Source organism: Undibacterium sp. CY21W (assembly GCF_014284265.1).
Classification (GTDB): domain Bacteria; phylum Pseudomonadota; class Gammaproteobacteria; order Burkholderiales; family Burkholderiaceae_D; genus Undibacterium; species Undibacterium aquatile.
The window spans coordinates 230,686-288,356 of the sequence record NZ_JACOGE010000001.1 but is presented as its reverse complement, the minus strand read 5'-3'; the positions used below and the strand labels follow the sequence as shown (position 1 = coordinate 288,356).

51 protein-coding genes (2 of these 51 only partly in view) are annotated in these 57,671 nt (G+C 50.4%); 28 read left to right on the top strand and 23 right to left on the bottom strand.

Annotated features, from left to right (window positions below; translation table 11 throughout):
- The 4 genes from H8K29_RS01225 to H8K29_RS01210 form a co-directional block, all read right to left on the bottom strand.
- On the bottom strand, positions 1–355 hold the beginning of the coding sequence (locus tag H8K29_RS01225; protein ID WP_186883979.1) for a hypothetical protein. 836 nt of this gene lie to the left of the window's left edge; only the first 355 of its 1,191 coding nucleotides appear in the window; the start codon lies at positions 353–355; its stop codon lies beyond the left edge, outside the window.
- 309 nt (positions 356–664) lie between these two features.
- Complete coding sequence (locus tag H8K29_RS01220; RefSeq protein WP_186896081.1) at positions 665–2,845, bottom strand: TonB-dependent receptor; 2,181 nt, start codon at positions 2,843–2,845, stop codon at positions 665–667.
- 258 nt (positions 2,846–3,103) lie between these two features.
- A complete protein-coding gene (locus H8K29_RS01215) occupies positions 3,104–4,537 on the bottom strand; it encodes a metallophosphoesterase (RefSeq protein WP_186896080.1) in 1,434 nt (477 codons plus the stop codon).
- Positions 4,538–4,625: 88 nt separating this feature from the next.
- Complete coding sequence (locus tag H8K29_RS01210; RefSeq protein ID WP_222611385.1) at positions 4,626–5,804, bottom strand: serine hydrolase; 1,179 nt, start codon at positions 5,802–5,804, stop codon at positions 4,626–4,628.
- Between the two features lie 106 nt (positions 5,805–5,910).
- On the opposite strand from H8K29_RS01210, the gene H8K29_RS01205 reads away from it, so the two are divergent.
- From H8K29_RS01205 to H8K29_RS01185, 5 genes are all read left to right on the top strand, one after another.
- Positions 5,911–7,179 (top strand): glycerate kinase, encoded by a 1,269-nt coding sequence (locus H8K29_RS01205; RefSeq protein WP_186896079.1) that lies wholly within the window; start codon positions 5,911–5,913, stop codon positions 7,177–7,179.
- 343 nt (positions 7,180–7,522) lie between these two features.
- On the top strand, positions 7,523–9,070 hold the full coding sequence (locus H8K29_RS01200) for an ABC transporter ATP-binding protein (RefSeq protein WP_370527132.1): 1,548 nt from the start codon (positions 7,523–7,525) through the stop codon (positions 9,068–9,070).
- Complete coding sequence (locus H8K29_RS01195) at positions 9,063–10,139, top strand: ABC transporter permease (protein ID WP_186896078.1); 1,077 nt, start codon at positions 9,063–9,065, stop codon at positions 10,137–10,139. The genes H8K29_RS01200 and H8K29_RS01195 overlap by 8 nt, the downstream gene beginning before the upstream one ends.
- Positions 10,140–10,141: 2 nt before the next feature.
- Positions 10,142–11,053, top strand: a complete 912-nt coding sequence (locus tag H8K29_RS01190) for an ABC transporter permease (RefSeq protein ID WP_186896077.1) — start codon at positions 10,142–10,144, stop codon at positions 11,051–11,053.
- Between the two features lie 70 nt (positions 11,054–11,123).
- Positions 11,124–12,263 (top strand): BMP family ABC transporter substrate-binding protein, encoded by a 1,140-nt coding sequence (locus tag H8K29_RS01185; protein ID WP_186896076.1) that lies wholly within the window; start codon positions 11,124–11,126, stop codon positions 12,261–12,263.
- 77 nt (positions 12,264–12,340) lie between these two features.
- Here H8K29_RS01185 and H8K29_RS01180 read toward each other — a convergent pair whose 3' ends face one another.
- The 3 genes from H8K29_RS01180 to H8K29_RS01170 form a co-directional block, all read right to left on the bottom strand.
- Positions 12,341–13,267 carry a LysR family transcriptional regulator gene (locus H8K29_RS01180; protein WP_186896075.1) on the bottom strand — a complete coding sequence of 309 codons (927 nt, stop codon included), beginning with the start codon at positions 13,265–13,267 and terminating at the stop codon, positions 12,341–12,343.
- Positions 13,264–14,043 (bottom strand): class II glutamine amidotransferase, encoded by a 780-nt coding sequence (locus H8K29_RS01175; RefSeq protein ID WP_186896074.1) that lies wholly within the window; start codon positions 14,041–14,043, stop codon positions 13,264–13,266. The genes H8K29_RS01180 and H8K29_RS01175 overlap by 4 nt, the downstream gene beginning before the upstream one ends.
- Positions 14,044–14,148: 105 nt before the next feature.
- The gene (locus H8K29_RS01170) at positions 14,149–15,039 is read right to left on the bottom strand and encodes a LysR family transcriptional regulator (RefSeq protein ID WP_186896073.1); all 891 of its coding nucleotides are present in this window, start codon (positions 15,037–15,039) and stop codon (positions 14,149–14,151) included.
- A 121-nt stretch (positions 15,040–15,160) separates the two neighbouring features.
- Between H8K29_RS01170 and H8K29_RS01165 the strand changes: the two genes are divergently transcribed.
- Together H8K29_RS01165 and H8K29_RS01160 are read left to right on the top strand one after the other, a co-directional pair.
- On the top strand, positions 15,161–16,027 hold the full coding sequence (locus H8K29_RS01165) for an MBL fold metallo-hydrolase (protein WP_186896072.1): 867 nt from the start codon (positions 15,161–15,163) through the stop codon (positions 16,025–16,027).
- Positions 16,028–16,039: 12 nt separating this feature from the next.
- On the top strand, positions 16,040–16,678 hold the full coding sequence (locus H8K29_RS01160) for a DsbA family protein (RefSeq protein WP_186896071.1): 639 nt from the start codon (positions 16,040–16,042) through the stop codon (positions 16,676–16,678).
- 125 nt (positions 16,679–16,803) lie between these two features.
- Here the strand turns inward: H8K29_RS01160 and mnmE are convergent, their stop codons facing one another.
- The 5 genes from mnmE to rpmH form a co-directional block, all read right to left on the bottom strand.
- Complete coding sequence (mnmE, locus tag H8K29_RS01155; RefSeq protein WP_186896070.1) at positions 16,804–18,210, bottom strand: tRNA uridine-5-carboxymethylaminomethyl(34) synthesis GTPase MnmE; 1,407 nt, start codon at positions 18,208–18,210, stop codon at positions 16,804–16,806.
- A 154-nt stretch (positions 18,211–18,364) separates the two neighbouring features.
- Positions 18,365–20,110 (bottom strand): membrane protein insertase YidC, encoded by a 1,746-nt coding sequence (yidC, locus tag H8K29_RS01150; protein WP_186896069.1) that lies wholly within the window; start codon positions 20,108–20,110, stop codon positions 18,365–18,367.
- 9 nt (positions 20,111–20,119) lie between these two features.
- Entirely contained in the window at positions 20,120–20,419 is a 300-nt protein-coding gene (gene yidD / locus H8K29_RS01145; protein ID WP_186896068.1) for a membrane protein insertion efficiency factor YidD, read from the bottom strand.
- A gap of 1 nt (position 20,420) precedes the next feature.
- The gene (rnpA, locus tag H8K29_RS01140; protein ID WP_186883995.1) at positions 20,421–20,828 is read right to left on the bottom strand and encodes a ribonuclease P protein component; all 408 of its coding nucleotides are present in this window, start codon (positions 20,826–20,828) and stop codon (positions 20,421–20,423) included.
- A 40-nt stretch (positions 20,829–20,868) separates the two neighbouring features.
- Complete coding sequence (gene rpmH, locus H8K29_RS01135) at positions 20,869–21,003, bottom strand: 50S ribosomal protein L34 (RefSeq protein ID WP_061535510.1); 135 nt, start codon at positions 21,001–21,003, stop codon at positions 20,869–20,871.
- Between the two features lie 520 nt (positions 21,004–21,523).
- On the opposite strand from rpmH, the gene dnaA reads away from it, so the two are divergent.
- The 5 genes from dnaA to H8K29_RS01110 all read left to right on the top strand — a co-directional run bounded on the left by dnaA (position 21,524) and on the right by H8K29_RS01110 (position 30,242).
- Positions 21,524–22,906, top strand: coding sequence for a chromosomal replication initiator protein DnaA (gene dnaA, locus H8K29_RS01130; protein WP_186896067.1), 1,383 nt, complete (start codon positions 21,524–21,526; stop codon positions 22,904–22,906).
- 291 nt (positions 22,907–23,197) lie between these two features.
- Positions 23,198–24,304: a DNA polymerase III subunit beta gene (dnaN, locus tag H8K29_RS01125; RefSeq protein WP_186883997.1), complete on the top strand. Its 1,107-nt coding sequence runs from the start codon at positions 23,198–23,200 to the stop codon at positions 24,302–24,304.
- 181 nt (positions 24,305–24,485) lie between these two features.
- Positions 24,486–26,990: a DNA topoisomerase (ATP-hydrolyzing) subunit B gene (gene gyrB / locus H8K29_RS01120; protein ID WP_186896066.1), complete on the top strand. Its 2,505-nt coding sequence runs from the start codon at positions 24,486–24,488 to the stop codon at positions 26,988–26,990.
- 172 nt (positions 26,991–27,162) lie between these two features.
- The gene (locus tag H8K29_RS01115; RefSeq protein ID WP_222611384.1) at positions 27,163–28,908 is read left to right on the top strand and encodes an AIPR family protein; all 1,746 of its coding nucleotides are present in this window, start codon (positions 27,163–27,165) and stop codon (positions 28,906–28,908) included.
- Between the two features lie 713 nt (positions 28,909–29,621).
- Positions 29,622–30,242 (top strand): glutathione S-transferase, encoded by a 621-nt coding sequence (locus H8K29_RS01110; protein ID WP_186896065.1) that lies wholly within the window; start codon positions 29,622–29,624, stop codon positions 30,240–30,242.
- Positions 30,243–30,464: 222 nt separating this feature from the next.
- Here H8K29_RS01110 and H8K29_RS01105 read toward each other — a convergent pair whose 3' ends face one another.
- Positions 30,465–30,662, bottom strand: a complete 198-nt coding sequence (locus H8K29_RS01105) for a hypothetical protein (RefSeq protein ID WP_186896064.1) — start codon at positions 30,660–30,662, stop codon at positions 30,465–30,467.
- Positions 30,663–31,192: 530 nt separating this feature from the next.
- On the opposite strand from H8K29_RS01105, the gene H8K29_RS01100 reads away from it, so the two are divergent.
- The 5 genes from H8K29_RS01100 to H8K29_RS01080 all read left to right on the top strand — a co-directional run bounded on the left by H8K29_RS01100 (position 31,193) and on the right by H8K29_RS01080 (position 34,339).
- The gene (locus H8K29_RS01100; RefSeq protein WP_186896063.1) at positions 31,193–31,408 is read left to right on the top strand and encodes a hypothetical protein; all 216 of its coding nucleotides are present in this window, start codon (positions 31,193–31,195) and stop codon (positions 31,406–31,408) included.
- A 35-nt stretch (positions 31,409–31,443) separates the two neighbouring features.
- Positions 31,444–32,139 (top strand): DUF3334 family protein, encoded by a 696-nt coding sequence (locus tag H8K29_RS01095; protein WP_186896062.1) that lies wholly within the window; start codon positions 31,444–31,446, stop codon positions 32,137–32,139.
- Positions 32,140–32,467: 328 nt separating this feature from the next.
- Positions 32,468–33,262 (top strand): tRNA-uridine aminocarboxypropyltransferase, encoded by a 795-nt coding sequence (locus H8K29_RS01090; protein ID WP_186896061.1) that lies wholly within the window; start codon positions 32,468–32,470, stop codon positions 33,260–33,262.
- Positions 33,263–33,355: 93 nt separating this feature from the next.
- Positions 33,356–33,604: a DUF3297 family protein gene (locus tag H8K29_RS01085; RefSeq protein ID WP_186884008.1), complete on the top strand. Its 249-nt coding sequence runs from the start codon at positions 33,356–33,358 to the stop codon at positions 33,602–33,604.
- Positions 33,605–33,721: 117 nt separating this feature from the next.
- On the top strand, positions 33,722–34,339 hold the full coding sequence (locus H8K29_RS01080; protein WP_186896060.1) for a hypothetical protein: 618 nt from the start codon (positions 33,722–33,724) through the stop codon (positions 34,337–34,339).
- 46 nt (positions 34,340–34,385) lie between these two features.
- On the opposite strand, the gene H8K29_RS01075 is transcribed toward H8K29_RS01080, so the two are convergent.
- Complete coding sequence (locus H8K29_RS01075) at positions 34,386–35,138, bottom strand: ABC transporter substrate-binding protein (RefSeq protein WP_186896059.1); 753 nt, start codon at positions 35,136–35,138, stop codon at positions 34,386–34,388.
- A 356-nt stretch (positions 35,139–35,494) separates the two neighbouring features.
- On the opposite strand from H8K29_RS01075, the gene H8K29_RS01070 reads away from it, so the two are divergent.
- Positions 35,495–36,376 carry a hypothetical protein gene (locus tag H8K29_RS01070; protein WP_186896058.1) on the top strand — a complete coding sequence of 294 codons (882 nt, stop codon included), beginning with the start codon at positions 35,495–35,497 and terminating at the stop codon, positions 36,374–36,376.
- Between the two features lie 166 nt (positions 36,377–36,542).
- Here H8K29_RS01070 and H8K29_RS01065 read toward each other — a convergent pair whose 3' ends face one another.
- Positions 36,543–36,863 (bottom strand): hypothetical protein, encoded by a 321-nt coding sequence (locus H8K29_RS01065; protein WP_222611383.1) that lies wholly within the window; start codon positions 36,861–36,863, stop codon positions 36,543–36,545.
- Between the two features lie 256 nt (positions 36,864–37,119).
- Positions 37,120–37,458: a hypothetical protein gene (locus H8K29_RS01060; RefSeq protein ID WP_186896057.1), complete on the bottom strand. Its 339-nt coding sequence runs from the start codon at positions 37,456–37,458 to the stop codon at positions 37,120–37,122.
- 273 nt (positions 37,459–37,731) lie between these two features.
- Between H8K29_RS01060 and H8K29_RS01055 the strand changes: the two genes are divergently transcribed.
- The 5 genes from H8K29_RS01055 (at position 37,732) to H8K29_RS01035 (ending at position 43,865) form a co-directional block, all read left to right on the top strand.
- Positions 37,732–38,124 (top strand): MAPEG family protein, encoded by a 393-nt coding sequence (locus H8K29_RS01055; protein ID WP_186896056.1) that lies wholly within the window; start codon positions 37,732–37,734, stop codon positions 38,122–38,124.
- A 27-nt stretch (positions 38,125–38,151) separates the two neighbouring features.
- Entirely contained in the window at positions 38,152–38,403 is a 252-nt protein-coding gene (locus tag H8K29_RS01050) for a hypothetical protein (RefSeq protein ID WP_186896055.1), read from the top strand.
- A 242-nt stretch (positions 38,404–38,645) separates the two neighbouring features.
- Positions 38,646–39,125, top strand: a complete 480-nt coding sequence (locus tag H8K29_RS01045) for a low molecular weight protein-tyrosine-phosphatase (protein ID WP_186884014.1) — start codon at positions 38,646–38,648, stop codon at positions 39,123–39,125.
- 286 nt (positions 39,126–39,411) lie between these two features.
- Complete coding sequence (locus tag H8K29_RS01040; RefSeq protein ID WP_186896054.1) at positions 39,412–40,614, top strand: efflux RND transporter periplasmic adaptor subunit; 1,203 nt, start codon at positions 39,412–39,414, stop codon at positions 40,612–40,614.
- Positions 40,615–40,616: 2 nt separating this feature from the next.
- Positions 40,617–43,865, top strand: coding sequence for an efflux RND transporter permease subunit (locus H8K29_RS01035; protein ID WP_186896053.1), 3,249 nt, complete (start codon positions 40,617–40,619; stop codon positions 43,863–43,865).
- 97 nt (positions 43,866–43,962) lie between these two features.
- Here H8K29_RS01035 and H8K29_RS01030 read toward each other — a convergent pair whose 3' ends face one another.
- Positions 43,963–44,952, bottom strand: coding sequence for an LLM class flavin-dependent oxidoreductase (locus H8K29_RS01030; protein WP_186896052.1), 990 nt, complete (start codon positions 44,950–44,952; stop codon positions 43,963–43,965).
- A gap of 303 nt (positions 44,953–45,255) precedes the next feature.
- Between H8K29_RS01030 and H8K29_RS01025 the strand changes: the two genes are divergently transcribed.
- Both H8K29_RS01025 and H8K29_RS01020 read left to right on the top strand, forming a co-directional pair.
- The gene (locus H8K29_RS01025; RefSeq protein WP_186896051.1) at positions 45,256–45,741 is read left to right on the top strand and encodes an arsinothricin resistance N-acetyltransferase ArsN1 family B; all 486 of its coding nucleotides are present in this window, start codon (positions 45,256–45,258) and stop codon (positions 45,739–45,741) included.
- Positions 45,742–45,857: 116 nt separating this feature from the next.
- Positions 45,858–46,763, top strand: coding sequence for a DNA ligase (locus H8K29_RS01020; protein ID WP_186896050.1), 906 nt, complete (start codon positions 45,858–45,860; stop codon positions 46,761–46,763).
- A gap of 131 nt (positions 46,764–46,894) precedes the next feature.
- Here H8K29_RS01020 and H8K29_RS01015 read toward each other — a convergent pair whose 3' ends face one another.
- Positions 46,895–47,410 (bottom strand): hypothetical protein, encoded by a 516-nt coding sequence (locus H8K29_RS01015; protein ID WP_186896049.1) that lies wholly within the window; start codon positions 47,408–47,410, stop codon positions 46,895–46,897.
- A 598-nt stretch (positions 47,411–48,008) separates the two neighbouring features.
- Between H8K29_RS01015 and H8K29_RS01010 the strand changes: the two genes are divergently transcribed.
- Positions 48,009–48,950, top strand: a complete 942-nt coding sequence (locus H8K29_RS01010; protein WP_186896048.1) for a peptidylprolyl isomerase — start codon at positions 48,009–48,011, stop codon at positions 48,948–48,950.
- A gap of 79 nt (positions 48,951–49,029) precedes the next feature.
- Here H8K29_RS01010 and H8K29_RS01005 read toward each other — a convergent pair whose 3' ends face one another.
- The 3 genes from H8K29_RS01005 to H8K29_RS00995 all read right to left on the bottom strand — a co-directional run bounded on the left by H8K29_RS01005 (position 49,030) and on the right by H8K29_RS00995 (position 53,273).
- Positions 49,030–51,366: a DEAD/DEAH box helicase gene (locus tag H8K29_RS01005; protein ID WP_186896047.1), complete on the bottom strand. Its 2,337-nt coding sequence runs from the start codon at positions 51,364–51,366 to the stop codon at positions 49,030–49,032.
- A 233-nt stretch (positions 51,367–51,599) separates the two neighbouring features.
- Positions 51,600–52,343 carry an ABC transporter substrate-binding protein gene (locus H8K29_RS01000; RefSeq protein ID WP_186896046.1) on the bottom strand — a complete coding sequence of 248 codons (744 nt, stop codon included), beginning with the start codon at positions 52,341–52,343 and terminating at the stop codon, positions 51,600–51,602.
- A 93-nt stretch (positions 52,344–52,436) separates the two neighbouring features.
- The gene (locus H8K29_RS00995) at positions 52,437–53,273 is read right to left on the bottom strand and encodes a 1-aminocyclopropane-1-carboxylate deaminase/D-cysteine desulfhydrase (RefSeq protein WP_186896045.1); all 837 of its coding nucleotides are present in this window, start codon (positions 53,271–53,273) and stop codon (positions 52,437–52,439) included.
- Between the two features lie 112 nt (positions 53,274–53,385).
- Here H8K29_RS00995 and H8K29_RS00990 point away from each other — a divergent pair, with 112 nt between their 5' ends.
- Positions 53,386–54,207 (top strand): GGDEF domain-containing protein, encoded by an 822-nt coding sequence (locus tag H8K29_RS00990; RefSeq protein ID WP_186896044.1) that lies wholly within the window; start codon positions 53,386–53,388, stop codon positions 54,205–54,207.
- A gap of 158 nt (positions 54,208–54,365) precedes the next feature.
- Here H8K29_RS00990 and H8K29_RS00985 read toward each other — a convergent pair whose 3' ends face one another.
- Positions 54,366–55,040, bottom strand: a complete 675-nt coding sequence (locus tag H8K29_RS00985) for a hypothetical protein (RefSeq protein WP_186896043.1) — start codon at positions 55,038–55,040, stop codon at positions 54,366–54,368.
- Between the two features lie 396 nt (positions 55,041–55,436).
- On the opposite strand from H8K29_RS00985, the gene H8K29_RS00980 reads away from it, so the two are divergent.
- Entirely contained in the window at positions 55,437–57,365 is a 1,929-nt protein-coding gene (locus H8K29_RS00980; protein WP_186896042.1) for a CocE/NonD family hydrolase, read from the top strand.
- Positions 57,366–57,554: 189 nt separating this feature from the next.
- Here H8K29_RS00980 and H8K29_RS00975 read toward each other — a convergent pair whose 3' ends face one another.
- On the bottom strand, positions 57,555–57,671 hold the 3' end of the coding sequence (locus H8K29_RS00975) for a DMT family transporter (RefSeq protein ID WP_186896041.1). 750 nt of this gene lie beyond the right edge of the window; the window shows 117 of its 867 coding nt (coding positions 751–867); its start codon lies off the right edge, out of view; its stop codon occupies positions 57,555–57,557.

The window sequence follows — 57,671 nt, the reverse complement described above, 5'->3', positions numbered from 1 at the left end:
GACCAACGCGCACGCTCAACTGATCATTCACTTTGGCTTTGGCAAATGCCCATGCCAGCTCTGCGCCAAAATTATCGGTGACGTTTTTACGTACCAGTCCCTGGCCAGTAAAAGACAACCAGTCAGTTGCTTTTGCAGTCACCTGAATCCCGAAATTGGAATCCACGCCTGTTTTTGCGCCTGTTGTCACACCGGCTAATTGATTCGGGCGCGCAAATTCTGCATCCGATGTATTAGTGCGTGTCAGAGCCGCAGTACCAAAGCCGCTGATCGTTACATTAGAACTGTCGTCAGCCCATGCAGCGGATGCTGCGACTGACATTGCCACTAAGGCAGTTAAAGTTTTTAATTTCATGTTTCCTCCTCGTAATGAAATAATTCTAGCCTTCAGAATTATTTCCACAAAGAAGCAAAAATGATATAAATTAGCTAATAATCGCACCAATTTAGCGCCACGATTTATCACAAACATCGAAAATATAGATTTTTTCCCTATGGTGAAGAACGGTTCAGATGGCTTGAACAGGGATGCTGGAAAATCAAAAAAGCCGATTAGAGCGATATTTCCATTTCACGATTTCTTACAAATCCGTTGCTTAATCTCTACACAGAAAACGAGAAATAAGCCACGGATTTGAAAGTAAAAACGCTGCGCGAATGTTGGTCAGAAATCAGCGCTGACAGACAAGCTCCAGCTGCGTGCAGGCTGGAAAGTATATTGATCGAAAGCGACGCCTTTGCTATTGGCTGAGACAGCAGTCACATCCTGTTGATCAAACAGATTATTGATTCCTAACTGCGCCTTGACGTTTTTGACCAATGAACTAACGGCTTTCCAGCGATAACCTATCGTCAGATCTGTCGTCAGATAAGACGGTATTTTGTAAGCAGCTGGCTCGCCGTCTTTTGCATATTGCGTGCCGACATTTTTTGCGATCAGCGAACCATACAAACCGTTCGCTTTGTACAAAAGACCAAACGCACTGGTGCTCTCTGGCGCTTTCGCTACTTGCAGACCCGTGTCTTTGGCTTTTGCACTGTTGAGAGAGGCATTGGCATGCACCGAGAAGCCACTACCGATGTAATACGTGGCAGCCGCCTCAATACCTTTATAGACAACACCACCCTGGTTGTAATACACCAGATCATTACCACTGCCGGTGGACGCGATCTTATTATCAAAGTCGATGTAATAAATGTCGGCATCCAGCGTCAGGTTACGCGACTGATGCACAGTACCCAACTGATAATTCGTTGATGTCTGCGCTTTCGGCGTGCTCAGATTCGGGTTGTTCACATAAAACATGGACAGATCAGGCACCAGAAAACCTTTGGCAATCTGCGCATACGCAGACCATTCTTTATTCACACTGTAATTCGCGGTCAGGAATGGCAACGTCGACGTGTAGGTCTGTTCAGCATTCGTCGCGATACGCGTGCCCTGATTCACCGAGGCATCAATTTCGCGTTTGAAATGCATGTATTTCACACCCGGTGTGATCGTTAAATCTGGTGCGGCATTCCATTCAAATTCAACAAAGGGCTGATACTGCTTCCACGAAGAACGCTGTTCGTAAGACACGCTTTTCGGTGCGCTTGATTCTTTAGGATTCGGCAAGCCCAGAGTCCAGTCCAGATCATAGGTATGACGGTTGGTATTTGAACTTTCCAGCCAAACACCGGCGCGCAATAAACCGGCATCAAATTGATTGGTGGCTTTGAAAATATCGCCGTTCACACGATACGCATTGAGCTTGTTGTAACCCGGAACATTCTTATTTCCGGCAGCACCGGCTTTGGTGCCATTCGCGGTTGCACCACTGGCATCCTGACCGGAATAAGTATCGTTATTGTACGAATAGGTATAGAGCGTATTGTCGATATTCCAGCCAGCAAACTTCGATTGCAGACGGATATAGTCAAAATCCGTCGTTTTGTAGTTGAAGTTATAGCCGTAATAATTCTGGCTCGTCGGATCGTTGTTCAGGGCGTAGTTTTTACCGAACTGTGCCACCTGATTCAAAGTCACACCGCCTTTATCCGGAACATAGCTGTTGATCTTGTTATAGGTGGAAAAAACTGTCAGCACGGTATCCTGAGCAAGATTGCGCTGGAATTTGAACTGGTAATTGTCTTCGGTGACGCTGCTGTAAGTCAGGTAACCGTCGGATGTCAGACGTGAAGCATTAAACATCATCTGCGCATTGCCAAAACCCGACAACATACCGCTATCGACCTGCGCACCATACATGCGGGTATTCCAAGAGCCAAATGTCGAATACGGTGTGAAATTAAAATCCGCCGACAATTCTTTAGAGAACAAATTAATAGAACCGCCGAAAGTGGCTTGCCCCAGATTGCTGGCATTGCCCGGGCCGCGCTCGATCACCATGCCGCCGATGATGCGTGCCGGGAAATAAGACGTGGAATGATGCGTAGGATTATTCGTATCACCAAAAGGGATACCGTCATACGTCATGTTGTATTCACCATCCTGAAAACCACGTAACGTGACTTTGGATTCGGCAAGACCAGGGCCATTGGCAGACACGCCGGAACCCACACTCGGCGCAATCCGCGCAACGGCATTGAAATCAGCCAGATCAGTCACAGACTGTTCAATAAACGTCGCAGTGATAATTGATTGTGGCTGCGTCGCTTTCAGTGAGCTTTGTACCGGTGCACGATTGCCGACACTCGAACCACTGATCACAACCCTTGATTTGATCGCTTCCGCGTCCAGCGCTGAATCAGATTCAACAGTACTTTCAGCCTTAACCACTGACTGCGCCTGAGCGTGGTGCACAACCATCAGCGTGATGGCGAACACAACTTGGGCTGACATTCGTTTGCGTGTCAATTGTGGTCGCGATTGCTGCTGGGATTGCTGCTTAATTTGTTGCGATTTCCGGGACATCATCTTGCCTTCCATTGAACTTGGTGGGTAGAAAACTCACAAGTCTAGGCAGGCGGTATGACGTCAGGATGAATTTAGCTGACAGTCAGATGACATGACAACAGAATGACGGTATCCGGCTTTATATTCCGTTTTATATCCCGTTTTTATTGATACCGTCTTTTCCCGATGCGCTGAAAGGTGGTGTTATTGGAAAGATTGGCACTGGGTTTTCTTGCCCTGAGTACGGCATTCGGTCATCAGCTTACCGTTCTTATTCCATGCCTGCATTTTCCAGGATTGCGGTTCACGTTCCATCACCATGAAACCAACGTCATTGGAATTACTGAAATGCGCTATTTCAGCTGCGGCATAAGGTGTGGTTCCCGCTGGTAAAACAGCTGGCAGCGGCGAATCAAGCGAGGAACCGCCATTGCCTGAAACAAACTGCACCGGATGATCAGTGTTAAATGTCAGTGCCTCGAACAAATGAACATGCCCAGCCAGAGTTGCCTGTACTTTGGAAGGAAACAGACGCGTCGAATTAACCTCATGCATCACTCCCTGCAAGGCGGCGTTGCCGGGCCAGATCGTTAATCCACCCTCTTTATTCCTTCCCGCACCCAGACCAAGAATCGGATGGTGATTGATGAAAATATTGAAGTCGGCTGCGTCAGACAACTGATTCACCGTCTTGAATTGCTCCATGTAAACCTGATACGGCACGTCATTTTTGCCTAGCGCTTTGTTCGGTACTTTAGACGAATCAAACACAATCAGTTGCGCAGCCTCTTGCCCGACGCGCCCTAACGGTACCGCGTAAGGCGGACTGTAATCACCACTGGCATCATCGCGTTCAGCATTACAATCACGTCCGCTTTGCAAAGGACGGGGGTCGAGGAAGCGCCACCAGCCTTGCCCGGCGCGGGTGCAGGTTTCATGGTTGCCACGCACCATCACCCACGGTGCGGCTTTCAATAATGCCTGCGCCGGGTCGAAAAAATCCGCTTTCCAGGTATCCCAGCCATAACCCCAAGGGCTGCCAGCGCAGTCTTTATTCCCTTCCGGGCAGGCATTCTCGCGGTAATGATAATCACCGACATGAATCACCAGATCCGGCTTTGTTTTGGCGGCGGCCTCGACCATCGATCTGAATGCCCATTTCTCGCTGTCGCTACATGACTGAAAATAGTTATCCGCCAGTTTCAGACGGCAACCGGTATCGCCAATCACGACAATTTTTTTTGCGACAGGCTGCGGCAATGGCAACGCTCGCCCACCAATGCTGGCGGAGCTGGTCGTCGGCGACAATGTCGCCTCGCAAGTCAGCACTGGAAATGCGGACGGTTTAGAATCGTTCGCACTACTTGCGGTCTTGCGTTGCGGGATAGTCGCGGCGTCGGCACGCGCGGTCATCATTTGCGCTTTACCATCTTGCGTCAACACCGGACAAACAGTATCCGTGGTCACCACACGTGCCACTGCTTGCCCCTGTTCACCAAGCACAGTCCATGCTTGTTGCAGGCCATCTTGTTGCGCAAACAGTTGGGGTGACGTACTACAAGCGGATAAAGTCAGAGCAGTTGCGGCTGGCAATAGCAACACAGACGACAATACAGAACGAATAGAACAGGTAGTCATTTTTCCTCACACTATTTTTAATCTGGGGCCATGCTAATCATTGGATGTGTCGGCAATATGAATTGCTTTTTCTGTGTGCAACAACTATTTATTTCACGCCCACTGCGGCATACGCGAGACGCTTGAAATCAAATGAAAACGGATGCCAGAAACTCATTAATCGTTGCGTCATCAGTATTCCCGCAATATTGCGGCGGGGGTTGATCCACCAGTGCGTACCGGCGATACCGCCCCATTCAAATTCACTTTCCGAACCGACCGGGTCGATGGACGAGGGGCGCAACGTCACCGCACCGCCGAATCCAAAGCCCTTGCCCGGCACATCACCAACACCCGGAAAACCTATGCCTGCGCCCGCTGGCAACTGATTCTGCATCATCAGATGCATGGTTTCTTGTTTCAGTAAATGATCACCATCCGGCATAAAACTGCGCATCAGCACCAGCATATCGTGCATGCTCGATACCAGCCCACCGCCGCCGGACAAACGCGGCACCGGCTTGGTAAATGCGCCGGGATACGGCGATTTATCCAGTCGGCGCAAACCGCGCTGCAACACATTTGCAGGATCAGCACCGCCGTAATAAGCGGTCAGTCTGTGCAGTTTATTTTCCGGAACATAGAAACCGGTGTCATCCATTCCCAGTGGATTAAGTATCCGCAAGCGCAGGAACTGATCGAAATTTCTGCCACTGACAACCTCGACCACGCGTGATAACACGTCGGTGGAGATCGAATACTGCCAGGCTTCACCGGGATGAAAACTCAGAGGCAATTCCTCCAGAATATCGATCATTTCCGCCAGTGTCTGGAAAGCATTCAACACTTTACGTTCGTTATAGGCTTTGTACATCAGGCTACCATGATCCAGCAGTCCGTAACTCAGTCCGGACGTGTGGTTCAGCAAATGACGGATAGTGATCGATGAACGTGCTGGTTCGGTATCATCAAGACTGTTCGCACCAGCCTTCAACACGCGACGCTTGCCTAACTGCGGCAAATAATTTTCCAGCGGATCATCGAGTGCGATTTTGCCATCCTCGATTAACAGCATGATGGCCATCGATGTAATCAGCTTGGTATTCGAAAAAACCCGGAACAAATGATCACCACACAAGGGAATCTGGTTCTCAATGTCCGCCCAACCGGCGTGGTGTTCATGCACCAGATCACGTCCCACCAGCACCGCCGTTGATACCCCCGCCAGTATCTGACGGTCCACATATTGCTGCATTGTTGAATTTACTTCACCGAAATCGTAAGCCATATCGTTTATGATGATTTTTCTGTTTTATGTATTTTGTTCAGTGGCACTTGCGAGTTGTAATCCGAAGTGCTGTTGTCGTCGAACCGCCATATTACTACTCAACACTATGCCCATCTCATCTCCACGCGAATTTCTGAATTCCCTGTATCAGGCAGCCGTCGATGCCGTCAGTGCAGAAAAATGTCTGCCGGCCTTTCTGCCAGAGCCGCCACGGCATGGCCGCACCATTGTGATCGGCGCAGGCAAAGGCGCGGCAGCGATGGCACACACGGTTGAACAACACTGGAAAGGCGAATTATCGGGACTGGTCGTGACGCGTTATGGTCACGGCGTACCGTGCGAGAAAATTGAGGTCATCGAAGCCGCACATCCTGTTCCTGATAGCGCCGGACAGCAAGCAGCGGCAAGAATTTTACACATGGTGCAGGGTTTAACAAAAGACGATCTGGTGCTGTGCCTGATTTCCGGCGGTGGCTCTGCTTTACTGGCCTTGCCTGCAGAAGGCATCACACTGGAACAAAAGCAAGCGATCAACAAAGCGTTGTTGAAAAGCGGTGCCGCCATCAGCGAAATGAATTGCATACGCAAACATTTGTCGGCAATCAAAGGCGGCAGATTAGGATTAGCCTGTGCACCGGCAAGAGTGATCACCTTGATGATTTCAGATGTGCCAGGTGATGACGCCAGTATTATCGCCAGTGGTCCGACGCTGCCGGATGACACCACCTGTGCCGATGCACTCGCTATTTTGCGCAAATACGCGATTGCAATTCCTGACAATATCGAAACCCATCTGCAGTCTGGGCAGGGAGAAACACCGAAATCCAGCGACCCACGTTTCGCCCGTCACGAACACCACATCATCGCTACTGCCCAGCATGCGCTGGATGCGGCGGCGTATCAGGCCAGAACTATGGGCATCGCAGCGCATATCTTATCGGATGGCATCGAAGGCGAGGCGCGTGATATCGGCCTCATGCATGCGGCGCTGGCATTGCAGGTCACCCGTAAAAGCCAGCCATTCCCCAAGCCTTGCGTCATTTTGTCCGGTGGCGAAACCACGGTAACCGTACGCGGTAACGGTCGCGGTGGCCGTAACGCAGAATTTTTACTTAGTCTGGCCGTTGCACTCAATGGCTGTCCGAATATTTACGCACTGGCCTGCGACACTGATGGCATCGATGGCTCGGAAGATAATGCCGGAGCCTACTATGAGCCCGCGTCTGCGCAGCGGGCAATGGCACTCAATTTATCGCCGAAACAAATGCTGGAAAACAATGATGGCTATGGCTATTTTTCCGCGCTGGGAGATTTGATCGTCAGCGGGCCGACACGCACGAATGTCAATGATTTCAGAGTAATTTTGGTTTTGTGAATGCGGCAGTCGCATTTATAATGTCGGCCGAATACTCAATATGCGGTTTTCATGATAATTCCTGCACAACAAGCCTCTTAATCTGAGGGCATTGTTCTTGCTTAAAGCTAGTGTTAATTAAGCATTCCTGATGTAGTTAATGATGCAGTAACAATGAAATAACGAGCAACAGATGGCGGGCAAGATATTGGTTAAATACGTGGATAAATACGGGCGTCCACTCCATGCCAACCTGACATCTGCTTGTCCCGTCATTCATCATTGATCAGGATTTATAAATAGCTACGCCCATGTTCACCAGCACTCCAGCCGTTTTTTCCATAGAAAGGTCATTGTGACTTCTATCGCAGCACCGCTATCGTCGAGGTTAGCACTGTCTGATATCTGTAAAAGCTATCCCTCCGTCGTCGCCAACGATCATATCAATCTCAGCGTTGCCCCCGGCGAAATCCATGCGGTACTGGGCGAGAACGGTGCGGGTAAATCAACGCTGATGAAAATTATTTTCGGCGCGGTCAAGCCAGACTCTGGCAAAGTGCTGTGGAATGGTCAGGAAGTGAAAGTAGCAACGCCACAAGATGCGCGCAAACTTGGCATCTCCATGGTGTTTCAGCATTTCTCTCTGTTTGATACTTTAACCGTGACAGAGAATATCGCCCTCGGCCTGGATGCCGGGACAGATATGACGCAACTGGCAGAACAAATCCGCCAGACTGGTGAAAACTATGGTCTGGAGCTGGAACCACATCGGCATGTTCACACCTTATCTGTCGGTGAGCGTCAGCGTGTGGAAATTGTGCGTGCCCTGCTGACGCATCCGCAATTATTAATTCTGGATGAACCAACCTCAGTCCTGACGCCGCAGGCAGTACAAAAATTATTTATCACCCTGCGCAAAATTGCAGCAGAAGGCTGCAGCATTTTATATATCAGCCATAAGCTCGATGAAATCCGTGAACTGTGCCATTCGGCGACCGTGATGCGCATGGGAAAAGTCACCGGTCATTGCGATCCGCGCGAGGAAACAGCAGCCAGCCTGTCGCGCATGATGATCGGCGATGCCGTTCAGCATCACCCGCATGATGCAAGCATACAAAAAGGACCATTGCGACTGCAGATCGAGCGACTCAGCCTGCCGAAAGCGCATGCATTTGCGACGGCATTAGAGCAGATTGACCTGAGCTTATTTGGCGGTGAAATCGTTGGTATCGCCGGGGTTTCCGGTAATGGTCAGCAGGAGTTACTGGCGGCCTTGTCCGGTGAAGACCGCCGTCCGGCGGCGCAGATGGTACAACTCAAAGGCAAAGCTGTCGGCCGTTACGGCCCGGAAGCACGGCGCGAACTGGGACAAAGTCTGGTGCCAGAAGAACGCCTGGGACGTGGCGCAGTACCCGAACTCAGCCTGACGGATAACATGCTGTTGTCACAGCAGAAAGCGCCATTTGTACGCCACGGCATGATCAATTTTAAACACACAATACAAGCTGCCAGCGACATCATCGGCCGTTTTCGCGTGAAAGCCTCGGGACCTGCAGCAGCCGCACGCAGCTTATCCGGTGGGAATTTGCAGAAATTTATTGTCGGTCGCGAAATTATGCGGCATCCCGACGTGTTCATCGTGGCACAGCCAACGTGGGGCGTGGATGTCGGCGCGGCAGCCCAGATTCACGGTGAAATACGTCAGTTGAAACAGGCAGGCTGCGCAGTGCTGGTGATTTCCGAAGAATTAGATGAATTATTTGAGTTGTGCGATCGCATGTATGTCATTGCCAAAGGGCGCTTGTCACCCTCGGTGGCAACGGCAGACGCCAGCAGAGAACAGATAGGATTATGGATGAGCGGTTTATGGGAAGATCAGGCGACAGCTAAGCAAGAGGCCGAGCATGTTTAAACTGGAATTACGTCCTGCGTCTTCACGGGTGATGGCTTATTTTTCGCCAGTATTCGCCCTGTTGCTGACGGTCTTTTTTGGTGGCCTGCTATTTCTCGCGCTCGGTAAAAATCCGCTGACCGCCTTGCAGGTATTTTTGCTGGAACCTTTACGTAACGCTTCGACCATCGCTGATTTATTGCTGAAAACCACGCCACTGGTGCTGTGCGCGCTGGGCCTGTCGGTTTGTTACCGCGCGAATATCTGGAATATCGGTGCCGAAGGTCAGTTGATTGCTGGCGGCCTTGCCGCTGGTGCCACGATTTTGTTTTTCGATCAGGGCACACCGGGCATTTCGAATATTTCGGGCGGTCTGGTCTTGTTACTGGCAACGCTGGCGGGTATTGCCGGTGGCGCCGCATGGGCATCTGTCACGGCCTTATTGCGCGACCGTTTTAATGCGAATGAAATTCTGGTGTCGCTGATGCTGACCTATATCGCGCAGTTATTGCTGATGTATGCCGTCAACGGCCCGTTGAAAGATCCTAACGGAATGAACTTTCCGCAATCAAAAGTTTTTTCCAGCGAATTTCTGTTGCCGCATATCTTCCATGGCAGTCGTTTACATATAGGCTTTCTGGTGATGCTGGTTGCCAGCGGCGGCATGGCGATTTTTATCTATCGCAGCTTTGCTGGTTTTCGCCTAACCGTCGGTGGGCTGGCACCGCTGGCCGCCCGTTATGCGGGCTTTTCCAGTCGCAAGGCTTTATGGACTTCGCTGTTGATTTCTGGCGGCTTCGCGGGCATGGCTGGCGCATTTGAAGTCGCTGGCCCTATCGGTCAGGTGCTGCCGTCGATTTCGCCGGGATATGGCTTTGCGGCCATTATCGTTGCCTTCATCGGTCGCTTAAATCCTATCGGCACCATTTTTGGCGGACTGGTGCTGTCTCTGTTTTACCTCGGTGGTGAAATGGCGCAGTCGCGTCTCGGTCTGCCCTCAGCGATTACCGGCCTGTTTCAGGGCATGCTGTTATTCATGTTGCTGGCCTGTGACACCTTAATCAATTACCGCCTGCGCTGGAAGAAATAAGCATGGAAAATTTTGCTGCTCTGATTGCTGCGTCAATCAATTCTGGTACACCGCTGCTGATCGCTGCCTTGGGTTTGCTGATCAATGAACGTGCAGGTGTGCTCAATCTTGGTGCCGAAGGCATGATGCTGGTCGCTGCGATTGTCGGCTTTGCGGTGGCTCATCAGACCAATGTCCCGGCTCTTGGTTTTGTCGCAGGTGCGCTTGCAGGAATGCTGATGTCGAGCCTGTTTGCATGGCTGACACTGGTACTGACCACCAACCAGGTAGCGACGGGTCTGGCATTATCGATTTTTGGTGCCGGGCTATCGGCGTTTATCGGGCAATCTTTCGTCGGTCAATCCTTACCGGCAGGCGCGCATGGTATTCCATTTTTATCAGAATTGCCGTTTCTGGGTAAGGCGTTATTTGATCAGCACTGGGCCGTGTATTTCAGCCTGTTGTTATGTGCCGGCATCATCTGGTTCTTATATCGCACCCGCGCCGGACTGGTGTTACGCGCAGTCGGAGAATCACCGGAATCTGCGCATGCTCTCGGTTATCCAGTCAGAAAAATCCGCTACGGTGCACTGTTATTCAGCGGTGCGTGCTGCGGTATTGCAGGCGCCTATCTGTCAGTAGTCTACACACCAATGTGGGTGGAAGGTCTGGTCGCAGGACGCGGCTGGATTGCCCTCGCGCTGACCACATTTGCTACCTGGCGTCCGGCACGCGTCTTGCTGGGTTCCTTACTGTTTGGCAGCGTGACTATCCTGCAATTTCATTTTCAGGCGATCGGTATTGCGGTTCCTTCACAAATTTTATCGATGCTACCTTACGCAGCAACGATACTTGTGTTGGTACTGATTTCACGTAATCCGGATTGGATACGCCTGAATATGCCAGCATCACTGGGGAAACCTTTCCGCCCCTGAACCGGACAGATGGTTCACGCTGTACTGTTTTCTGAAAACCTTATTTTTTGTTCACCGAAGGAAGCTCATTATGAAAATTTCCCGTAGAAAAACACTGGTGGCAGCAATGTCACTGGCGGTCTTTGGCCTTGCTGCTTGCGGTAAAAAAGAAGAAGCAAAACCTGAAGCCGCGCCAGCCAGTACGGTTGCCGCAACGGCAGCAGCTGAACCTTTAAAAGTCGGCTTCATCTATGTTGGCCCAGTCGGCGACGCAGGCTGGACTTATGCCCACGATGCGGCACGCAAACAGGTCGAAGCCAAATTCGGCGACAAAGTAAAAACCACATTTGTCGAAAATGTACCGGAAAGTGCTGCCGATGCTGAACGCGTAATTCGCGATCTGGCAACACAAGGTAACAAGATAATTTTCGGTACCACCTTCGGTTACATGGAAGCAATGCTGAAAGTAGCGAAAGATTTTCCTGATGTGAAATTTGAACATGCAACGGGCTACAAAACGGCAGACAATCTTGCGCAATACGATGTCCGTACTTATGAAGGCGCTTATCTGGCGGGTATCGCTGCTGGTAAATTGAGCAAATCCGGCAAATTGGGCGTGGTCGCTTCCGTACCAATTCCAGAAGTGCTGCGTAACATCAACGCATTTACGCTTGGTGCACGTGCCGTGAATCCTAAAGCAACGACCAAGGTTGTGTGGGTTAACAAATGGTTTGATCCGGGCAAAGAACGGGAAGCAGCAACGACACTGGTTGGTCAGGGTGTTGATGTACTGATGCAAAACACGGATTCTGCAGCAGTTGTACAGACAGCCGAAGAAAAAGGCGTGGTGGCTTTCGGTTGGGATAGCGACATGACGAAATTCGGTCCGAAAGCGCATGCTGCAGCGTCGGTGATCGACTGGAGCGGCTACTACATCAAGCGTGTTGGCGAAGCGATGGAAGGCAAATGGAAATCAGAAACCACCTGGTGGGGTCTGAAAGAAAACATGATAGACCTGAAAGCATTCAATGCGAATTTATCCGATGATGTGAAAAAACTCATCGCTGAAAAACGTCAGGGTGTGATTGATGGCACAGCGCCAATCTGGAAAGGTCCGATCAAAGACAACACAGGCAAAGAAGTGCTGGGTAAAGATGTCGTTGCTGACGACAAGTTCCTGCACGAAATCAAGTTCTATGTTGAAGGCGTGGATGGCAAAGTACCAGGCTGATCTGCCTCTGATCACATAGTCAAATAAAAACGTCGCCCGGTGCCACACCCGGCGACGTTTTTTATCTGCGCCCTGTCTCAGGCGTAGACTTCACCGGCGGCCTCGGCCACTATACGGCGCAGCCATTGCACTTCAGCTGCCGCATGTACCCGCTCGTGCCACAACATGAAGAACTGCATCTTTGGCATCGCAATCGGCATCGCCAATATTTCTATCGGCCAGTCTTTCGCACACTGAACGGCAAAGCTGCGACTGGTGGTGAAAACCAAATCCGTTTTCGACAAGATGTACGGCACCATACCAAAATACGGTATGGTCATCTGTATCTTACGTTTCAGTCCCTGCTCCGCCAGCGCCGTATCAATAATGCTGCGGTGTCCCATCATGTAAGGCGTCGGTGCCAGATGTGCCATTTCCAGATAATATTTCAGCGACAATCCTTTGCCGACAACGGGATGCTTGCGATTCACCATGCAAACAACGTCGTCTTCAAACAACTGCGCGATATGCAAATGCGGCGGTAAATCCGGCCAGTTACCGATCACGCAATCCAGCTCTCCACTTTCCAGCGCAGCGGCATAATCAAAACCGGCATTCAGTGCATGCACAACCAGAACTGCGTTGGGCGCGAGTTCCCGCACTTTTTCCATCACCAGAGGAATCAGTAACACGCTGAGATAATCAGGCGCACCGAGATGAAATACCCGCTCGCTGGTCGCCGCGACAAATGCCGGTGGCGGGCTGGCAATGCTTTCCAGCAGACTCAGCCCCTGACGCGCCAATAGCAGTAACTCCTGCCCGCGTTCGGTCGGCGTCATGCCATTTTTACCGCGCACCAGAATTGCATCGCCGGTGATATCCCGCAGACGTTTCAGCATATTGCTGATGGCGGGCTGAGATTGCCCCAGTTTCATTGCGGTACGCGTGACACTGCGTTCGCTCAGCAAGGTATGCAATACCCGCAGCAAATTGGCGTCCAGCTGATCAACCGGGCGCGCGCTCATGCCAGTAACTCCGTCAGCACCTTGCCGTCGACAAACACTTTCATTTCTCCAGGGGCAAACTGCGTCCAGATTTCGTCGCTGGTCAGCGGTTCAGTGACGATCACCGCCACCCTGTCGTCCGGTGTGGTGACCTCAGCAAAATCAACCGTTACCTGCTCATCCGATAAATTCGCCGTCGTGAACGGATACTGCCGGATGATGTAATGTAATTTGGTCGAACAGTGAGTGAATAAGGCTTCACCGTTTGAGAGCATCATATTGAATGTACCAAATGCGGCGATTTCGCTGGCAATCCCGCGCAGAAACGATGTCAGTTCGGGCAATGCCGGTAAAGTTCGCCCGAACCGATGGCGCATTTGCTGCAGGATGTAGCAAAAGGCACGTTCACTATCCGTCGTTCCTACCGGTAAAAAACTACCGTCGAGTTCGGGCGCAAATTCTTTCAGGTCCCCATTATGGGCAAATACCCAGTAACGGCCCCAGCATTCGCGTACAAACGGATGGCAATTTTCCAGCATGACTTCACCTTGTGTCGCCTTACGGATATGCGCAATGACATTTTTTGATTGGATTGGTAAACGCTTGATCAGATCAGCCACCGGTGAGCTGACTGCGGGCTGATGATCGACAAAATGACGTACGCCATTGCCTTCAAAAAAAGCGATGCCCCAGCCATCTTTATGCTCATCGGTACGTCCGCCGCGCGTCGCAAAACCCGTGAAACTGAACACGATGTCGGTCGGGGTATTGCAGTTCATTCCTAATAATTGACACATGATGCAAACAGAAAAATTCGGTATCCGCACACCTTAACATAGGCGAACTTATTTATGCTCCCGGGCGATGTATATTCAGACTGCGATTGTCAGCCTTGTTGTGTGCTACCAAGCAATTCCAGCAAAGCGCTCTGCCAGAAAATCCAGTAAAGCCCTTACCGCTGGCGACAAATGTTTGCGTGACGGGTATAGCGCATAGATAGACATGTCGGGCAATTGCCATTCGGGCAGCACCACTTGCAGGCTTCCGTCTTCCAGATATGGCTTTGCCAGATAAACCGGTTGCAGAGCAATGCCGCCACCGGCCTGCGCAGCGCACAACAATGCGGTTGCTTCATTGGCGCTGAAATAGCTGCTGATTCTGACGGACACCAGTTCCTCCCCGCGCCTGAGAGTCCACACACTTTTACCAAAATTGGCATAGCTGAGGCCACGGTGTGCCGCCAGTTCGGCTGGTGTCTGTGGCATACCATGAACACGAAGATACGCGGGAGACGCAACCAGAACTGAAGAGCACGGTGCCAGTACCCGCCCTATCAGGCTGGGATCAGGTTCAGCGCTGATGCGAATAGCCAGATCAATACGGGCATCGACCAGATTCAAGGCACCTTCACTGATGTTCAGATCAATTTTTAGCTGCGGATTGCGTTTCAAAAAATCCACAATCGCTGCCGCGATCTGCGCATAGGCAAATGACATGCTGCAAGTAATGCGCAACTGCCCCCTCAATTCGCCTTCGTGGCTACCGGTTTCTTCTTCCATGTTTTCCATCAGCGCCATCATTTGCTCACTGCGCCGCAAACAGTTTTCACCCGCGTCGGTCAGCGTCACGCGTCGCGTCGTTCGTTGCAGCAGACGTGCGCCCAGCCATTGTTCGAGTTCACTGATGTAGCGCGTGACCATCGCACGCGACATATCGAGTTTGTCAGCAGTTGCCGTAAAACTGCCACTCTTTGCCACCTCGGTAAACACTTGCATTGCAATCAGTCTATCCATCATTCGCTCATTTTATGAAACAGTTATGCGCACTTTAGCGTATTTATCTGTACAAATACTGAAACTATAGTAGCTACCTGTACTGCAAAACAGTTTTTTTAATACTCAACAGGAGTTCACCATGATCCGCACATCCATCGTCGCCGCATCTCTCGCCATCGCTTTCACCTCCGCACACGCAGCGCAACCGCTGCAAGTGAAGGTGTACAACGCGGACGGCAATAGTTTTAACGTTAATTCAGCCCTGGTGTATGGCGAGAAAGATGCGATGGTCATTGACGCCGGCTTTACCCGCGCAGATGCACTGCGTATTGCCGCCAATGTACTCGACAGTGGAAAAAAATTGACGACCATCTATGTCAGTCAGGCTGATCCCGATTACTACTTTGGTGTGGAAACGCTGAAAGAAATATTTCCTCAGGCTGACGTCGTAACGACTTCGGCTGTGCTGGAGAAGCTGATGCCGAAACTGGCAGGTAAAGTCGCATTCTGGGGACCTAAAATGGGCGCCAATGCACCGCGCAAACCAGTGGTACCGCGAGCATTGTCAGAGAATACCCTGACGCTGGAAGGGCAAACCATTGAGATCCGCGGCACACAAGGTGTACTGGCGCACCGTCCTTATACCTGGATTCCGTCCATCAAAGCCATTGTCGGTAACATCGGTGTTTTCGGTCAGATGCATGTCTGGACAGCAGACACACAAACCGCAGCAGAGCGCGCCGCCTGGGTCGCACAATTGGATGAAATGGCGGCACTGAAACCTGAGCTCGTCGTGCCCAGCCACATGCAATCAGGAACAAAAATCGATATCAGCAACATCACGTTCACAAAAGATTACCTGCAAACATTTGAGAAAAAACTCGCGACCAGCAGCAATAGTGCAGAGCTGATCAATGCAATGAAACAGGCCTATCCGCAGATCAGCGCTGGTAGTATGTCGCTGGACATCGGCGCCAAGGTCAACAAAGGCGAAATGAAGTGGTAAGGAGAAAGCAACATGAAAACGACGATCACCTATCTGTTTGATCCCTTGTGTGGCTGGTGTTACGGTGCGGCGCCGATGATAGGAAAGCTGAGAGAGCAAAGCGATATCACGCTGGTGCTGGCACCATCCGGCCTGTTTTCGGACAGCGGCGGACGCGTCATGGATGCGGCGTTTGCTGATTACGCATGGTCAAATGATCAGCGTATCGAAAAACTCACAGGACAACGCTTTACTCCGGAATACCGCTCGCACATTCTGGGTAAGCCGGGTAGCCGTTTCGATTCGGCAGCAGCAACAATGGCGCTCAGCGCGGTTGCGATGAGCGCACCGGAAAGGGAATTCGACGCACTCAGGCTGTTACAGGAAGCCCGTTATCTGTACGCACAGGACACCTGCGATTGGTCTGTCGTGACCACTGTTTTACGCAATAACAATTTTAATCGTGCTGCAGATAGTCTGGCATCACCCGACGATGCCCTGCGCGACCGTCACCGGAAGCGTATCCGCAACGCACAGGAAATGATGCACAGTTTCGGCGTACAAGGAGTACCGGCGTTGATTATCAGCGATGGACAGGGGAGCCGTCTGCTCAGAAGTAATGCGCTGTACACCAGCTTTGATACCCTGCTCAGCGACATTGCGGCAGTGTGAGGAAATCATTCCGCTCATCACCATAAAAAAAGCTGACCGTTTGGTCAGCTTTTTTTAGCGTCGTATCCGAGCAAATTACCCCAACACGGCGATTACAGATCATTCTGCCGTCAAGAAGTGTCGGTCTACTTTCCTATACAGAAACGCGAGAAAATCACACCCAGCAAATCGTCCGACGTGAATTCACCGGTGATGCTGTTGAGGCGATCTTGTGTCAGGCGCAGTTCTTCGGCGAATAAATCCAGCGACTGATCATTTTGCGCGGCGTATTCAGCCGCGTTTTGCAGATGTTCATTTGCTTGCTTCAACGCAATCAGATGCCGTTCGCGAGCCAGATATAAGGATTCACCCGTCTGCTGCCAACCAGCGATGCGCAATAATTCCTTGCGCAACAGATCGATGCCGATATGCTCAGAGGCGGACAGATAAATATGCGTCGCATCATCCATAGAATCAACGCTGGCATGATGACCAGAGAGATCAATCTTGTTCCAGACGCGAATCACAGGAACACCATCAGGAAAACGGGCTACGATAGCTTCGTCGGCACGGGTCGGGCCACGGCTGGCATCCAGCAGATGCAAAATCACATCGGCCTTTTCAACCTCGGCCCAAGTGCGCTCAATACCAATACGCTCAACCGTATCAATGGCATTCACGATCCCACCGGGCTCGGTATCGTCGTGCTCGTGACGTATACCTGCGGTGTCGATGATATTCAGCGGTATGCCTTCGATATGGATGGTTTCCGTCACTTTATCGCGGGTCGTGCCGGCAATCGGTGTGACGATTGCCACATCATCACCAGCCAGCGAATTAAGTAAAGAAGATTTACCGACATTCGGCTGCCCGGCCAGTACCACATTCAAACCCTGACGCAGTAATGCGCCCTGCGCGGCCTGTTCGAACACTTTTTGCAAAGCGGTCTGTATCACCGATAGCTGACCTCGTGCATTTGATTTTTCGAGAAAATCGATTTCTTCCTCAGGAAAATCCAGTGTCGCTTCCACCAGCATACGCAGATGCACGACCTTCTCCACCAAGGCATGAATCACTTTAGAAAATGCGCCGGACAAGGATTGCGAAGCCGATTTCGCAGCAGCTTCGGTCGATGCTTCAATCAGATCGGAAACTGCCTCTGCCTGCGCCAGATCGAGTTTGTCATTCAAAAAAGCGCGTTGTGTGAATTCACCCGGCTCTGCCAAGCGCAGACCAGATTCTTTACCGGCTTCCAGACAGCGACTCAGTAACATTTGCATGACGACCGGGCCGCCATGCCCTTGCAACTCAATCACATCTTCGCCGGTATACGAATGTGGCGCTTTGAAATACAGCGCGATGCCCTGATCAATGACCGAGCCATCCGCTAGCGTAAAAGGCAGATAAGTTGCGTGACGGGGTTTTAACTGGGTGCTGCCAAACAACGCTGTCATCACGGCAGCCAGATTTTTACCGGAAATCCGCACAACTCCGATGCCTCCGCGTCCGGGGGCAGTGGCAATGGCGGCGATGGGAATAGGATCGTAAGTCATGTTGAAATTCTATCTGTGCTTGCACTCTTCAAGTGCAGAATTGTCTGTATAGCTGTGACTGAAATGCGACAAGCTGAAGGTACGTCTTGCAGCCTGAACATCGTTGCAGCGATAAAAAAAGCCCGCACGACGCGGGCTTTTTTCTGGTGTGACGTTAAGCCTTGTGCTCAGGTGGAATCAATTTATTGTTGATCACCCATTGCTGACCTATCGATAGAATATTATTCACGACCCAGTACAGTACCAGACCGGATGGGAAGAAGAAGAACATGACGGAAAATGCTAACGGCATGAACATCATCATCTTCGCTTGCATAGGATCTGCTGGTGCCGGATTGAGCTTGGTTGTGATGTACATCGAGATCGCGTAAATCACAGGCAAAATGAACAACGGATCAGGTGCGGTCAGATCAGTGATCCAGCCCATCCACGGCGCGCCGCGCATTTCCACACTGGCTTGCAATACCCAGTACAGAGCCAGGAAAATCGGCATCTGGATCAGGATAGGGAAGCAGCCACCGAGCGGATTGATCTTCTCAGTTTTGTACAACTCCATCATCGCCTGATTCATTTTTTGCGGATCGTTTTTATAACGTTCGCGCACTGCCTGCATCTTCGGCGTAACCACTTTCATTTTCGCCATGCTGCGATAGCCAGCCGCTGACAATGGGAACAAGGCCAGTTTGATTGCAATAGTGAAGGCAACGATAGTCCAGCCCCAGTTGCCGATCAGACCGTGTATCAACTCCATCAGACCAAACAATGGTTTAGCGATAATTGCCAGGATGCCGTAGTCTTTCACCAGCTCTAAACCTGGGGCAATTTTTTCCAATGTGGCAGTCGATTGTGGGCCGGAATACAAAACAGCATCACTAGATTTGCTTGCACCCGGAGCGATACTACCCAGCGGCAATACTGTGCTGACTGAGAAGACATTCTCTTTCACTTGTTCCGTGCGGAACTCGCGCGCCCCCTTGTCTTGCGGTACAAATGCAGAAACAAAGAAATGCTGTATCACTGCAACCCAGCCGTTATCGGCTGATTTCGCATGGCTGCTGTTGCTGCTGCCAGCCAGTTCTTTTTCCGCTTTATGAATTTTTTCAAAATCCAGTTTCTGGAATTTTTCAGCATCGGTATAGATTGCCGGTGCATAAAATTCACTTGGGCCGGTGAACATCGAGCCACCCTCTGGTTTTGTGCCATCGTGAATTAACTGCAAGTACAGCGATGGTGTAATCGCCGCTGTGCTGTTGTTGCTGACAGTATGTTGAACGCCGACTGCGTAATCACCTTTTTTGAAGGTAAAGGTTTTCGTCAGTTTCACACCATTCTGTTCTGACTCCAGCACCAATTGAACGCTGCTATCTGCATCCAGCGTACGTTTGCCTGGTTTCGCAACAAACACAGATTTATGGTTAGGAAACGCACCGTTGATCAGGCCAGTCTGTGCCAGATAAATTCGTTTTTCGCCAGCATCAAACAGAACAACATTTTTGTGATTTTCTGTCTTTTCTTTCAAGCCAACGGCTTCCAGAAACGGCGTGTAGAAATGCTCGTGTTTGGCGTCTTCTTTGTATTTCAACAATTCAAGACGTCGAACCTCACCACCCAGCGTGTCGATATCGGCTTTCATCACGTCAGTCGTGATCGTGATGATCTCGCTCTTGACAGGAGCAACGGCAGGGTTATTCGCAGAGACCGGAGCGCCATTTGCACTGACTGCCGGTGTTGGTGCGGCCACAGCGGAGGCAGAAGCCGGAGCATTGGTATTTTTACTTTGCTGCGTGGTCGCGGAAGGAAAAAACATGGACGATTTGCCATTGTGGCGCATCCAGTTGTCCCACAGGAGCAACAGCGACATAGAGAAAATAACCCACAGGACGGTACGTTTGATATCCATTTGTGTATGTCAGGAAAGGTGTGAGGAATGACCAGTGTCGCCAGTATGATCGTGGCAACACTTGTCGGATGTGGGGACGGTCTTATTTTTTTCACCGGCAGGTGGAACATTATCCACGCCACCAGGATGCCAGGGATGACATTTGCACAGGCGTTTGCCGGCTAAATAACTTCCCTTAACGGCACCGTGCAGCTGAATCGCCTCTGCTGCATATTCAGAACAACTGGGGTAAAAACGACAATTCTGCCCCAGCATAGGACTGATTGCATACTTATAAAAGCGTAGCAACAGGAGCAGCAGTGTTTTCATGTCAGCCAGCCTTACAAGCAGGCGCAGCGAACAGACGCACGATTTCCGCCCGCAGCTCACGTTTGAGCTGGGCAGTTGTCGCAGGACCGTCTTTGCTGTTCACTGGTCTGGATAAGCGCACAATACAATCCACGTTTTGCAACGCTGAGCACCGGAAGATCTCACGCGTGACGCGCTTGATCGTGTTGCGTGTTACCGCCCGTGGCGCAAAGCGCTTGGCAGCAACAACACCCAGACGAGCGTGCGGCAAATCATTGGTTCTGGCATACAGCACAAAATGCGGCGTTTTTTGTACGGGGCGCAAACGAAAAACGGATGAAAACTCATCCGTTTTAACGATGCGACGAACGCGGGCAAAATCTGCACCGCCTGCATCTGCCTGAACTGGGTCAGTTAAATGATTGATCATGCGATTTCAGCCAGAGCTGCCGCAGACCAACAATTTAAAATCAAGCTGCCAGGCGTTTACGGCCTTTGGCACGGCGTGCGTTCAGAACAGCGCGGCCACCGCGGGTTGCCATACGTGCGCGGAAACCGTGGGTGCGCTTGCGGCGAACGACGGAAGGTTGGTAAGTACGTTTCATGTTGGTCTCGCTATTTGAGCAATAAAAAAAATCGGAATTACGGGTAAAGGCTTGCGTTTAATTGACGTCAGGCTTTTCACCTTTACTGCCCCAAAACCGCTGCTCATGGCTTGTTGCATGTCGTAAAAACGATGCACCATCCAATAAAAGAGGGTAGGGAACCCTGAATTAGACACCATTTTTAGCTTACGTGTCAATCACTTAGCACAAAATTTAATCAAAGCCCGTTTACGTACGGTCGTGCATAGGGAAGAATAAATTTAATCTCAAGGCTGTGGATAACTCTTGCAGTCGCGGTTAAAATAGAGGATTAGCGCGGCACCGGTTTATGCCTTTAAGGCAACTTTTTTGATCTGACTCAGATACAATGAGTTCAAAAAGGGTAAAGGAAACTGTTGCGAAATTCGTCTGTGTTCACTCAACTACAAGCGCCGTTCCGGCTTCCGGATGGCAGACTGATTTCGCAATCGCTTCATAGATTCGGCACCGCGCATTTGCATTTAATACATTAAAGTCATACATGGAAAATTTCTGGCAAGCCTGTTCGTCCCAACTTGAGCAAGAGCTTCCACCGCAACAATACAGCGCCTGGATCAAACCTCTCGTACCGCTCGACTTCGAAGAAGGCAAGCTGCGCATTGCTGCGCCCAACCGTTTTAAACTCGACTGGGTCAAAGCCCAGTTCGCTAACCGCATTTCAGAATTAGCCAATCAATATTGGGATGATGAAGTAGAAGTACAGTTTGTACTTGATCCGCGTGGCGGCAAAAAGCTAGCTGCACCCGCCCCTCGCGGCAACGGCAGCGATGGTGATCATTCCACGGCTAATGTCGAAATTGTCCAGGAAGCTGTGGCTGCGCCAGAAGCATCACCACGGCGCGACCTGAGCCGCATCAATGTCGAACTGACTTTCGACAGCTTCGTAACAGGTAAGGCGAATCAATTGGCACGCGCCGCAGCGATACAGGTGGCGAATAATCCGGGCGTATCTTACAACCCGCTGTTTCTGTATGGCGGCGTCGGGCTCGGTAAGACGCATTTGATTCATGCGATAGGTAACCAGATTCTGGTGGACAACCCGAACGCGAAAATCCGTTACATCCACGCTGAGCAATATGTACGCGACGTTGTCACGGCATATCAGCGCAAGGGTTTTGATGAATTCAAACGTTATTACCATTCGCTTGATCTGCTGCTGATCGATGATATTCAATTCTTTGGCGGTAAAAGCCGTACGCAGGAAGAGTTTTTCTATGCGTTTGAAGCACTGATCGCCGCGAAAAAACAGATCATCATCACCAGTGATACTTATCCAAAAGAAATCACCGGGATGGATGACCGCCTGATTTCGCGTTTTGACTCTGGTTTGACAGTTGCGATTGAACCACCGGAGCTGGAAATGCGGGTGGCGATTCTGCTCAAAAAAGCGCATTCCGAAGGCGTACATTTTTCAGACGACGTCGCGTTTTTCGTCGCCAAACATCTGCGTTCAAATGTGCGCGAGCTGGAAGGCGCACTGCGCAAAATTCTTGCTTACTCCCGCTTCCATGGCAAAGAAATCACGATCGATGTTGTGAAAGAAGCGCTGAAAGATTTGTTGTCGGTGCAGAACCGCCAGATATCGGTAGAAAACATCCAGAAAACCGTGGCTGACTTTTTCAATATCAAAGTCGCCGATATGTATTCTAAAAAACGTCCGGCCAATATCGCCAGACCGCGCCAGATTGCGATGTATCTGGCAAAAGAACTGACGCAAAAGAGTTTGCCTGAGATTGGTGAATTATTTGGCGGACGCGATCACACCACAGTCTTGCATGCGGTACGCAAGATTACGGCTGATCGCGCGAAAAACCCTGAGTGTAACCACGAGCTGCATGTGTTGGAACAAACGCTCAAGGGTTGATCGCTGAAGCTTGAAAGTCTGGTCGGGCTAAAATAACCGAACCATCATGATGCAGAAGTGACAGCAGCAATCAAAGTATAAAGGCCTCGCCCACTTTTCGGGTCAGGCGTGAGTTTTTAAGTAGTCAGGCAGTACATAAAAAAGTAATAAGAGACGAAGCAGATAAAGTCACGGACAGAAAGCAGATCGCAAAACAAGAGGCAGCAACGTGCGAGATGCGACTGCCAGTGAACTTAACTGAGGCGCCCACAAATCAGGTCCCTTATCAACAACATAAGTGAGGATATTCAAATGCAATTGGTTAAAACCCACCGGGATACCCTGCTCCGGCCTTTGCAAATTGTGAGTGGTATTGTCGAGCGTCGGCACACATTGCCGATTTTGGCCAATATCCTCATTCGCAAAGATGGCGAACAAGTGTCGTTCCTCTCGACGGACATCGAGGTGCAGATCACTACCAAAGCAGAAATCGGCTCTGGCGGCGAGAACGTTGCCACCACAGTCGCTGCGCGTAAATTGCTGGACATCTTGCGCGCCCTGCCGGATGACAATGATGTTGTATTAAAACTGGATAACAAGCGCATGAGCGTGCAATCGGGTAAATCCCGTTTCTCGTTGCAGACGCTGGCAGCAGAAGAGTTTCCTACAGTAGCGCAGGCTGAGCACTTCAATGCCAGCGTAAACCTGCCACAAAAAACCCTGAAACACTTGTTCAACATGGTGCATTTCTCCATGGCGCAACAAGATATCCGTTATTACCTGAATGGCCTGTTGCTGGTGGTCGATGGCAAGAACGTCATCGCTGTTGCCACTGATGGTCACCGTCTGGCGTATTGCCAGGTCGAAGTCGAACAAGAATTTCCACGCCACGAAGTCATCATTCCGCGCAAAACCATCATTGAATTGCAGCGCTTGCTGGAAGACAAAGATGATCCTGTGCAAATCGACATCGCGAATAACCAGGTCAAACTGACATTTGCTGATATCGAATTGATTTCCAAACTGGTCGAAGGCAAATTCCCAGACTTCAACCGCGTGATTCCTAAAGGTTACAAAAACAATTTCACACTGGGTCGCGAACAATTGCTGCGCTCTTTACAACGCGCCGCGATCATGACCAGCGACAAGTTTAAAGGCGTGCGCTGCGTTATCACACCTGGCAGCATGCAAATCTTGTCGACCAATGCCGATCAGGAAGAAGCGATGGAAGAAATTGAAATCGACTACGGTGGTGATAACGTCGATATCGGTTTCAATGTCAGTTATCTGCTGGATGTATTGAATAACCTGAAGTGCGAGCAAGTCAACATTGCTTTGGGCGATTCAAATTCATCTGCACTGATCACCATTCCTGACAACACCGACTTTAAATACGTCGTGATGCCAATGCGAATCTGATTTGCTCTGCCCCTTCTTCTGTCCGCAGAAGAAGGGTTGGGGATGAAAGCACCGTCATCACGCCGCATCCTGCGTAGTCTCGCTGATCCGCGTTTCGCTCCGCCTTCACCCCGCCCTCTTACACCTACGCAAGAGGGAGTTAACACCCTTGAACACGCAGTAAACACAACAGAAGGTAGCCATGTCCGATAACAACCAAGACAATACTCCAGCCCAAGCCGCCAGTTCAGCGCAATACGGCGCATCCTCCATCCAGATTCTGGAAGGCCTGGAAGCCGTGCGTAAGCGCCCCGGCATGTACATTGGCGATACATCGGATGGCACCGGCTTGCATCATCTGGTATTCGAAGTTTTAGATAACTCGATTGACGAATCTCTGGCAGGACACTGTACCGAGATCAACGTTGCAATTCATACCGATAACTCCATCTCCATTACCGATAACGGTCGCGGCATTCCAACCGGCATCAAATGGGACGATAAGCACGAGCCGAAACGCAGCGCCGCCGAAATCGTCATGACCGAATTGCATGCGGGTGGTAAATTCGATCAGAACTCCTACAAAGTATCCGGCGGTTTGCACGGTGTTGGTGTTTCCTGCGTGAATGGCTTGTCCAAATTACTGAAACTGACGATACGCCGCGATGGCAAAGTTCACACCATGGAATTTGTGCGTGGTGTTCCGCAAAACCGTGAACTTGAAACGGTTGATGGCGTTCTCACTTCCCCGATCAAAGTCATTGGTGACACTGACAAACGCGGCACCGAAGTCCATTTCTGGGCTGATGAAGAAATCTTCACGCATGTTGAATTTCATTACGAGATCCTCGCAAAACGTATCCGCGAACTTTCATTCCTGAACAATGGCGTGCGCATCAAACTGAATGATCACCGCACCGGCAAAGAAGAATTATTTGCTTTTGAAGGTGGCACCCGTGGTTTCGTTGAATACATCAACAAAAATAAATCAGTTTTGCATCCGACCATTTTCCAGGCAACTGGTGAAAAAATGTCGGATCAGGGCACCAACATTACCGTGGACGTTTCCATGCAATGGAACGATGCCTACAACGAACAAGTGCTGTGTTTCACCAATAATATTCCGCAACGCGACGGCGGAACGCATCTGACCGGTTTGCGTGCAGCGATGACGCGCGTGATCAATAAATATATCGACGAACACGAATACGCAAAGAAAGCCAAAGTTGAAGTCACCGGTGACGATATGCGCGAAGGCTTAACCTGCGTCTTGTCCGTCAAGGTACCTGAACCAAAATTCAGCTCGCAGACAAAAGATAAGCTGGTATCTTCAGAAGTGCGCGGCCCTGTCGAAGAAATCGTCACAAAAACATTGACGGATTATCTGGCTGAAAAACCAAACGATGCCAAAATTATTTGCGGCAAAATCGTTGAAGCATCGCGCGCCCGCGAAGCCGCCCGCAAAGCCCGCGAACTGACCCGCCGTAAAGGTGTGATGGATGGTTTAGGCTTATCTTCCAAACTCGCCGACTGCCAGGAAAAAGACCCTGCCCTGTGCGAACTGTACATCGTCGAAGGTGACTCTGCGGGTGGCTCTGCGAAGCAAGGCCGTGATCGTAAATTCCAGGCGATTTTGCCATTGCGCGGTAAAGTGCTGAACGTAGAAAAAGCCCGCTTTGAAAAAATGCTGTCGAGCGAACAGATCACCACCCTGATCGCCACCCTCGGCACATCCATCGGCCCTGACGAATTCAACGCCGATAAATTACGCTATCACCGCATCATCATCATGACCGATGCCGACGTTGACGGTGCCCACATCCGCACCCTGCTGCTGACCCTGTTCTATCGCCAGATGCCGCAACTGGTCGAACGTGGCCACATCTACATCGCGCAACCACCACTCTACAAAGTCAAAGCGGGTCGCGATGAACGCTACCTCAAAGATGATGCCGAAGAAGCGCAATACATGATGACCGTGGCACTGACCAACGCATCGCTGATACCAAGCACAGGCGCAGCGCCTATCACTGGCGACGCACTGGCCGAATTGGTACGTCAATACAATCTGGCCAATGCCATCATGACGCGCCTGACGCGCCTGATAGACCGCGCCGCACTGACAGCGATCATGACTGGTGTCACCCTGAATTTTGAGAGCGCAGAAAGTACCGAACAAACTGCTCAGCAAATGACCAACACCATCAATGACCCGGCAATCAAAGTCATCGCCATCAACGATGATGTCAATGGCACCCGCACCCTGCGTGTAGAACGCATGCATCACGGCAATATCAAAGTCAGCAATATCGAATCTGATTTCGTTGTCAGCGCCGATTACAAAGTATTGGAAAACGCGGCAGCCACATTTAAAGGCTTGTTAGGCGAAGGCGCGTTCATCCGCCGTGGTGAAGGCGAACGCGTCAAGGAAATCGCTGTGCAGGATTTCCACCACGCCATGCTGTGGCTGCGCGAAGAAGCCGAACGCGGCGTCTCCAAACAGCGCTACAAAGGTCTGGGCGAAATGAACCCAAGCCAACTCTGGGAAACCACCATGGACCCAACCGTGCGCCGCTTACTCAAAGTGCAAATCGAAGACGCGATCGCCGCCGACCAGATCTTTACGACATTGATGGGCGACGACGTAGAACCCCGCCGTGCTTTCATTGAAAGCAATGCGTTAAGGGCGGGGAATATTGACGTTTGAAGTCAATTAAATCTGTAGAAAATTGAAGCCTGCTGTTATCTAGTGGGCTTTTTTTTGTCCCAGCATACTTTGAGAAAAAATTAGACTGTCTTAGGTATCGGTTGGTAAGTTGAGCGCATTTGTAGCGAAGCAAGCATCATTCATAAAGCATAAACGAAAATTTGAAGAGGCAATGAAAATGGACCGTATTACAAAAAGATTGATAGATGATTTTTTAGAGTCCCAAGAAATATCTGGACAAGATGAATCGACCGATTTTGAATTATTCTGTAACTACACGATTTTTGCCAATGAATATAACAAAACGTTTGATGTGAAATCAATTTCCATCGGCTCAGGCAGTGACACTGGGATCGATGGTTTGGCAATAATCGTAAACGGCCATTTAGTAGAAGACACAGATGAAATAGATAGTCTATTTGAATCAAATGGATTTCTAGATGTGACATATATTTTTATCCAGGCAAAGACTTCTTCAAGCTTTGATACAAAAGAAATGCATGCATTTTATTTTGGAGTGAACGATTTTTTCTCCGAAGATCCTAAATTAGCGAGGAATAGTGATGTTGTTCGAGCTGCTGAAATATCAGAATATTTAATTGAAAGGGCGTCTGAATTTAAGAGTAATCCTATTTGCAAAACCTTTTTCGTGACCACTGGCGTTGTCAATGAAGATCAAAATATTTCCGCGGTGGTTGAATCGTCGAAGAATGAACTGAAAAGTTACAATTTGTTCGAAAAAATCGAGGTAACGATTTTGGGAGCGAATGAGATTGGAAAACTATATAGGAAAACAAAAAACCCGATTACTTCAAAATTTGTCTTCTCAAATAAAGTCACTCTTCCAGAGATCGAAGGAATCGACCAATCGTTTTATGGTGTTCTTCCATTTACTGAATTCAAAAAATTGTTAGTTGACGATAACGACAATATCCAAAGTATTTTTGATGATAATGTTCGGGACTTTCAGAGCCTGACAAATCCAGTGAATGCAAACATAGCGGATACATTACAAAGTCAAAATCCAGAATTGTTTAGTGTTCTAAATAACGGAATCACTGTCGTTGCAAATGCAATTAAAATTTCTGGCAACGTTTTAACTTTGTCTGACTATCAAATTGTGAATGGCTGCCAAACAAGTAATGTTCTTTATCAAAACAGAAACAATCGAGCAATTGAAAATATCAGTATCCCAATACGATTGATTGTCACAAGTGACGAAGAAGTAAAATCAAAAATAACAGTCTCTACAAATAATCAGACAACAATCAAAAAAGAGCAATTGGCAGCAATGTCTGATTTTCATCGCAATCTACAGCATTATTATTCCTCGATAGTTGGTCCGGGCAAACTTTACTACGAACGGCGAGCTAAAGAGTTCAGCTCAGATAAGAATGTATTGAAACGCAAAATTATTACTATACCGATCCAAATTAAAGCATTCTCTTCAATGTTCAAGAAAAATCCGCACATGGTAACTACTTACTTAGGGACGCTTGTCAAAACTATGGGTAACGCCGGATCGAATATCTTTGAAGCAGATCACCAATATTCACCATACTACTTAGCTGGACTTGTTTATTACAGGCTCGATTCTCTTTTTAGTTCTGGAGTAATCGATAAAAAATATCGAAAAGTGAGATTCTACATAACGATGCTTATTCCAATGATTGCGTCGAGCGATCAGATTCCACCATTCAATAGCCAAAAGAAAACCGAAAAATATTGTGATCCAATAATTGAAAAAATGAACAATGAGTATAAATGCAACGCCATATTTCTAAAGGCAATCGAAATTATCGATCGATCTGGTGCACCAATTGAGGATAAACAGGCGTTGAAATCACGGGCTATGACAGATCAAATACTGAGTGCATTTTCTGAGTCAGATAGATGGGGGCAAACAAGCCTCCTCTGAAGTTACTGTCTAGGTTGATGCCAGAAAACCTTCATGAAATTTTTCGCAATATTCAATATTTCAAATTACTATTGGCCGATTAGTATGGATTTCTTTTTCTATACAGCTGTTGTGATGTCATTTGCTTTGCATTGTGTACTCATTCTGCGTAGGTCTCGCCAGACGTGAACTAATTATTTTTTCTTAATTGAAATTGGTGTCGCTGTGTCAGGTGTTTTGATCTGGTTTGGAGTTGAATTTTGTGCAAAAACGTTCATGATGGTTTGCTAATGACAGCTTTACACAGATTGCAATTGGCAAGAAATTGATTGATCTCGAATTCGCTGCTGTTGGCGCTGAACTTATACCCACCCCGAAAATGGTCTGGATCAGGCTCTATCCATATAACCATGTCGTCAATCACTTCCTCAATATATCCGGTCATTCTATTCTCCAACAAATGGATAGTTAATCTGGTTGTTTGTTTGAGTTTAGATCTTCAATATGCGATGGTCTACGGACGATGAGTCACATTATTTCATTCTGACTGAATTAGTATGTCTGGCAGCATCAATATCGACATGCTGTTTCAAGCGAGTCAGATGCACACACATAAAATCCGGCATTCTGCCACCCCTTGCTGACCCTGCTATGATGGCGCGGGTTTTGGGTTCGTCACGCGCCCAAAGCAGCCAATTTTTTAGTTCCGCTTTTATTCGCTTTCAGGAGACAACATGCCTCAACTTAAACTGACCTATTTCGATTTTCATGGTGGACGTGGTGAGCCCGTGCGGCTGGCGTTCGCGCTGGGTGGGGTGGCGTTTGAGGATCATCGTTTCAGCTATCCTGAATTTGCCGACGTGCGCAAAGCGACGCCGTTCGGGCAGGTGCCTGTGTTAGAGGTGGACGGTGTGCAGCTGACGCAGTGTGATGCGATCCTGCGGTATGCGGGCAAGCTGGCGGGTCTGTATCCGCAAGATGCGTTGCAGGCTTTGTACTGCGACGAGGTGAGCTTTGTGGTGGAAGAAGCGGGTATCAGGATGGGCCCGACTTATCGTATGACGGATGAAGAGCAAAAGGCAGCGCGTCTGGCCTTGGTGAATGGTTCGATGCCGGTTTATCTGCGCTGGCTGGAGCAGCGTTTGCTGGCGCAAGGCGGCGAATATTTTGCTGATGGCCGCCTGACGATCGCCGATCTGAAGGTGTTTGTGGATATCCGTAATTTGAATGCCGGTCGTCTGGATCATGTGCCGACCGATCTGGTAGCGCAAGTCGCACCGGCGCTGAATGCGCATAATCAACGTATCGCTACTTTGCCTGCGGTGCAGGCGTATTACGCGAAATTTGCTCAATAAATCAGCAGTGACAGACAAAGAGTGCGACAACCAGTCGAATGACATCAGCAAGACTGTGTATTGATCAGGTCTGCAGGATGAAATGCTGCCAGTAGGCGCATGGAATCTCAGACATTGAACGCAGACTCAGATTTTCGTGCGATTTTTTGCCGCCTCTTTTTCCGCTTCAAAAAAAACAGCCGGTATCAACACCGGCTGTTTTTTTATGCGTCAGCGTAGTGCTTAACGGCTGTTCTGTTTGCAGGTAAAACTGGTCGTAGTCACTTTATCGACATTACCCTGACCACAAGTAGCAACGGCTTGTTGCGACATCACGCTGATTTGTTTGCCAGCTTCGACTGTGTTTTCGCTGACGGAAATACAGGCGCTTAAACTGGCAACGATGGCGACCAGGCTCAGGATATGCAGGAATTTTTTCATAGTCTCACTCTCAGATTGATTTAATTTGGCAAAGCAGACATGTCGTTGGTCGCTTTGTCATTTGGTAGACCAGCATGCTGTTGCTTGGTTCCCCGCATGCCGGAGCGAGTGGCAGGCCATTGCCACTGTTTGAGCTTAACGTTTCAACAATCCATCCGGCTGACTTTCACGGCGTATCCGTTTCAAGTGATAACAAAGACGCAGCGATTGCGCCTGAAAGAAGCGCGAGATGCTACTTTTATCAGCAACCGGGTTTGTAAGTGAGCCGCCATTGTGGCGTTATTTGTAGGCATGTTTTGCTTCATTTTGTATCATGAAGCTAAGAAAACGTGCAGAAACTGGGGAATCCGATAAAACCGCCTGCCTTTACAGGCGTTTGCCTGCCCCAAATCGCACAGAAAACGTGAAACATCTGGACGCAGCGTGTACCATTGAATATTCTTATCTATTTCCATGGTACAAGTGTTCTGCGTGCGGCGATTGACGCTGCGCTGAGTTCCCGGTAACACTGCCACGCAGAGGAGAAAATCATGTCTGGCTTCGCCCTGTCACCGCAAACATACTTGCGAGAACCGATGGCAAACCTGCTTAGCCGTATCGCCCTGTTTCGTGTGGTATTTACCAGCGAAGCGCGACGGCACGACATTACTCCCGGCGCTGGGCGAAACGATGTGTCTGCGAATGTGTCAGGCAACGTGTTGGTCATAGCGCATCGGCCACTGCGCGGACAAAATAACAATAGATAACAATCATTTCAAGAAACCTAATTCAGGAGTTGGTCATGAGTAACGAAGAAAAAAGAGTTGTCTACGGAACAGAAGATCTGTTGACCAGTTTATGCAATTCGGTCACACGAGTACTGAACGTAGCGACGCAAAGCAAGATTCATTACTCTGCGATGGTGCAAAGAATTACCAAAATCGGTCTGAAGCCGGATATTGGTTGCTTCGTCTTATTTGACGGTGGATTTTCCGGTTTGGTGGTGCTGAATTTTGCAGGCAACGCCGCGTTGGAAATTTACGAAAAATACATGCTCAGCATGGGCATGCCGAAATCGGAACTGGCCTCGTCGTTCAGCTCGGATGAGGTGGCAAATATACTGGGCGAACTGATGAATCAGATCGTCGGTGATTTTACTGGCAAGATACGCCGGGAACTGCAAACCAACATCACCCAGAATCAGCCCAAAATGCTGGTGCTGAATAAGCAGGTGATGCTGAGTGTGGATACGCCGCTGGATCGCCCAGAAATCCGTCGCGTGTCATTTTTCACTGAAAACAATAATATTTTCTATCTCGAACTCGCGATTGATCGCACGGAATTCATTAAATTGCATGATTTTGATTCCAGCGAAATCATTGATCCGGATGCCTTGCTGGATATGGAACAAGCCGATCTGAGCAAAGCAGCGCCAGCCGCCGCCGCACCGGTGGTGGATGACGAAAGCGATGAACTGTTACGTTCGTTGGGCATGTAAGCACCGGCGTCTGTCGCTGATCTGAGCCTGACCAACGCAACAGCTGGTTTGAAAAATAAAGAACGTCACGTAACGATATGGCTTACGTGGCGTTTTTTTTATTGGCAAAAGGCTTTTTCAGCCAATTTGCTGAAAACACCCCCTAGTGTTCATGCGGGTTTCCAAGGCATACCCCTGTATCCCCACATAGATATTGGCTGTTGGCAGCATCACCCGGCAGAAGTCCATTTAATGCGGGGTTTGCAATGTCACGTCGGTCATGCCAAGATACGCGCCCTGTCTGAATGATGAATGAGCGGCAATCGTCTGTCGCACCTGAGTTTCCCTGATGAATACCACTCACCCACCGCATGCTGTTTCCCGCTTACGTACTGCCCGTCTGGCACGCAGCACGCGACCGTTTCTGGCGCGCGGCGGGCCGCATGGCGAACGTTGCGGCGGCTGCCGCCTGATACTCAGCCATTGTATCTGCGCGCTGCGTCCTGTGGTGCCGACGCGGGCCGGTGTGTGTCTGATCATGGCGGAACATGAAGCGCTCAAGCCCAGCAACACGGGTTGGCTGATCGCCGACGTGGTGCCCGATACGATGGCATTTGGCTGGGCTCGCACGGAGGTTGATCCGGCTTTGCTGGCAGTGCTGGCAGATCCGCAATGGCAACCGTATGTGGTGTTTCCCGGTGAATTTGTCGCACCGGAGCGTGTGATCACGCAATTACTGCCGGAACAGAACCTTGCGGATTCCAGCGAACCCGCAGCCGCAATCACAAAGAAACGACCGCTGTTCATTTTGCTCGATGCGACCTGGCCGGAAGCCCGCAAGATATTCAAAAAAAGCCCGTATCTGGAACAGTTTCCTGTGCTGAGTCTGTTGCCGGAACAATTATCGCGCTACCGTTTGCGCCGCTCGCGCCGCGATGAACATTTGTGCACATCGGAAGTCGCCGGTTTATGTCTGCAACTGGCGGGCGATGTATTCGCAGCGCAAACGCTGGAAGCGTATCTGGATGTGTTCAGCGAACATTATCTGCGCGCCAAACAGCAATTAAAAGTGGACTGGGACGACGAGTTCCATCAGCGTTTGCGCGCATTGGCGGTAGCGGCAACATCAACGCCCCAGGTCTGATGACACGATAAAGCTGGCGCGAAATATCCGCTGCTGTCAGCAAAATCGACAGCGGCATTGAACAGACTGCGCATCTGGTGGATAATTCGGCCTATGAACGATACTACACAACTCCCCCCATTACCGGATCGCCTGTCGGTTGATCCGCGCAGCCCTTACTACGTCGCCGCCGTGTTTGAACACGAAGTGGGCATTAAGCTCAACGGTAAAGAGCGTCTGGACGTCGAAGAATATTGCATCAGCGAAGGCTGGATCAGCGTGCCAGCGGGCAAGGCGCGTGACCGTAAAGGCAATCCGCTGATGATCAAAGTCAAAGGTCAGGTCGAGCCGTTTTATCGCTGATACCGGCTGCTCAGACGCGACTCTGACGGTGGCGTCTGTCTCTATCATTACTGCAACTCAAATGAAAAAGTCCCTGTATTCATGCGCTGGTCAGGCCATTTTCGCGCCACAAAGCGCATGAACACAGCAGGCTGGCATCGACTGATGCCATTATTTTTCCTGGCATTGGTCACAACGCTGACCGCCACTGCCTATGCAAATGCAGATGAACAAACGTTTCCTGTCAGGCTCAGTCGCAACGAACATCTGTTGTTAGAGAAACTGGTCTGTGGCGATCCATTCGGTGTCGGCGTTGCAGAGATTGATGCGCGCGCTTTCAGCGCTCAGGCGGACAAGGCAAATTACGCCGATGTGAAATGCCGTCCGCATGCGCAACTCAAGACCCAGCCTTTATATTACGTTGCCCAATGCGGGCGCGACGGCAAACAATGGAGTTGTGGCGCGGCAGAGGTGGAAACAATCGTGCCGTTGAAGCAGCGCAAGCTGATTGTGCGACCAGGAACAGTGCCACCGCAACGCGCAACGGAAGCAATACAAACCATCAGCACCTACGGATATTTTCAGGCGAAATCGCTCGATGCAGCACTGCAATCGACCTGCAATATGGGCATGGGCGACACAGCGGATCTGGTTGAAATTTCTTGTCGTCGCTGGTCGATCACAGTGTCATTCTGGTGCCCGCAGAAATCACCACAATCGCCCTGCCCACGTGTGATTTATATGGGAGAGCGTTGAAAAAATCGGCGCAGGATAAAGCGTTCAGCAAGTTTGCGAATGAAATTTAATCGAGAGCATTTGCTTTGATGATGCGGTTTAATTCACCGTTACGCACAAGCTTGCTGACGGCATTATCGATCTGTGCCATCACTTCTTTGGGAACCATTTTTCCACCCGCAATATACGCCGGGCTGGGGTCAAGTATGACTGGTAGCAATCGGATATTCGGATGATTTTTCGGTGAGTAGGCACCGCTCTTAAAAAAAGAATCGCGGTGATAAAAAAATCGGCCACGACCCGCTTCCAGTTTGATCAGATTCTGTTCTGCTGTCGGTGTACCGCTATCGAGGATCACGCCTAACTGCTGCAAGCGTTCGACCTCGGCATGCCCTTGCATGATCAGCACTTTGCCGGCCTTGCCCAGTTTTTTCACATCATCCCAGTTATTCACGACAACAACATCACCGGCCCTGACTGCCAGCCGATAGCCCGTCGTATGCAAACCCTGTTTCAGAAACTGCATACCAGCAGCTTCACGCGATGCATTCTTTCTGGCGCCACAGATAATGTCACGCCGCCCTGCACTGAGCTCATATTCGATACGGCGAATCGGCATAGGATCGTCATCCAGCACAAAATGCAACTGCGGATCAATCGCCTCTATCGCACGATAAACGTCAACACATGGCCCTTTCCAGCCGCTTTCAGTTTTCACGTTATATGGCGCAGCACTTTCCCATATCGCTACGCGTAAATCCGTTGCAGATGCTTGCCATGCGCAAAACAATCCAAGTAAGCAAAACACTTGTTTCTTCATACATTGAAGTCGGTCAGTGGCGATAAATATTGAACTCACATTTAACCACATCTTGACCGCATCCCCGTGCGCAAGAAACCACGATATACGCGTTTATTTCGTTTTCGATCTGTAAGAAGAATTTTGTGATACAGGCTCGACCAAAAAAGAGAATTAAAGTTAACAAATTCATTCGTGTCAGATATTCTTTAGTCAACCAGGATAAATCTGTTGATCACTACGCTGCGCAAACTCAGACTCAGACTCAAATCTGAGTATCGTTGCCGGATCATTTTCTGGCATTCCCTTTTCACCATTGAGTAATTTTCTTCCAATATTTTATGACGCCATATTTGTTTTCATTCCTATACAAGCTGATGCTCATATTTTTAGTGGCGATACTCAGTGCGAGTGGTGCGTTTTCGCAAACGCTGGAACAGCAATCCGCCGAGCTGGATAACATTGCAAACGCCGCGACTGAAACAACATCGACTAAAGCAATCGCAATGGCAAATGCTTTCGATCGCCTTATGCTTCCGTTTCTGGATGCAAAAAAAATCAAATTAACCACGCCATCTGATTTAAAAATTCTCTTTCGCGCGGCAGACATGACCGCTTTTTATACTGCTGAAACGAAATATGCAGAATATCTGCAGCGTATTTCCGAGGTGTTAGAAGAACGCAAACTGATCACTGAAGAACACTATACAAAGTTATATTTCGCGCTCTTGCAGGTCAGAATGTTGAAAGAGGCAGACGCACTTTTGGCACAGCACAAACTATCAGTGAATGACGCCTTGCCTGCACATCGGGAAGCGCCTGATTTATCCGCTCAGATGCCAACGGAATGGCTGATTGAAGCAAACAGTTTATCTTTATTACGAAGAAATGTTGACATCAATCAGGGCGCAAAAATTATTGTGGTGTCCAGCCCCGGATGTCCTTTTTCCAGAAATGCGGTACGCGATATTTCGCAAGATCCCGCCTTGATGACGGTGTTTCGTAAGTATGGAAAATGGCTGGTTCCGCAAATGCGCCACAGTTACTTTCACGACATCCAGAAGTGGAATCGTTCTTTTCCCAACTTTCAAATGACCATGGTTTATCAAGGACAGGAATGGAAAGACATTGACCATTGGGGAACGCCGACTTTTTATTTTTTTAAAAATGGAAAACTCAGCAGCAAGGTTACCGGCTGGCCGGAACAGGGAAATATAAAAGAACTGAAAAATTCACTGCAAAAAATCGGATTGCTTTGAGAATGAATTCGAATCAAAAAAGAAAAAATTTTTATGAATACAGATCAGAAAATTTCTGCTTTGAATTATGTATTTTTTCATCACGATGATGATTACGTATCACGGATGCTTTGATCAAAAAAAAACGGCGCATATCATCTGATATGCGCCGTTTTTTTGAGCTGAATTATTTAGCTGGAGCTGTCTTCGCTGCGTCTGCTTTGACTTCAGTTTTCACTTCTGATTTTGCATCGGCTTTGGCTTCTGCCTTCGCTTCTTTTTTCGCATGTTTTACATGCTTTACTTTTTTCTCTGCGGTTGCACTGGCTGATTTTGCTTCTACTACCGGCGCTGGTGGTGCCACTTTTGTTTCCGCTTTCGCTTCGGCTTTTACTGCAGCAGCTGGTGCACTTGCTTTGGCAGAAGCAGCTGGGGCTGCAGGTGTCTGGGCGAACGCTGTACCCATTGCGAAAGTAGTTGCGATGATAGCGGCGATAACTTGTTTCATGATAGGTCCTGTTCTTTCGTTGAGTTTATTTTGCGTAGTCAATCTACGTAAGCTAATAACGCGGCCTTGCTACATTGTGTTGACATGTTTTTGAAAAAAATTGATGTATTTATTTTTTTATTTTCCCGTATTTTTTATATCTGTTTTTCAGCTACGAAGAATGCAGTAATTTTTTATCGTGTATAAAAAAACCGGCGCACATCAATGATGTTACGCCGGTCTTTTACCTCAATTCAGAGGCAACAAAATCAAACCATTATTTTGCTGGTGTCGTCTTTGTTGTATCTGTTTTTACTTCTGCTTTTGCATCTGCTTTGACTTCTGTGTTCGCTTCTTTTTTCATGTGTTTTACATGCTTAGATTTTTTTTCTGCCGATGGTACTGACGCTTTTGTTTCTGCTGCTGCGCTGGCAGGTTTTGCTTCTGCAACCGCGGCGGCTGGCGGCGCTACTTTTGTTTCGGCTTTCGCTTCGGCTTTTACAGCGGCGGCTGGCGCACTTGCTTTGGCAGGAGCAGCTGGGGCTGCAGGTGTCTGGGCGAACGCTGTACCCATTGCGAAAGTAGTTGCGATGATAGCGGCGATAACTTGTTTCATGATAGGTCCTGTTCTTTCGTTGAGTTTATTTTGCGTAGTCAATCTACGTAAGCCAAGAACGCAGCCCGCTTGATTTTTGTTGACACGATATTTGCCGCAGAATTGTAGCGAATTGTTACCTCGTCAAATTAACGGGAATTTATTTCCTTTTTTCAATGCATGCTCTTACTGGGTTCATCTTATGCTGCACGCTGTGACGTTTTACCGAAACAGGACTACTATCTGTCGCACATCACGTGTGACTCATCTCAAAATTCAGAAAGAGGAAATTTAATGACTTTAGCAAATTGGTGTGTACTGGCGGCATGTCTGTTACCCATCGTCACGGTTGGGTTGGCAAAGGCGGGGTCGGCGAAACTGAAGCGAGAAGAAGGTCGCTATAACAACCAGCAACCACGTGTATGGGCACAGCAGTTACAGGGCTGGCGACAACGCGCGAATGCAGCACAGCAAAACGGCTGGGAAGCCTTGCCTTTGTTTATTGCAGCAGTCGTTCTCGCGCAGCAAGCGCATGCAGATCAGGGACGTATTGATACGCTTGCGATGATGTTTATCGGTCTGCGGCTGATCTACGTCGCGACATACCTGGCAAATATGAGCAATCTGCGCAGCCTGGTCTGGACAGCCGGCGTTGCGGTAAATATCGCAATCTTACTGATGTCTTGAAACGTCTTTCAATCACAGGAACAGATGATGGATGAACAGGAATTACAGGCAACTTTATTCAGTATGTTGCCGACACCCGCGTATATTTTTGGCGCGCTTCTTTTTGGCATCGTCGGCTTTGCAGCCTATCGCTACGGCAAAAAGATGGAACAACCGAAGTGTAAATGGCTGGGAATTGCGCTGATGCTCTACCCTTACCTCACTGGCAGCGATACGCGCTGGCTGTATGCCACCGGCACGGTACTATGCGCGGCCTTATACATTTACCGTAACGAATAAGCAGGCGAGAGCAAACATGCTGCGATAAGTCATAGTGATTTGCGGTATTTTTTTTCTTCTGTGCATTCTGGCAATGCTCAGGAATTTATTTCGCGGGACATCATTCCACCTCAGCACAGGAACAGATAAATTTATAAATCGTTGACATTTGCCCGTCCGGTGAACCGCTTTTTCCCTTTCCCAGCGTGTTAACATCATTCCCCCGCTCGTTACAAATAGCAGCTATTGGCCGTTGCGCTAAGATGAACCCTCCTAAAGTTACTTCTATTCTCTTCATTTGCATGGGGAATATCTGCCGCTCTCCCACGGCGGAGGGAGTGTTTCGCGCCAAAGCGAAAGCGGCGGGAATATCAGAACAATTAGTTATCGATTCCGCCGGGACACATGCGTATCACATCGGTGAACCGCCTGATGCGCGCTCACATGGTTTTGCAGTCAAACGTGGCTTTGATTTGTCACAGCAGCGGGCGCGCCAGATAAAAGCGGAAGATTTCGTCAACTTCGATCTGCTGCTGGCGATGGATAAAAGTAATCTCGCCCTACTTCAGGCGGCGTGTCCTGAACCCTATCAGCATAAGCTGGATCTGTTGATGCATTACGCCCAACATACTCAGGCGGAAGAAGTGCCCGACCCATATTATGGCGGCGTGAGCGGCTTTGATCTGGTGCTGGATTACATTGAAGACGCATCCGAAGGGCTGGTTGCCCGTTTACAAAAGTAAGCCACAAAGACTTTTTACTGACTGATCGCCACAAATGGCCTGTTGTATGGACATTCCATGCATTCCGGGCACAGCATCACCGTATTGGAAATCCTCCCGTCTGTCCCAAATGCATCGCTGGTATTTCACGTTGCTTCATCCCTGAATGCATTTCATCCCCTGAAATTAGCATTTCATCCATCAAAAAAGGCAACTTAAATCCTTGCCTCTTGTCCAAGCACGGCGACTTCGGAATACTTCCGGTTCAGTATCATCCCGTCCCTCTCACTTGCGCAAGAGACCTCTCATGTTACGAAAAACACTTATTGTCCTCGCTATTGCCTCAACGCTCGCCGCTTGCAGCAATAAAGAAGCAGAAAAACCAAAAAATGCGGCTTCTGCCAGCAGCGCCACAAGCAAAGCGGATAAACAGGATACCGCGGCAGCGCCAAAACTGATCATCGCTCCGGAAGACATCATGAAGGTGCAAAGCAATGCGCTGGCATCCGGCCCGGTCGTTACCGGTTCAATTCAGCCTGAACGTAAAGCAGATCTGCGGGCAGAAGTGTCCACGATCGTGCTTCAGGTACTGAAAGAGAACGGGGATGTCGTCAAGCGCGGAGATATACTGGTCAGACTCGATGAAACTTCTATCCGGGAAAATCTGAATTCAGCCGAAGACAATGCGCGCAGCGCAGCGCTCGCACTGGATCAGGCAGATCGCGCGCTGCAAAGGCTGAAGACACTGCGGGCCTCAGGAATGACCTCGTTACAGGCGCTCGATGAGGCGGAAGTCAAAGTCAACGCGGCACGCAGCGAGTTATCCGCGTCCCGTGCCCGTGCAAGTACCGCGCGCCAGCAATTACAACGCACAATCGTGCGGGCACCGTTTGACGGTGTCGTCAGCGAACGCAAAGTCTCTGCAGGCGATACCGCAGCAATTGGAAAAGAACTGGTCAAAGTCATCGACCCGACCAGTATGCGTTTTACCGGACGTGTTTCTGCCGACAAAATTGCCCAGGTCAGAATCGGTCAGCCGGTCAGCTTCCGCATCAATGGTTATGGCGGTCAGGAATTCCGCGGCAAGGTAACTCGTGTTGACCCGGCGGCGAACGATGTCACGCGTCAGGTGGAAGTGCTGGTGGCATTTGCTGACAGTAATCAGCCGCGCGTATCGGGCCTGTACGCCGAAGGCAATATCGAATCCACGACAGTGAATGCCCTCACGTTACCGGAAGGCGCATTAGTGAAAGCAGGAGATAAATCCTATGCCTGGCGGATCAATGGAAAAGCCCTGAAACGGGTCGATCTGAATATAGGAAAACGCGATCAGCGCACTGGTCACTATGAGGTGCGCAGCGGGCTGACTGAGGGTGATGTCGTGATGCGTAGCCCGAATTCCAGCTTCAGAGACGGACAGGCAATCGAAATGGCAGCAACACCAAAAGTCGATGTGGCTATCGGTGCGAATCTGCCGGCATCGACCACTATCGCCAGCGGAGGCAACTGATTATGTTTTTATCTGATTTCAGTATCAAGCGACCGATCGCCACCATCGTGATGATCATCGCCCTGATGGCACTGGGTTTGCTGGCACTCAGCAAATTGCGGGTCAATCAGAATCCGGATGTCGAAGTTCCCGGCTTATCGGTGATCATCACTTATCCCGGCGCTTCACCAGATACGGCAGAACGTGAAATTATCAACCGTCTTGAAAAGTCGCTGCAAAGTGTACAGGGTGTGAAAGCACTGTATTCGTCGGCAAACGAGGGCTTTGCTGAATTCGACATTGAATTCGTGTTTAAAAAGAACATGATCGAAGCCAGTGATGATGTGCGCAATGTGATTTCTGCGGTGCGCTACAAAATGCCGACAGAAATGCGTGAACCTGTCATCAAACGCTGGGATCCATCGGCCCAACCTATTATCAACATGGCGCTGTCATCAAGCAAACTGAGCCATGCCGAAATTTCGCGGATGGCGGAAGACCTGCTGGCCGATAAATTCCGTGCAGTTCCCGGTGTTGCCACAGTGGTTGTGAATGGCTCGCTGAAACGCGAATTATCAGTTTTACTCCGTGCTGAAAAACTGCGCGAATTTAACGTGTCTGTCGGTGAAGTCGTGAATGCTCTGCGCAATCAGAATACCAACGCACCGGTCGGAAAAATTCGCGGCAAGCTGGATGAAGAAAGCATACGTCTGGTCGGACGCATCGAGTCACCAGAAGAATTTCAGGGCATCGTCGTCAAACGGAATGGCGATCAGATCGTGCGTCTTGCGCAGGTCGCTACTATTGAAGACAGCTTTGCCGACATCAATGGTTTAAGCATACGCAGCGGCAAACCGAATGTCGGTATGCAAATCACGAAATCGCGCGAAGCAAGCACGGTCAGCGTTGCGACCGCCGTGCGCGAAATGGTGAAAGAAATTAATGGCGGTTTTGAAAAAGATCAGCCGGGCACCAAGCTTGAAATCACGCGCGATGGCGGTAAAGATGCTCAGAACAGCCTGAATAACGTGATTGAATCGCTGGTACTCGGTGCCGGTCTGACGATTTTTGTGGTGTATGCATTCCTCAATTCATGGCGCTCCACACTGATTACCGCGCTCAGCTTACCAACCTCGGTGGTCGCGGCCTTTATCGCGGTATGGTTGTGTGGCTTCACCCTGAATTTCATGACCCTGCTTGGTCTGTCACTGGCGATTGGTGTGCTGATCGATGATGCGATTGTCGTGCGTGAAAACATCGTGCGGCACATGCAGATGGGGTCAGACCGCCGCACGGCAGCGCTGGAAGGCACCGCAGAAATCGGTCTGGCGGTGGCAGCAACCACATTTTCGATTATTGCGGTATTTATTCCTGTCGCCTTTATGCCGGGGATGCCGGGTGAATGGTTCCGGCCGTTCGCGCTGACCGTGACCTGCTCGGTATTAGTCAGTCTGGGTATTTCATTCACACTGGATCCGATGTTATCTGCTTACTGGGGCGATCCACCAGATCATCACACCGCGCCGAAAAAAGGTTTGGGAAAAATACTGGCACGTTTCAATGACTGGTTTGATCATCAGGCTGACCGTTATGGCCGTGTGATTGCCTGGGCTTTACATCATCGCCGCTGGATGGGCACGATTGCGCTGGTCAGCCTGATTACGGCTCTCGGTCTGCAAGTGAAATGGGGCGGTACCAGCTTTTTGCCGACCGCAGATTCCGGCAACCTGATGATAGAAGTGCGCACACCGGCTTCTTCTTCTCTGGAATATGCACGCCTGAAAATGGAAAGAGCAGCCGCTATTGCACGCACGATCGCGGAGACCAAAGACACTAACAGTAATATCACACCGTCGGGTGGTCGTATCTATGTCGACATCGGTAAGCGGACTGAACGCAAACGCAGCGCCAAAGAAATTGCGGTTGAATTGCGGAATAAAATTAAACCCCTGGTCGGTGCTGAATACACTGTTCTGGATGATCTGAACAACGGTGCACGGAAACCGGTGCAGATAGAATTTACCGGCCCGGATTCACGCAAGCTGCTGGAAATTACCAGTGCTTACATGGAAAAGCTGCAGAACGTGCCGGGCGCGGTCGATATCGGCTTGTCTCAGCAAGATCCGAAAAAAGAACTGAAGATAGAACTGAACCGCGGCCTGGCAAATTCTATGGGCATTTCTTCGAATGATGCAGCACAAGCGTTGCGCGTTGCATTTGCCGGGATAGAAGTCGGTGACTGGGTCGATCCTACCGGTGAAACCCGCGACGTTGCGGTGCGCCTGCATCCAGATGACCGTGTCAGCAAAGAAAACATCGAACGCCTGCCGATCGCCATAACCGGAACTAACCAGATGGTGCCGCTGGATCAGATCGCCAGTATCAGCATGGGCAAAGGGCCGTCGGGCATTGAGCACAGCAACGGCAAGCGGACGATCACCGTTTCTGCCAATGCACAGGGTCGCTCGAACGGTGAAGTGATTGCCGATGCCAAGAAACTGGCGGAGTCGTTCAACTATCCGCCAGGCTACGGACTGAACATTACCGGCTCGGGTCAGGATCAGGAAGAAGTGTTCGGCGCGATGATGATTGCATTGTTGTCCGGTATCGGTCTGATGTATCTGATTCTGGTGATGCAGTTCGGCTCATTCACTGCTCCGCTGGGCGTGATGCTGTCGCTGCCTTTATCGCTGATCGGCGTCGTACTGGCCTTGTTGATCACCGGCAGCACGATCAATCTGATGAGTCTGATCGGCGTGATTATGCTGATGGGTCTGGTGGCGAAAAATGCGATTCTGTTGCTCGATGCGGCACGTAAAAATGAAGCCGAAGGCATGAACCGCGAAGAAGCGCTGATGCAGGCTGGCCGCGTGCGTCTGCGTCCGATTCTGATGACAACGTTCGCACTGATCGCCGGTATGATGCCGGTCGCTCTAGGGCTGGGTGAAGGCGGTGAATTTTACCGTCCGCTGGCAATTGCCATTATCGGCGGCACCATCACCTCAACCCTGCTGACCTTGCTGGTGGTACCGACTTTCTACGACAGCATAGAAATTGCGAAAGATCGCATGATGGACAAGATGCATGCGCGTGGCACCCGTTATCATCCATCGCTGGCATTTATCGTCACCATGCTGGAAGCATTTTTCACGCTGACCTTTGTCCGCCTGATCTATCGCAGCCTGCTTAAATTGTGGCGGCTCATCAGTGGCCGCAAAGCCAGCACTGGCGTTGCCACAGTGAGCCTGTCAGGTGCAGATCAGGTGAAATAAGCAACGGCCTGCAACGATTATCCCCGTGCTGGGGTTTTCTCCTAAGTATCCTCCAGCATTTTTTACAGCCTGCCAACCGAAAGTTGGCAGGCTTTTTTTACGATAATGCAGAACTTATTGTTGCGACGATTTCATACGAATGCAGACGTGCCTGATGATCAAAAATATTCGAGGCGATCATCAGTTCATCGGCACCGGTGTGACGAATGAAATCACGCATCTGCTGGGTTACCGTCGCGGGTGAACCGATCGCTGAGCAGGCCAGAATCTGGTTCAGCAATGCGCGCTCGCCTTCACCCAGTTGTTGCATGAAATTTTCTACTGGCGGTGGAATCTTCGCCGGTCTGCCACTACGTAAATTGACGAAAGCCTGCTGCGCCGAGCTTGCCAGCAAGTGCGCCTGGTCATCGGTATCGGCGGCAAACACATTGAATCCCAGCATCACGTACGGCTTTGCCAGATACGCCGACGGCCGGAACGTGGCACGATAAATTTCCACTGCCTGCATCATCTGTTGCGGCGCAAAATGCGAGGCAAACGCATACGGCAAGCCCATCGCTGCCGCGAGTTGCGCACCATACAGGCTGGAGCCGAGTATCCACACCGGCACATGCAAGCCCGCTCCCGGTACCGCTTTGACAACAGAGTGCGGCTCATCAGAGAAATAATCGAGCAATTCCGCCACATCTTGCGGAAATTCATCGGCATCTGAGCTCAGGTGTCGCCGCAACGCCCGAGCAGTACGCTGATCGGAACCCGGCGCACGACCCAGGCCAAGATCAATCCGACCCGGAAACAGCGATTCCAGCGTGCCGAATTGTTCGGCAATGACTAAAGGTGAGTGGTTCGGCAGCATGATGCCGCCAGCGCCCACGCGGATAGTCCGCGTACCGCCAGCCACGTGCGCAATGAGAACGGCAGTGGCGGCGCTGGCAATGCCAGGCATGCCGTGATGTTCTGCCAGCCAGAAACGGTGATAAGCCCAACGTTCGGCATGTTGTGCCAGATCGAGTGAATTTTTAAAGGATTGCGCAGGTTCCGTCCCTTGTGCAATCGGGGAAAGATCAAGAATAGAAAGAAGAGCCATATCGTTTGCCTGTGACGCAAAGCTTGTGGCGGGCGATTCCCGGACTCAGACAAGCAATGCTTGAGATGCCTATTATCAGCGAAGTCTGTTTTGCCTGCTGCGAACGGCCGGAACAGAGATGACAAAGAACAAATATGATGCAAAAGCCACAAGACAAAATGATAAATAAATATCATAATCAATTCGGTTTTTGAGGCTTTTTCGAATAAGGGCAAATGGGCACAGATAGGCACGAATAAGTCCCTATGTTTCTTTCTCCAATAAGAGCCCTTGCCTTACATTGATTTTGTTAAAGGATGAATTGTGATCCGTTTAGCCAACGCTGACGACGCCGCTGCAATCTGCGCCATTTATAACCGCTACGTTCTGAACACGACGATCAGCTTTGAAGACACCACCGTGCGCGCACCGGCTATGGCGGAACGTATCGCTGCCGTATTTGCAGCGGGTTTGCCGTGGTACGTCTGCGAGGAAGATGGCGTCATTCTGGGTTACGCTTATGCCAGCCCTTGGCGAACCCGCCATGCTTACCGGTTTTCGGTTGAAATATCCGCCTACATCAGCCCTGAACGCAAACAAAGCGGTATCGGCTCGCAACTGTATGTGCATCTGATCGACGATCTGCAACAACGTGGCATGCATTCAGTCATCGCGGGTATCTCCCTGCCGAACCCGGCCAGCGTGGCGCTGCATGAAAAATTTGGCATGACAAAGGTCGCCCACTTCAAGGAAGTCGGCTTTAAGTTTGGCCGCTGGATTGATGTTGGTTACTGGGAAAAGCAGCTATGAATAAGGGTCCATCAGCCTGATGGCGATGCTGCACTCTGGTCAGTACTCTGTGTCCGTTCTCAGTCTTCTCATTTTTCACTGATTTCACTGATGATTCATTCGACAGAAAGCTCATTATGCGTTGCAATCCTCTGCCTTCACGTTTGCCTCTGCCACGGTTACGCGCGCTCGTTCTGAGCCTGTGCCTCGCTGGTGTCGTTACGCCACTGGCATTGCTGCCAGATAGCGCCATCGCGGCCACCGACATCGACACACCGGCGATACTGCTGGCGCGCAATTACCATGCGAAAGTGAATCCGGCGGCGTATCTGGTCAGTGAAAAACTCGATGGTGTGCGGGCGATCTGGGATGGTAAGCAATTGCGCTTTCGCAGTGGCCGTCTGATACAAGCACCGGCATGGTTCATTGCCGCCCTGCCGACACATCCGCTGGATGGCGAACTATGGATGGGGCGACGCCGCTTTGAAGCCTTGTCTGCAGCAGTCCGGCGGCAGATGCCTGACGAGGCAGAATGGCGGCAAATCAGCTATCAGATTTATGAATTACCCGAAGGCAGCGGCAATTTCAGCGAGCGTCTGGTCACGCTCGGGCAGAGCATTGCGGGTAGCCAAGCGCCGTGGTTGCAGGTATTGCCGCAGCAGCGCGTCAGCGACCACGCCGAACTGCAGGCGCTGTTGAAAAAAATCGTCAGCGAGGGAGCGGAAGGCCTGATGCTGCATCAGGCGGATGCGCGGTGGCAGACCGGGCGTTCCGATGTCTTGCTGAAGCTAAAACTGCATCTGGACGCGGAAGCCGTGGTCATCGGCCATGAACCCGGGCGCGGAAAATATCAGGGTTTACTGGGTGCCTTGCTGGTGCAAACGGCGGAAGGTCAGCGCTTCCGGCTAGGCAGCGGCCTGAGCGATGCGCAACGGCAATCACCACCCGCCATCGGCAGCACGGTCACCTATCGTTATCGCGATCTGAACGCGAATGGCATACCGAAATTTGCGACCTTCCTGCGTGTCAGGGAAAGTGAATAAGCAGTCCGCGCAATAAAAAAATCAAACTCCTTGATAAATAAGGCTCGCAGCCGACTATTGGGCTGTGAGCCTTATTCTATGCGGACATTCATTGTAAAAAGCACGAATATCCGTAAAAATAGCTGCAAAAATCAGTTGTAAGGCTGCGTTTCATGTAAAGAACAGGCTTGCACTTTCGCGCCGAAAAAATTCGCCTGTAACTGAAATGCCTGCAAAATTCTTTGCCTGCCAGCAGCATCGGCGGGCAAGGCAAACACCACTTTCAAAAACTGTTGCTCAGTGCCGCTGACGGTTTTACCGATATCCGCGACCAGTAAATCCTGTTCCAGTAAAGCCTGCGGCACGGGCGGCACGACTTCCTGCGCCGCGCGCATCGCGGCCAGCACTTCCGCTTCTGTCACCGTCAACGCGTCGTCCGTGGTCTGAAATTTTTTGACACCGCCGATATTCACTGCAACGCCACCTGTCACTTCAAATTCTGTCGGAGAAATCCGCTCGTAATGAAATGCCTCCCAGCCCGGCACACCGCGCTTACGCTGCGCGACTTGCGCCATCGCCGCTGCCGCGGTGCCGCCGCCATTAATCATGCCGACTGGCAGCATCCCGGCGAGATTGTCGGGAACCGTATCTTTGCTGGTATCGCTCATGGTGCATGCTCACTGTATAGAATCAGCTTGCATTGTATGCTGCCTGCCGCGCAGTTGGAAAACAATACACCGTGAAATGGACGTATTTATCTGCATTTCTATGCCGTTGGCAGAACATTGCTCAAAGAAGAAAATCCTGAGAAAGTCATGAAAAATGAATAACCAGAACTCATTTCATCAATAGGGGTGAGATGCGTTTGTCTCATAACGTGGGCTGGCAAGGCGGACGAGGCAGTCAATAGCGGTGCTATTGATAACGAGTCCAACGCAGTCCGGCACGCGTTATGAGGCAAACCCTCCGGGAGCTGGCCGCATCGACACTTCGCGGGCGCATTGCAGCGCGAGGTTGTCACGTGACGCTTGCTAAGGCACCAGCCTTAGCTGCGCGACGACGCCTTGCACTGCATCCCGAATCGCCTTGCTCGCACTCATCCCTATTGATGAAATGAGTTCTACAACTCACCACGCATTGCGGGTAAAATTCAGCGGCAATTTTATTTTGGAAGCATCAGACATTGTCGTCTGCTGCAAAATCGTGGCAACGCTGCATCGCAGCTGAAACGAATTTCAACCGCAGTTCACATTTAAGGAAATTTTCATGTCGATCAAATCCCGTGTAGTTTTGGGTAGCGCTATCGCGCTGTTCGCGCTCAGCGCTTGTAATGATAAGGATAAAGCCGCTTCAGCGTCAGCTCCGGCTTCTGCCGCTGCGGAAAGCAAAGAAGCAGTCGCCGCGACTGTGAATGGCACGCCTATCAGCAAAAAACAATTGGATCAGATCATGCAGCAGCAGGCAGCGCAAGGCATGCCGGATAATCAAGAAACACGCAAAATGGTGATCGACCAACTGGCAATGCAAATTCTGGTCGCGCAGGAAGCAACGAACAAAGGTCTGGATAAAGTACCTGAAGTCAAAGAACAACTTGACATGGCGCGTTTGTCTATCCTCGCCAATTCCTACGTTAAAGACTACATGAAAACCGCGACCGTCAGCGATGAAGCACTGAAAGCGGAATACGATAAATTCAAAACTACGGCCGGCGGCACAGAATTTAAAGCGCGCCATATTCTGGTCGCCAGCGAAGAAGAAGCCAAAGACATCATCGCCAAAATCAAGAAAGATGTGAAAGCATTCGACGGTCTGGCAAAAGCAAAATCACAAGACCCTGGTTCCAAAGGCAAAGGCGGCGATCTGGGCTGGTTTAATCCACGCAGCATGGTGCCGGAATTCGGTGAAGCGGTCGCAAAACTGGAAAAAGGCAAATTCACTGAAACGCCAGTCAAATCGCAATTTGGTTACCACGTCATCATTCTCGATGACAGTCGCCCATTGGCTGTGCCTGCGCTGGACGATGTCAAAGCACCTCTGACTCAGCAATTGCAACAGCAAAATCTGAAAAAGACTTTTGATGATCTGAAAGCCAAAGCAAAAATTGAAATCACTGCTGTAGTGCCAGCCGCGCCAGCTTCCGCTGCGGCAGCCAGCCCAGCTGCAACACCAACACCGGTTGCAGCGCCAGCAGAAGCAGCAAAGAAATAATTGCGACACTTTGGTCAGCGATAAAAAAAACCGCCATCTGGCGGTTTTTTTATTCCTTCATATCGCAACAATGACAGTCTTATTTAGCTGACTTACGACGCGTGGTGCCACTGTCTTTATCGAACTTGGATGGACGGCGTTCGCCTGGTTTAGCGGATTTAAAACCCGGTTTGCCATGCGCTTTTTCAGCAACGCGACGGTCACCGCCGCCACGTTTCGGGCCGGATGGAAAATCCGCCGCAATGCCGCCGCTTGATGAGCCGACTGCGCTGATCCGTATTTGTTTACCGGCAACCCAGACATCCTTGAGTTGCTGCAATAATTCCTTCGGCATCCCATCCGGCAGATCGAGTGTGCTGTGATCGTCGAAAATAGCAATGCGACCGATATATTTCGCTTCCAGCCCCGCTTCGTTGGCAATCGCGCCGACAATATTCGCTGGCGTGACGGCATCCGCCTTGCCGACTTCAATACGATAAGTCTGCATAGGAATGCTGACTTTTTCCTTGTCTTTTTTCGATTTAGCCGGACGTGGTTCGTCGTCTTCTTTGCTAGTAAAAGCACGATCGACCACCTGATTCAAACGGCTGCCGGGTGCGCTGTCAACGATACGCGGTGCGCGCTCAGCACGCGGTTCGGCACGAGTTTCAGCACGTGCAGGGCGTGCGGCAGGTGCAGCAGCGGCACCCGTTTTTTCGGCACTGATACGCAAAGACTGACCGGCCACCCGTACCGATTTCAGATGATCAAGCATGTCTGCTGGCAAATTATCAGGCAGATCGAGGATGGTGTAATCGTCGTAAATATCAATGCGGCCGATGAATTTCGATTCAATATTGGCTTCGTTCGCAATCGCACCAACGATATTACCGGGCTTTACACCATGCTCATGGCCAACCGCGATGCGGTAGGTTTGCATGCCAGGTTCGGCAACGCGCGGGCTATGTTCGCGACGTGCACCACGGTCTTCGCGCTCAAATCTGTCGCCACGATCACCACGATCGCCACGTTCACGATTAGGACGTTCTCCGCGATCGCTACGGGCAGGGCGTTCATCGCGCCAGCTATCATCGTTTTTAACTTCACGACGATTTTTATCGAGCAGCAATGGTTCATCGCCGCGCGCCATTTTCGCCAATGCGGCTGCGATTTCGATGGCAGGAATATTGTGTTCCTGTTCGTAAGCTTCGATCAACGATGTGAATTCTTGCAAGCCATCCTGCGCCAATGTCGCAGTGATCTGATCTTTGAAGCGGGCGATACGGACATCGTTCACAGTCTGTATGGTTGGCAATTCCAATGGTGACACTGGCTGGCGGGTCGCACGTTCTATCGCTTTCAGCAGATTTTTCTCACGCGGTGTGATGAACAATATCGCTTCGCCACTACGACCGGCACGACCAGTACGGCCGATACGGTGCGTATAGCTTTCCGGATCATAAGGCACGTCATAGTTGATCACGTGGCTGATACGTTCAACATCCAGACCACGTGCGGCAACGTCAGTCGCTACCAGAATATCGATCTTGCCGTCTTTCAGTTGCTGGATCGTGCGTTCACGTTGCTGCTGATTGATGTCGCCATTGATCGCAGCAACCGAGAACCCACGTGCATCAAGCTTGGCGGCGAGTTCTTCGGTACCGAGCTTGGTACGCGCAAAAATGATCATGCCGTCAAAGGTTTCAGCTTCGAGAATACGGGTTAAGGCATCCAGTTTATGCATGCCGGATACCAGCCAGTAACGCTGGCGGATATTGTCGGCCGTGCCGGTTTTAGCTGCAATCGTGACTTCGGCAGGCTTGTTCAGATAAGTCTGGGCAATGCGTTTGATGGCCGATGGCATCGTTGCCGAAAACAAGGCAGTCTGACGATTTTCCGGTGTTTCCTGCAGGATGCGTTCCACGTCATCGATAAAGCCCATACGCAGCATTTCATCGGCTTCATCAAGCACCAGCGTTTTGAGCGCAGATAAATCGAGTGAGCCTTTGTCGAGGTGATCAATCACGCGACCCGGCGTACCGACAACCACGTGCACACCACGGCGCAGTGCCGACAATTGCGGGCCATAGCTTTGTCCGCCATAAATTGGCAACACGTGAAAGCCGGGAATATGGCGCGCATAGGTCTGGAATGCTTCGGCAACCTGAATCGCCAGCTCGCGGGTCGGTGCCAGCACCAGTGCTTGTGGCGTGGTCTGACGAATATCGATACGCGACAGAATAGGCAAGGCAAATGAGGCCGTTTTACCGGTGCCCGTTTGCGCCTGACCGAGGACGTCGCGGTTATCCATCAGGTAAGGGATGGTCGCCGCCTGAATAGGTGACGGGGTTTCGTAGCCGACATCTTGCAAGGCGCGCAGCAAAGGCGCACTCAGTTGCAGATCGGAAAAAGAGATGGGGGAAGTAGATTCAGACATGCGATGCTCGCTTATTTCACTCATATCGCAGGATGCGACTAGATTTGGGGCGTAGTTTACCCTGTTGTCATCGTCTCAGGGAGAAACCACGGGGAATTTTGCACAATTTTTAAGCAAAGCGAAGATAAAAAGCTAAGCACTGATGACAGGCATGCAATGCCTCTGTTCTTTTCGGCAATGTCAGACCAGTTAGTGAGCGGTCTGGCAGTCCGCTTGCTGATCTGACAGATCGCTTATTTCTCAGACAAACCGTATTTGCGCATCAACCTGTCTTGTGTGCCGTTCTCTTGCAAGCGATGCACTATCCGATTGATCTGCTCTATCTTCCACGGCGATTTCAACGACAAAGCACATTGGGTATACACGACTGAAAATGGGGTTTTCGACACGCTGTACAAAGCATGCTTGTCGGGAAATTTTTTGAAATAACCGGCAATTTCAGACTCCGAGGTAATCAGTGCATCGGCACCACCCAGCGCGAGTAAACGAAACATACTCGGCACATCGGTCATGTCAACGCGGGTTGTCCGGCCAGCAGCCAGATCCGGTGCAATAGCAGGATAGTGATAACCAATCTGCGTCGCGATTTTTTTTCCCTGTAAATCGTCAGGAAACTCATTTGGCACGACCGTTTCCTTGCGGACCACCACACGTTCTGTCTGCGGCAGATTTGGAATAGTCCATGCAAAATCAGTCGGCTGATCCACCCATTGCGGGCTGTGATAACAGACCAGATCAGCTTCACCGCTGACGACAGCAGGCTCAATCCGGCGACGGGAATATGGCAGATAAACCGGCTTCGCATCCAACCCTCTGGCGATCGCATCGGTGTAATCTTTCAACAGGCCACCGACCAGTTGATGCCGTTGATCAAAAATGATCAGCGGATCACTCAGGGTCTCGAAACCCGCAATTTTGAGTTGATCCTGTGCCTGCACTTGCGACGCGACACTCAGAGTCACTGCCAAACATGTCATCTGAAAAACACAACGGCCATGGTTTGCTGCCGCTGGTAGTACTTTTTTTGTTACGACTCGTGTCACTGCATCTGCTTTCTGTATGTTCTGATCTCACGGTGTTTTCCAGTAGCCACGCAAGCCTTGCAAGCCACCGGTATGCACCGCCACCACCTTACTTTCCTGAGCGATTTGCCCGCTCAGCCACAACTGGCGCAGGGCAAACAACATTTTTCCGGTGTACACCGGCTCCAGCAATATCCCGGTATCTTCGAAAAAATTCTCGCAAAACGCGCTGAGCTCCGCGCTTACTTTAGCGTATCCACCGTGATGGAAGGTAGTTAACAATTGATAATTCTGGTGTGTGGGGTAGCCCGCCGCCGTCAATAAGCGGGCAACTTCGGCATGCAGATAATCCGCATTTTTGAATGCCGCCACCCCGATCACCCTGCCCTGTCCACGCAATCCGGCCAGCACGCCCGCCATCGTTGCGCCTGTGCCGCAAGCCATTACCATCAGATCCGGCGTAAATTCCAACTCGCTGACGAGCTCGGCAACACCATGTAATGCGGTCGCCGCACTGCCGCCTTCGGGCAGCCAGACATGCTGCGCGCTGCTGTCAGGCAGATACTGGCGCCACGCCTCAGTATCGTCCCGCAAAGCGCGATACGCCTCGCGCGAAACAAAGCGAATTTGCATTCCCAGCGCGCGGCAATCGTCCAGCATCGCGCTGTTCATGCCTTCCGCAGCGCGCACCAGCGCCGTCGCCGGAAACCCGGCGATCGCCGCAGCATGTGCCAGCGCATGCAAATGATTCGACCATAAACCGCCCATGCTGACCAGATGCACCTGTTGACCCGCCAGTGCCTGCAAAGGATATTTCAGCTTACGGAATTTATTGCCCGATACCTGCGGATGCAGCAGATCGTCGCGCTTGATCCACAAATTCATGTGCGGAAACAAGCTGCTGCGTATTGGTTGGCAAGGAGAAAAAGAAGCAGAAAACACAATATTGTTTTTATTGCCTGATGGTAAAGTATTATATTGTCAGGACTGACGTAAAATGATTTCAGCCAGATGTGGTGGTGCAGGCATACGCATAGTAAAACGCCAGCCCCAAGCCCTATTGTATCGCCCGTTGCCAGCATCCGGGATGACTTATGTCACGGCGATCATCCGGCGCACTGGCCGCACTGAATTATTCAATGAAGTTGGAGAGTACATGCCTGCAGACGGAGATCAGCCACTGGTGAATGCCAGACAACAGCTGACACAGTTAATCAAACAAATTAAAGAAAACGGCAAGCAAGACAATCTGCTGCCCACGCTGCAAACCGTATTGACTCAGTTAGAAAGTCTGACCAAGCACGACCAGCTGACCGGCGCACTCAACCGCCGTACTTTGCTGAGCATGCTGGAAAGTGAATTAGCGCGCTCATATCGTACCGGCCACACTTTTTCATTTGCCGTCATCAGTGTCGATCATCTCGAAAAAATTCTGGAGCAACACGGGCAAGCCGTTGCCCGTCAGGTCTTGCAAATGGTCGCCAAAGAAGCGCTGGACATGCTGCGCACACTTGATTCTTTCGGTCGCGTTGCCGCCAATGAATTTGCGATTGTGATGCCAACCACCTGGCTGGATCAAAGCCTGAAAGCCATCGCCCGCCTCAAAAAACGCGTCGCGGGCTGCGACTGGAATACCGTCGCCCCCGGCTTACAAGTGACGTTTTCAACCGGCCTGACAACCAACGCCATCAAAGACACCGCAGACATCATGCTGGCGCGCGCCACCTCGGCCTTGCAGACCGCCAAAGCCAAAGGCAGCGACAGCATAGCGGAAGCCGAATTACCGTTGCCGGAATATCTGCCGGAAGAGGATGAGTAAAGTAAGGTCAACGCCAACCACGATGATCACGCTGATTTTACCTACCCGCAAAACACAATGAATTTCACGCCAGATGCAGGATAATCGACAGCAGGCGTCAGTTTACGCTAGGAGAATTAATAGGCTGCTTGTATTTTTCTATGGTTAGATACGAATGACTAGCTGTCCCTTTCCCCGCCCTCAACGCGCAGAAACTCCACAAGCTTTTCAAACTGGATAAAGTTACCACGGAAGTGGACGGTTCTACCGGCGAGGGGAGTATGCTGGTAATTTTTTGTGTGCATAAACCACAACGTGCACCAGACCACCTCAAACGCCTTCGCAACATCTGTTCGGTCAACCGACGTCGGCGAGGCATGTAGTCCCAGTATTCGTGTTCGCTTCGTCTCAATATTTACATAAGAGTCGTAATTCTTATTCGTTTGAAAACCAATTTGCCCAGGAGTTAAGAGTGTACTGGTCTCGGGAAATGTTGAGGTGTCGATATGCCAAACGTGGTTATGAATTACAATATTTCGCAAAAGAAAAACCTCTATCAATTCCTCTGGGTTTGGAAGATCATTGAAATAGATATTCAGGACTTCGGCGATAGGTTTATTTGAAATTTTAGTCTCGTCTTTTCGTACAAATCGCAAGCGTGACGTGAACGACTCCAGAACTGCGACAAGCAAAACCGTTATAGCCACCGAGTATCCATTCTCCCAATCACCTGCGCCAGCAAGCCCTAGCTGGGGATAGGGGCGCTTGAGCAAGCGTTCGACAAGGTCGGTTATCGGTTGAAAATAAGAACTGCCAACAATCGTGATTACATCGGGAATCGTAGGTGTCGTCATCAGCTGCATCACTAAATGTAACCATCAAATTGACGGAAAAAAAGGCGAAGTGAAAGATCACACTCTCCACAAGCCGTCTCAAAAATCACTTAAAGATTGGCTTTCCAGCGACTAGCTGTGTTTTTACGCAGCATGAAAATTTTCATGGAAAGTACCACGGTGATGGTCTTGCATTCTACCCCGCTCCCTAATCGTGTCAATAATACAATTTAGCATAAACATGTATGCGATCATCCGTGGGTAATATCAAGTCCTTGCAAATCAACTGATTGAGCATTTCCCCTGCAGTTCGCGGAACTTCTTTATGCGTATCGCGGACTAAGCCTGCTCTAGCTGCTTGCCTTGCGCAGGCTTTGCACTTACCTTGTTCATGCCTCAGCTCATTCAAAATCATCCATGAAACTCTCTCCCCTGCTGGCCAGTTTGCTGGCCGCTTTTGTATTGACCGGTGCGGCATTGCCGGTATCCGCTGCGCAGCAAGTTGCTGTCAATCAGGAAGCGCGCGCCGATGCGATGAGGCAGCATGCCGACTATATTCGCGAGCATTACAGTAAATTTGAATACCGGATTCCGGCGCGCGATGGTAAGGCTTTGTTCACGTCGGTGTATGTGCCTAACGATGCGAGTGCGAAAAAGACGTATCCGATACTGCTGGTGCGCACACCATATTCGGTCGCTCCTTATGGCGCGGACAATTACAAAACCAATCTGGGGCCAACAGCAGAGTATGAAAAAGAGGGTTTCATTTTTGTGTTTCAGGATGTGCGCGGCACGAATATGTCGGAAGGTGAATTCGTCAATATGCGGCCACATCTGGATGTGAAAAAAACGTCGGCGGATATTGATGAAAGCAGCGACACCTACGACAGCATAGACTGGCTGATCAAACACCTGCCGCACAATAATGGCAAGGTCGGTCAGTGGGGAATTTCGTATCCGGGCTTTTACACTTCGGCTGGTGCGATTGATTCCCATCCGGCGCTGAAGGCGGTTTCGCCGCAGGCACCGATTGCGGATTGGTTCCGTGGCGATGATATGCACAGAAACGGCGCGTTTAATCTGCAAATGGCATTCGGCTTTTTTAACAGCTTTGGTCAGCCGCGCCCGCAACCAACCGATAAGCGCAACTGGAAAGAATTCAATTACGGCACACCTGACGGTTATCAGTTTTTTCTGGAACTCGGTTCGGTTGCGAATGCAAACGACAAGTATTTTAAAAACGGGATTCCGTTCTGGAATGAGATCGTCGCGCACCCTGATTACGATCAGTTCTGGCAAAGCCGCAATCTGCTGCCGCATCTGAAAAATATCAAAGCCGCGGTGCTGACGGTTGGTGGCTGGTATGACACCGAAGATTTATACGGCCCGCTGCAAACCTATCGCGCGATAGAAAAGCAGAATCCTGGCATACAAAATACGCTGGTGATCGGCCCGTGGACACACGGCGGCTGGACGCGCAGTGATGGCGATAAAGTTGGCGATACCAGTTTCGGTTTCAAGACGGTGCACAATTATCAGCCGGTCGAGCTTGCGTTCTTCAAACACCATCTGAAAAGCGGCGAGAATCCTGCGTTGCCGGAAGCCTGGATGTTTGAAACCGGCGCGAATCGCTGGCGTGGCTTCGATGCCTGGCCGCCAAAAGAAAGCAAAGAACAGGCTTTGTATTTCCATGCGAACGGCAAACTAAGTTTCACAGCGCCAGCGGCAAACGAGAGCGGCTTTGATGAATACATCAGCGATCCGGCCAAACCAGTGCCGTATACAACCGAGATTCTGAACGGCTGGAGCAAACAATATGTCGCTGCCGATCAGCGTTTTGCCAGCCGCCGCCCGGATGTGCTGACCTGGCAAACCGAGGTGCTGGATAAAGATGTGACGCTGGCGGGGCCGCTGAATGCCGATTTATTTGTCAGCGTCACTGGCACCGATGCTGATTTTGTGGTCAAGCTGATCGACGTGTCTCCAGCCGACGCGAAAGACGGGCCAATCCTTCGCGGCAATCAGCAAACGCTGGTGCGCGGTGAACCTTTCCGCGCGCGCTTCCGCGATGGCTTTGAAACGCCGAAAGCATTCACACCCAATGCCGTGACGAAGGTGGCATTCAATATCAACGATGTGCTGCATACGTTTCAGCGCGGTCACCGCATCATGGTGCAGGTGCAGTCGAGCTGGTTCCCGTTTATTGACCGCAATCCGCAAACCTTTGTGCCGAATATTTACGCGGCCAAAGACAGCGATTTTGTTAAGGCCACGCATCGCGTTTACCACAGCAGCAATCAGGCGAGTGCGCTGCGGGTAAAGGTCTTGCCAGCACTTGGCGAGTGATACAGGCAGCGACACTGAGCGAAATCTTCAGCAATAGGCGTAGCAATAGTAGCGATAAAAAAAGCCCGGAAATTCCGGGCTTTTTTGCATTTTTTGGGGAGTATATGGCAAAAAACGCTTATTGTCCTTATAAACAAAGGGCTTTAAAACATACTCCCCCCAGTATATTTTCGTGTTTTTGAGGCATTTTCAAGAGCTTTTAGGAGCAAACACCACCAACCAGGTCGCCAGCACCACGCCCGCGCAGCCGATCAGTGTGCTCATGGTGATCGCTTCGTGCAGAAATAAATGTCCCCACAACAAAGC

Bases quoted from the DNA above. Each gene is read 5' to 3' on its own strand.
- H8K29_RS01060 (WP_186896057.1), bottom strand. From the start codon at position 37,458: ATGAAACAAGTTATCGCCGCTATCATCGCAACTACTTTCGCAATGGGT.
- H8K29_RS01065 (WP_222611383.1), bottom strand. From the start codon at position 36,863: ATGAAACAAGTTATCGCCGCTATCATCGCAACTACTTTCGCAATGGGT.
- H8K29_RS01160 (WP_186896071.1), top strand. From the start codon at position 16,040: ATGAAAACGACGATCACCTATCTGTTTGATCCCTTGTGTGGCTGGTGT.
- rpmH (WP_061535510.1), bottom strand. From the start codon at position 21,003: ATGAAACGTACTTACCAACCTTCCGTCGTTCGCCGCAAGCGCACCCAC.
- rnpA (WP_186883995.1), bottom strand. From the start codon at position 20,828: ATGATCAATCATTTAACTGACCCAGTTCAGGCAGATGCAGGCGGTGCA.
- H8K29_RS01050 (WP_186896055.1), top strand. From the start codon at position 38,152: ATGGATGAACAGGAATTACAGGCAACTTTATTCAGTATGTTGCCGACA.
- yidD (WP_186896068.1), bottom strand. From the start codon at position 20,419: ATGAAAACACTGCTGCTCCTGTTGCTACGCTTTTATAAGTATGCAATC.
- H8K29_RS01070 (WP_186896058.1), top strand. From the start codon at position 35,495: ATGCTCATATTTTTAGTGGCGATACTCAGTGCGAGTGGTGCGTTTTCG.
- H8K29_RS01010 (WP_186896048.1), top strand. From the start codon at position 48,009: ATGTCGATCAAATCCCGTGTAGTTTTGGGTAGCGCTATCGCGCTGTTC.
- H8K29_RS01090 (WP_186896061.1), top strand. From the start codon at position 32,468: ATGAATACCACTCACCCACCGCATGCTGTTTCCCGCTTACGTACTGCC.
- H8K29_RS00980 (WP_186896042.1), top strand. From the start codon at position 55,437: ATGAAACTCTCTCCCCTGCTGGCCAGTTTGCTGGCCGCTTTTGTATTG.
- H8K29_RS01195 (WP_186896078.1), top strand. From the start codon at position 9,063: ATGTTTAAACTGGAATTACGTCCTGCGTCTTCACGGGTGATGGCTTAT.
- H8K29_RS01100 (WP_186896063.1), top strand. From the start codon at position 31,193: ATGTCTGGCTTCGCCCTGTCACCGCAAACATACTTGCGAGAACCGATG.
- yidC (WP_186896069.1), bottom strand. From the start codon at position 20,110: ATGGATATCAAACGTACCGTCCTGTGGGTTATTTTCTCTATGTCGCTG.
- H8K29_RS01220 (WP_186896081.1), bottom strand. From the start codon at position 2,845: ATGTCAGCCCAAGTTGTGTTCGCCATCACGCTGATGGTTGTGCACCAC.
- dnaN (WP_186883997.1), top strand. From the start codon at position 23,198: ATGCAATTGGTTAAAACCCACCGGGATACCCTGCTCCGGCCTTTGCAA.
- H8K29_RS01055 (WP_186896056.1), top strand. From the start codon at position 37,732: ATGACTTTAGCAAATTGGTGTGTACTGGCGGCATGTCTGTTACCCATC.
- H8K29_RS01095 (WP_186896062.1), top strand. From the start codon at position 31,444: ATGAGTAACGAAGAAAAAAGAGTTGTCTACGGAACAGAAGATCTGTTG.
- H8K29_RS01110 (WP_186896065.1), top strand. From the start codon at position 29,622: ATGCCTCAACTTAAACTGACCTATTTCGATTTTCATGGTGGACGTGGT.
- H8K29_RS01190 (WP_186896077.1), top strand. From the start codon at position 10,142: ATGGAAAATTTTGCTGCTCTGATTGCTGCGTCAATCAATTCTGGTACA.
- H8K29_RS01105 (WP_186896064.1), bottom strand. From the start codon at position 30,662: ATGAAAAAATTCCTGCATATCCTGAGCCTGGTCGCCATCGTTGCCAGT.
- H8K29_RS01045 (WP_186884014.1), top strand. From the start codon at position 38,646: ATGAACCCTCCTAAAGTTACTTCTATTCTCTTCATTTGCATGGGGAAT.
- H8K29_RS01165 (WP_186896072.1), top strand. From the start codon at position 15,161: ATGATCCGCACATCCATCGTCGCCGCATCTCTCGCCATCGCTTTCACC.
- H8K29_RS01205 (WP_186896079.1), top strand. From the start codon at position 5,911: ATGCCCATCTCATCTCCACGCGAATTTCTGAATTCCCTGTATCAGGCA.
- H8K29_RS01005 (WP_186896047.1), bottom strand. From the start codon at position 51,366: ATGTCTGAATCTACTTCCCCCATCTCTTTTTCCGATCTGCAACTGAGT.
- H8K29_RS01015 (WP_186896049.1), bottom strand. From the start codon at position 47,410: ATGAGCGATACCAGCAAAGATACGGTTCCCGACAATCTCGCCGGGATG.
- H8K29_RS01035 (WP_186896053.1), top strand. From the start codon at position 40,617: ATGTTTTTATCTGATTTCAGTATCAAGCGACCGATCGCCACCATCGTG.
- H8K29_RS00990 (WP_186896044.1), top strand. From the start codon at position 53,386: ATGATTTCAGCCAGATGTGGTGGTGCAGGCATACGCATAGTAAAACGC.
- H8K29_RS01185 (WP_186896076.1), top strand. From the start codon at position 11,124: ATGAAAATTTCCCGTAGAAAAACACTGGTGGCAGCAATGTCACTGGCG.
- H8K29_RS01085 (WP_186884008.1), top strand. From the start codon at position 33,356: ATGAACGATACTACACAACTCCCCCCATTACCGGATCGCCTGTCGGTT.
- H8K29_RS01040 (WP_186896054.1), top strand. From the start codon at position 39,412: ATGTTACGAAAAACACTTATTGTCCTCGCTATTGCCTCAACGCTCGCC.
- dnaA (WP_186896067.1), top strand. From the start codon at position 21,524: ATGGAAAATTTCTGGCAAGCCTGTTCGTCCCAACTTGAGCAAGAGCTT.
- gyrB (WP_186896066.1), top strand. From the start codon at position 24,486: ATGTCCGATAACAACCAAGACAATACTCCAGCCCAAGCCGCCAGTTCA.
- H8K29_RS00985 (WP_186896043.1), bottom strand. From the start codon at position 55,040: ATGACGACACCTACGATTCCCGATGTAATCACGATTGTTGGCAGTTCT.
- H8K29_RS01210 (WP_222611385.1), bottom strand. From the start codon at position 5,804: ATGGCTTACGATTTCGGTGAAGTAAATTCAACAATGCAGCAATATGTG.
- H8K29_RS01175 (WP_186896074.1), bottom strand. From the start codon at position 14,043: ATGTGTCAATTATTAGGAATGAACTGCAATACCCCGACCGACATCGTG.
- H8K29_RS01080 (WP_186896060.1), top strand. From the start codon at position 33,722: ATGAACACAGCAGGCTGGCATCGACTGATGCCATTATTTTTCCTGGCA.
- H8K29_RS01075 (WP_186896059.1), bottom strand. From the start codon at position 35,138: ATGAAGAAACAAGTGTTTTGCTTACTTGGATTGTTTTGCGCATGGCAA.
- H8K29_RS01000 (WP_186896046.1), bottom strand. From the start codon at position 52,343: ATGACATGTTTGGCAGTGACTCTGAGTGTCGCGTCGCAAGTGCAGGCA.
- H8K29_RS00995 (WP_186896045.1), bottom strand. From the start codon at position 53,273: ATGAATTTGTGGATCAAGCGCGACGATCTGCTGCATCCGCAGGTATCG.
- H8K29_RS01180 (WP_186896075.1), bottom strand. From the start codon at position 13,267: ATGAGCGCGCGCCCGGTTGATCAGCTGGACGCCAATTTGCTGCGGGTA.
- mnmE (WP_186896070.1), bottom strand. From the start codon at position 18,210: ATGACTTACGATCCTATTCCCATCGCCGCCATTGCCACTGCCCCCGGA.
- H8K29_RS01170 (WP_186896073.1), bottom strand. From the start codon at position 15,039: ATGGATAGACTGATTGCAATGCAAGTGTTTACCGAGGTGGCAAAGAGT.
- H8K29_RS01030 (WP_186896052.1), bottom strand. From the start codon at position 44,952: ATGGCTCTTCTTTCTATTCTTGATCTTTCCCCGATTGCACAAGGGACG.
- H8K29_RS01020 (WP_186896050.1), top strand. From the start codon at position 45,858: ATGCGTTGCAATCCTCTGCCTTCACGTTTGCCTCTGCCACGGTTACGC.
- H8K29_RS01115 (WP_222611384.1), top strand. From the start codon at position 27,163: ATGAAAATGGACCGTATTACAAAAAGATTGATAGATGATTTTTTAGAG.
- H8K29_RS01215 (WP_186896080.1), bottom strand. From the start codon at position 4,537: ATGACTACCTGTTCTATTCGTTCTGTATTGTCGTCTGTGTTGCTATTG.